Source organism: Azospirillum brasilense (assembly GCF_005222205.1).
Classification (GTDB): domain Bacteria; phylum Pseudomonadota; class Alphaproteobacteria; order Azospirillales; family Azospirillaceae; genus Azospirillum; species Azospirillum brasilense_G.
Genome location: NZ_CP032346.1, coordinates 619,721 through 676,404, shown reverse-complemented (window position 1 = coordinate 676,404; position 56,684 = coordinate 619,721). Strand labels below are relative to the sequence as shown.

Annotated in this window: 51 protein-coding genes, 1 tRNA gene and 1 pseudogene (1 of these 53 cut by a window edge); 24 read left to right on the top strand and 29 right to left on the bottom strand. The window is 67.3% G+C overall.

The window, feature by feature from the left end; genetic code table 11:
* Window positions 1-298 precede the first annotated feature (298 nt).
* Window positions 299-751, bottom strand: coding sequence for a winged helix-turn-helix transcriptional regulator (locus D3869_RS17170; protein ID WP_137141162.1), 453 nt, complete (start codon window positions 749-751; stop codon window positions 299-301).
* Window positions 752-859: 108 nt separating this feature from the next.
* Here D3869_RS17170 and D3869_RS17165 point away from each other — a divergent pair, with 108 nt between their 5' ends.
* A complete protein-coding gene (locus tag D3869_RS17165; protein ID WP_137141161.1) occupies window positions 860-2,077 on the top strand; it encodes an MFS transporter in 1,218 nt (405 codons plus the stop codon).
* A 100-nt stretch (window positions 2,078-2,177) separates the two neighbouring features.
* Here the strand turns inward: D3869_RS17165 and D3869_RS17160 are convergent.
* A tRNA-Gln gene (locus D3869_RS17160) sits at window positions 2,178-2,251 on the bottom strand.
* A gap of 199 nt (window positions 2,252-2,450) precedes the next feature.
* Here D3869_RS17160 and D3869_RS17155 point away from each other — a divergent pair.
* The 3 genes from D3869_RS17155 (at window position 2,451) to guaB (ending at window position 5,848) form a co-directional block, all read left to right on the top strand.
* Window positions 2,451-3,479, top strand: a complete 1,029-nt coding sequence (locus D3869_RS17155) for a Ppx/GppA phosphatase family protein (protein WP_137141160.1) — start codon at window positions 2,451-2,453, stop codon at window positions 3,477-3,479.
* Window positions 3,480-3,493: 14 nt separating this feature from the next.
* A complete protein-coding gene (locus D3869_RS17150; RefSeq protein WP_137141159.1) occupies window positions 3,494-4,204 on the top strand; it encodes an RlmE family RNA methyltransferase in 711 nt (236 codons plus the stop codon).
* A gap of 165 nt (window positions 4,205-4,369) precedes the next feature.
* Window positions 4,370-5,848, top strand: coding sequence for an IMP dehydrogenase (gene guaB / locus D3869_RS17145; RefSeq protein WP_137141158.1), 1,479 nt, complete (start codon window positions 4,370-4,372; stop codon window positions 5,846-5,848).
* A gap of 69 nt (window positions 5,849-5,917) precedes the next feature.
* On the opposite strand, the gene D3869_RS17140 is transcribed toward guaB, so the two are convergent.
* Entirely contained in the window at window positions 5,918-6,679 is a 762-nt protein-coding gene (locus tag D3869_RS17140; protein WP_137141157.1) for a TrmH family RNA methyltransferase, read from the bottom strand.
* Window positions 6,680-7,001: 322 nt separating this feature from the next.
* On the opposite strand from D3869_RS17140, the gene D3869_RS17135 reads away from it, so the two are divergent.
* The gene (locus D3869_RS17135) at window positions 7,002-7,253 is read left to right on the top strand and encodes a DUF1272 domain-containing protein (protein ID WP_175426559.1); all 252 of its coding nucleotides are present in this window, start codon (window positions 7,002-7,004) and stop codon (window positions 7,251-7,253) included.
* Between the two features lie 18 nt (window positions 7,254-7,271).
* Here D3869_RS17135 and D3869_RS17130 read toward each other — a convergent pair whose 3' ends face one another.
* Both D3869_RS17130 and mltA read right to left on the bottom strand, forming a co-directional pair.
* Window positions 7,272-7,790, bottom strand: coding sequence for a GNAT family N-acetyltransferase (locus tag D3869_RS17130; RefSeq protein WP_137141156.1), 519 nt, complete (start codon window positions 7,788-7,790; stop codon window positions 7,272-7,274).
* A 13-nt stretch (window positions 7,791-7,803) separates the two neighbouring features.
* On the bottom strand, window positions 7,804-8,946 hold the full coding sequence (mltA, locus tag D3869_RS17125; protein WP_247895900.1) for a murein transglycosylase A: 1,143 nt from the start codon (window positions 8,944-8,946) through the stop codon (window positions 7,804-7,806).
* 301 nt (window positions 8,947-9,247) lie between these two features.
* Here mltA and D3869_RS17120 point away from each other — a divergent pair, with 301 nt between their 5' ends.
* Window positions 9,248-10,615 carry an RsmB/NOP family class I SAM-dependent RNA methyltransferase gene (locus D3869_RS17120; protein WP_137141154.1) on the top strand — a complete coding sequence of 456 codons (1,368 nt, stop codon included), beginning with the start codon at window positions 9,248-9,250 and terminating at the stop codon, window positions 10,613-10,615.
* 34 nt (window positions 10,616-10,649) lie between these two features.
* Here the strand turns inward: D3869_RS17120 and D3869_RS17115 are convergent, their stop codons facing one another.
* Together D3869_RS17115 and D3869_RS17110 are read right to left on the bottom strand one after the other, a co-directional pair.
* Window positions 10,650-11,798, bottom strand: coding sequence for a hypothetical protein (locus tag D3869_RS17115; RefSeq protein ID WP_247895899.1), 1,149 nt, complete (start codon window positions 11,796-11,798; stop codon window positions 10,650-10,652).
* Between the two features lie 217 nt (window positions 11,799-12,015).
* Window positions 12,016-12,522, bottom strand: a complete 507-nt coding sequence (locus D3869_RS17110; protein WP_247895898.1) for a hypothetical protein — start codon at window positions 12,520-12,522, stop codon at window positions 12,016-12,018.
* Between the two features lie 543 nt (window positions 12,523-13,065).
* Between D3869_RS17110 and D3869_RS17105 the strand changes: the two genes are divergently transcribed.
* The 3 genes from D3869_RS17105 to guaA all read left to right on the top strand — a co-directional run bounded on the left by D3869_RS17105 (window position 13,066) and on the right by guaA (window position 16,353).
* Complete coding sequence (locus D3869_RS17105; protein WP_094306422.1) at window positions 13,066-14,085, top strand: purine-nucleoside phosphorylase; 1,020 nt, start codon at window positions 13,066-13,068, stop codon at window positions 14,083-14,085.
* Window positions 14,086-14,209: 124 nt separating this feature from the next.
* Window positions 14,210-14,767, top strand: a complete 558-nt coding sequence (locus tag D3869_RS17100; RefSeq protein ID WP_137141153.1) for a GNAT family N-acetyltransferase — start codon at window positions 14,210-14,212, stop codon at window positions 14,765-14,767.
* Window positions 14,768-14,802: 35 nt separating this feature from the next.
* A complete protein-coding gene (gene guaA, locus D3869_RS17095) occupies window positions 14,803-16,353 on the top strand; it encodes a glutamine-hydrolyzing GMP synthase (RefSeq protein ID WP_137141152.1) in 1,551 nt (516 codons plus the stop codon).
* A gap of 625 nt (window positions 16,354-16,978) precedes the next feature.
* Here guaA and D3869_RS17090 read toward each other — a convergent pair.
* The 3 genes from D3869_RS17090 to D3869_RS17080 form a co-directional block, all read right to left on the bottom strand.
* Entirely contained in the window at window positions 16,979-18,055 is a 1,077-nt protein-coding gene (locus D3869_RS17090) for an IS5 family transposase (RefSeq protein ID WP_137141134.1), read from the bottom strand.
* A gap of 98 nt (window positions 18,056-18,153) precedes the next feature.
* The gene (locus D3869_RS17085; protein ID WP_247895652.1) at window positions 18,154-18,738 is read right to left on the bottom strand and encodes an IS630 family transposase; all 585 of its coding nucleotides are present in this window, start codon (window positions 18,736-18,738) and stop codon (window positions 18,154-18,156) included.
* Window positions 18,739-18,758: 20 nt separating this feature from the next.
* Window positions 18,759-19,118 carry an IS630 transposase-related protein gene (locus D3869_RS17080; protein WP_137140950.1) on the bottom strand — a complete coding sequence of 120 codons (360 nt, stop codon included), beginning with the start codon at window positions 19,116-19,118 and terminating at the stop codon, window positions 18,759-18,761.
* A 238-nt stretch (window positions 19,119-19,356) separates the two neighbouring features.
* Between D3869_RS17080 and D3869_RS33125 the strand changes: the two genes are divergently transcribed.
* A complete protein-coding gene (locus D3869_RS33125) occupies window positions 19,357-19,608 on the top strand; it encodes a Wadjet anti-phage system protein JetD domain-containing protein (protein WP_175426517.1) in 252 nt (83 codons plus the stop codon).
* A gap of 201 nt (window positions 19,609-19,809) precedes the next feature.
* Here the strand turns inward: D3869_RS33125 and D3869_RS17070 are convergent, their stop codons facing one another.
* The 4 genes from D3869_RS17070 to D3869_RS17055 all read right to left on the bottom strand — a co-directional run bounded on the left by D3869_RS17070 (window position 19,810) and on the right by D3869_RS17055 (window position 31,419).
* Window positions 19,810-23,007 carry an Eco57I restriction-modification methylase domain-containing protein gene (locus tag D3869_RS17070; RefSeq protein WP_137141150.1) on the bottom strand — a complete coding sequence of 1,066 codons (3,198 nt, stop codon included), beginning with the start codon at window positions 23,005-23,007 and terminating at the stop codon, window positions 19,810-19,812.
* A 297-nt stretch (window positions 23,008-23,304) separates the two neighbouring features.
* Window positions 23,305-23,763: a C-terminal helicase domain-containing protein gene (locus tag D3869_RS17065; RefSeq protein WP_282190180.1), complete on the bottom strand. Its 459-nt coding sequence runs from the start codon at window positions 23,761-23,763 to the stop codon at window positions 23,305-23,307.
* Between the two features lie 46 nt (window positions 23,764-23,809).
* Window positions 23,810-24,844 (bottom strand): hypothetical protein, encoded by a 1,035-nt coding sequence (locus D3869_RS17060; RefSeq protein ID WP_137141148.1) that lies wholly within the window; start codon window positions 24,842-24,844, stop codon window positions 23,810-23,812.
* A complete protein-coding gene (locus D3869_RS17055) occupies window positions 24,742-31,419 on the bottom strand; it encodes a hypothetical protein (RefSeq protein WP_137141147.1) in 6,678 nt (2,225 codons plus the stop codon). Before D3869_RS17055 ends, D3869_RS17060 begins: the two co-directional genes overlap by 103 nt.
* 46 nt (window positions 31,420-31,465) lie before the next feature.
* Here D3869_RS17055 and D3869_RS34765 point away from each other — a divergent pair, with 46 nt between their 5' ends.
* The 5 genes from D3869_RS34765 to D3869_RS17035 all read left to right on the top strand — a co-directional run bounded on the left by D3869_RS34765 (window position 31,466) and on the right by D3869_RS17035 (window position 35,500).
* Window positions 31,466-31,999, top strand: coding sequence for a DDE-type integrase/transposase/recombinase (locus D3869_RS34765; RefSeq protein WP_432613420.1), 534 nt, complete (start codon window positions 31,466-31,468; stop codon window positions 31,997-31,999).
* Between the two features lie 173 nt (window positions 32,000-32,172).
* On the top strand, window positions 32,173-32,955 hold the full coding sequence (locus tag D3869_RS17045) for a hypothetical protein (RefSeq protein ID WP_137141146.1): 783 nt from the start codon (window positions 32,173-32,175) through the stop codon (window positions 32,953-32,955).
* Window positions 32,956-33,038: 83 nt separating this feature from the next.
* A complete protein-coding gene (locus D3869_RS33120) occupies window positions 33,039-33,203 on the top strand; it encodes a hypothetical protein (protein WP_175426516.1) in 165 nt (54 codons plus the stop codon).
* A 116-nt stretch (window positions 33,204-33,319) separates the two neighbouring features.
* Entirely contained in the window at window positions 33,320-33,859 is a 540-nt protein-coding gene (locus tag D3869_RS17040; RefSeq protein WP_175426515.1) for a uracil-DNA glycosylase family protein, read from the top strand.
* 420 nt (window positions 33,860-34,279) lie between these two features.
* Complete coding sequence (locus tag D3869_RS17035; protein WP_137141144.1) at window positions 34,280-35,500, top strand: Fic family protein; 1,221 nt, start codon at window positions 34,280-34,282, stop codon at window positions 35,498-35,500.
* A gap of 1,361 nt (window positions 35,501-36,861) precedes the next feature.
* Here D3869_RS17035 and D3869_RS33835 read toward each other — a convergent pair.
* Window positions 36,862-37,191: pseudogene (locus tag D3869_RS33835) on the bottom strand (recombinase family protein); the annotation flags it as partial.
* 623 nt (window positions 37,192-37,814) lie between these two features.
* Here D3869_RS33835 and D3869_RS17020 point away from each other — a divergent pair.
* Both D3869_RS17020 and D3869_RS17015 read left to right on the top strand, forming a co-directional pair.
* Complete coding sequence (locus D3869_RS17020) at window positions 37,815-38,174, top strand: IS630 transposase-related protein (RefSeq protein ID WP_137140950.1); 360 nt, start codon at window positions 37,815-37,817, stop codon at window positions 38,172-38,174.
* A 20-nt stretch (window positions 38,175-38,194) separates the two neighbouring features.
* Window positions 38,195-38,779 carry an IS630 family transposase gene (locus D3869_RS17015; protein WP_247895896.1) on the top strand — a complete coding sequence of 195 codons (585 nt, stop codon included), beginning with the start codon at window positions 38,195-38,197 and terminating at the stop codon, window positions 38,777-38,779.
* Here D3869_RS17015 and D3869_RS17010 read toward each other — a convergent pair.
* The 6 genes from D3869_RS17010 to D3869_RS34480 all read right to left on the bottom strand — a co-directional run bounded on the left by D3869_RS17010 (window position 38,771) and on the right by D3869_RS34480 (window position 46,680).
* A complete protein-coding gene (locus D3869_RS17010) occupies window positions 38,771-39,664 on the bottom strand; it encodes a hypothetical protein (RefSeq protein ID WP_137141141.1) in 894 nt (297 codons plus the stop codon). The two genes, D3869_RS17015 and D3869_RS17010, sit on opposite strands and share 9 nt — an antisense overlap.
* A gap of 196 nt (window positions 39,665-39,860) precedes the next feature.
* On the bottom strand, window positions 39,861-42,599 hold the full coding sequence (locus D3869_RS17005; RefSeq protein WP_137141140.1) for an ATP-binding domain-containing protein: 2,739 nt from the start codon (window positions 42,597-42,599) through the stop codon (window positions 39,861-39,863).
* A 185-nt stretch (window positions 42,600-42,784) separates the two neighbouring features.
* Entirely contained in the window at window positions 42,785-43,579 is a 795-nt protein-coding gene (locus tag D3869_RS17000; protein ID WP_137141139.1) for a hypothetical protein, read from the bottom strand.
* Window positions 43,580-43,584: 5 nt separating this feature from the next.
* Window positions 43,585-44,742, bottom strand: a complete 1,158-nt coding sequence (locus tag D3869_RS16995; RefSeq protein ID WP_137141138.1) for a hypothetical protein — start codon at window positions 44,740-44,742, stop codon at window positions 43,585-43,587.
* Between the two features lie 13 nt (window positions 44,743-44,755).
* The gene (locus tag D3869_RS16990) at window positions 44,756-46,066 is read right to left on the bottom strand and encodes a hypothetical protein (RefSeq protein ID WP_137141137.1); all 1,311 of its coding nucleotides are present in this window, start codon (window positions 46,064-46,066) and stop codon (window positions 44,756-44,758) included.
* A gap of 482 nt (window positions 46,067-46,548) precedes the next feature.
* Complete coding sequence (locus D3869_RS34480) at window positions 46,549-46,680, bottom strand: hypothetical protein (RefSeq protein WP_282190179.1); 132 nt, start codon at window positions 46,678-46,680, stop codon at window positions 46,549-46,551.
* A gap of 198 nt (window positions 46,681-46,878) precedes the next feature.
* Between D3869_RS34480 and D3869_RS16985 the strand changes: the two genes are divergently transcribed.
* The 7 genes from D3869_RS16985 to D3869_RS16955 all read left to right on the top strand — a co-directional run bounded on the left by D3869_RS16985 (window position 46,879) and on the right by D3869_RS16955 (window position 52,318).
* Entirely contained in the window at window positions 46,879-47,202 is a 324-nt protein-coding gene (locus D3869_RS16985) for a hypothetical protein (RefSeq protein ID WP_137141136.1), read from the top strand.
* Window positions 47,203-47,264: 62 nt separating this feature from the next.
* Complete coding sequence (tnpA, locus tag D3869_RS16980; protein ID WP_137141135.1) at window positions 47,265-47,675, top strand: IS66-like element accessory protein TnpA; 411 nt, start codon at window positions 47,265-47,267, stop codon at window positions 47,673-47,675.
* On the top strand, window positions 47,672-48,019 hold the full coding sequence (tnpB, locus tag D3869_RS16975; RefSeq protein ID WP_137138615.1) for an IS66 family insertion sequence element accessory protein TnpB: 348 nt from the start codon (window positions 47,672-47,674) through the stop codon (window positions 48,017-48,019). Before tnpA ends, tnpB begins: the two co-directional genes overlap by 4 nt.
* A 79-nt stretch (window positions 48,020-48,098) precedes the next feature.
* Window positions 48,099-49,706: an IS66 family transposase gene (gene tnpC, locus D3869_RS16970; protein ID WP_137138614.1), complete on the top strand. Its 1,608-nt coding sequence runs from the start codon at window positions 48,099-48,101 to the stop codon at window positions 49,704-49,706.
* Window positions 49,707-49,896: 190 nt separating this feature from the next.
* Window positions 49,897-50,973, top strand: coding sequence for an IS5 family transposase (locus D3869_RS16965; protein WP_137141134.1), 1,077 nt, complete (start codon window positions 49,897-49,899; stop codon window positions 50,971-50,973).
* Between the two features lie 596 nt (window positions 50,974-51,569).
* A complete protein-coding gene (locus D3869_RS16960) occupies window positions 51,570-52,064 on the top strand; it encodes a hypothetical protein (RefSeq protein WP_137141133.1) in 495 nt (164 codons plus the stop codon).
* Window positions 52,061-52,318 carry a helix-turn-helix domain-containing protein gene (locus tag D3869_RS16955; RefSeq protein ID WP_247895895.1) on the top strand — a complete coding sequence of 86 codons (258 nt, stop codon included), beginning with the start codon at window positions 52,061-52,063 and terminating at the stop codon, window positions 52,316-52,318. Before D3869_RS16960 ends, D3869_RS16955 begins: the two co-directional genes overlap by 4 nt.
* A gap of 14 nt (window positions 52,319-52,332) precedes the next feature.
* Here D3869_RS16955 and D3869_RS16950 read toward each other — a convergent pair whose 3' ends face one another.
* The 8 genes from D3869_RS16950 to D3869_RS16920 form a co-directional block, all read right to left on the bottom strand.
* The gene (locus D3869_RS16950) at window positions 52,333-52,587 is read right to left on the bottom strand and encodes a hypothetical protein (protein ID WP_175426514.1); all 255 of its coding nucleotides are present in this window, start codon (window positions 52,585-52,587) and stop codon (window positions 52,333-52,335) included.
* Window positions 52,553-54,376 carry an AAA family ATPase gene (locus tag D3869_RS16945; RefSeq protein WP_247895943.1) on the bottom strand — a complete coding sequence of 608 codons (1,824 nt, stop codon included), beginning with the start codon at window positions 54,374-54,376 and terminating at the stop codon, window positions 52,553-52,555. The genes D3869_RS16950 and D3869_RS16945 overlap by 35 nt, the downstream gene beginning before the upstream one ends.
* A gap of 2 nt (window positions 54,377-54,378) precedes the next feature.
* Window positions 54,379-54,783, bottom strand: a complete 405-nt coding sequence (locus tag D3869_RS16940; protein ID WP_137141130.1) for a hypothetical protein — start codon at window positions 54,781-54,783, stop codon at window positions 54,379-54,381.
* Window positions 54,784-54,887: 104 nt separating this feature from the next.
* Window positions 54,888-55,232 (bottom strand): helix-turn-helix domain-containing protein, encoded by a 345-nt coding sequence (locus D3869_RS16935; RefSeq protein WP_137141129.1) that lies wholly within the window; start codon window positions 55,230-55,232, stop codon window positions 54,888-54,890.
* Window positions 55,229-55,648, bottom strand: a complete 420-nt coding sequence (locus D3869_RS16930; protein ID WP_137141128.1) for a hypothetical protein — start codon at window positions 55,646-55,648, stop codon at window positions 55,229-55,231. Before D3869_RS16930 ends, D3869_RS16935 begins: the two co-directional genes overlap by 4 nt.
* Window positions 55,641-55,769: a hypothetical protein gene (locus tag D3869_RS34475; RefSeq protein ID WP_282190178.1), complete on the bottom strand. Its 129-nt coding sequence runs from the start codon at window positions 55,767-55,769 to the stop codon at window positions 55,641-55,643. The genes D3869_RS16930 and D3869_RS34475 overlap by 8 nt, the downstream gene beginning before the upstream one ends.
* Window positions 55,770-55,771: 2 nt before the next feature.
* Window positions 55,772-56,035, bottom strand: coding sequence for a helix-turn-helix domain-containing protein (locus tag D3869_RS16925; RefSeq protein ID WP_247895894.1), 264 nt, complete (start codon window positions 56,033-56,035; stop codon window positions 55,772-55,774).
* Between the two features lie 129 nt (window positions 56,036-56,164).
* Window positions 56,165-56,684, bottom strand: partial view of a hypothetical protein gene (locus D3869_RS16920; protein ID WP_137141127.1) — the 3' portion only. Its footprint extends 161 nt past the window's final position; only the last 520 of its 681 coding nucleotides appear in the window; its start codon lies off the right edge, out of view; its stop codon occupies window positions 56,165-56,167.

Sequence of the window (56,684 nt, the reverse complement as noted above, 5' to 3'; positions counted from 1 at the left end):
GGCCTTAGAAAAGCACAAAGCCCTGAAGGAAACATTACAACCGTATGGATTTTCGAATGAACCCGCTTCAACGACCGAGAGTCGCCTGTTTGACCGAGAGCCGCAACGGTGCAGCCATGGTTCGTTGAAAACTCGAGAATTTTCAACGAAGAGCCGGTGCCTTCGCTGGCTTCACGGTTCAAGGGAAGGGTGGATATGGTCCGCAGTGTCCATCGGACGCTGGCGATACAAGGCATTTTGCGGCTGAAAGGTGGATGCGTTTGCATCATGAAATTCAAACAGCGGCTTTTCCGCTCGATCATTCATTGCCGATTTTCTGCACCCGCGTATCGCTCCATCCGAGGAAGCGTCCATCCTCCGCTCGCAGTGCCAGCCGCGCGACCGGAGCGCCGGTTTCGGTGTCGACCAGCGAGGACCGTGCTTCACCGGGGCGGTAGAGGTGGTCTTCACCCCATTGCCGCAGCGCGACGATAACGAGAAAGAGGCCGCGCCCCTTTTCGGTCAGGACATATTCACGGTAGGCACTTCCGTCAGAGGCCGGCGCGGTTTCCAGAATGCCGCGCCGGGTCAGATCGCGCAGGCGCGTCGCCAGCATGCCCTTGGCAATGCCGAGGCTCGTCTGAAACCCGCTGAACCGCCGCACACCGTCGAAAGCGTCGCGGATGATGAGCAGCGACCACCAGTCGCCAATGACGTCGAGCGACCGTGCAACCGGGCAATCGGCACCCCACAGGCTGACCCGCTTGACCAAGACCAGGACCCTCCGACGCTGCAATCTGGTTCTAAAATAGAACTGGATGTCCAAGCGCGCAAGTGGTCTCACTATGAAACTGGTTAGAGCTTCATCCATGGAACGATCATGCAGCACGAATGCAGCCCACAGCACCGGCCGGACGGCGGGTTGTCGCGGGGCACCATGTTGATCTTCGCGGCGGCCGCGGGTCTCAGCGTCGCCAACATCTATTTCGCCCAACCCCTGCTCGATTCGATGGCTCGGGATTTCGGGATTTCACCGGCCGCGATCGGACTCGTGGTGACCGTGACGCAGCTTGGTTACGGGCTGGGCCTGATCGTCATTGTCCCACTCGGGGATATCATGGACCGTCGCCGCCTTGTCCTTGGTCAAGGTGTCCTGTCCGTTGTCGCGCTGGCGGCCGTTGCCGCGGCGAGGACGGAAGCGATTCTGTTTGCCGCCATGGCGGCGGTCGGTCTGCTCGCGGTGGTCGTTCAGGTGCTGGTGTCCTTCGCGGCGACGCTCGCCACGCCCGCCAATCGTGGCAAGGCCGTCGGCATGGTCACGAGTGGAGTGGTGATCGGCGTTCTCGGTGCGCGCTTCGTTGCCGGGGTGCTCGCCGACCTTGGAGGATGGCGCGCGGTCTATCTGGCATCGGCGGCTTTCACGCTGGCGATGGTCGGCCTGCTGTGGCGGGTCATGCCGCGCACTGGGTCACCGGACAGCACGGACAGCTACGTCGCGACGCTGCGTTCGATCCCCGTGCTGTTTCTGACCGACCGCGTGTTGCTGGTTCGCGGCATCCTGGCCCTGCTGATCTTCGCAGCGTTCAGCGCATTCTGGACCGCGCTGGTGCTGCCGCTCAGCGCCGAACCGTTCGGCTTTTCCCACACCCAAATCGGCCTGTTTGGACTGGTCGGCATGGCGGGAGCCATCGCGGCGACGGGGGCGGGCCGGCTAGCGGATCGTGGCCTCGGTCAATGGACCACAGGCGTCTCGCTCACACTGCTTCTTGTGTCATGGGGGCTGATCGCGTTTTTGCCCGTTTCCATTCCCGCCCTTCTCGTCGGCGTCGTACTGCTCGACCTTGCGGTGCAGGCGGTCCATGTCAGCAACCAGAGCATCATCTTCGACCGACATCCGCAGGCGCGCAGCCGCCTCGTCGGCGGCTACATGGCCTTCTACTCTCTCGGCAGCGCCATTGGCGCCATCGCGGCGACGACGGCCTTTGCCCATGCCGGCTGGGTCGGAGTGTCGACGGTGGGGGCCGCGGTGAGCGCGGCGGCATGGCTGACGTGGGCTTTCACACGCCATCGACCAATCCGCGTCGAGCAGGCGATGTGAGCGACGTGCGACGGCGTCACAAATCAATTTTGCCACACCCGGCGTTGCTGGATGCAAGCAACCCGAATGTTCCTGAAAGCGCTGGCCGTTCGGGAGAGGTTGGTTGGGGGACTAGGATTCGAACCTAGGCTGGCGGAGTCAGAGTCCGCTGTCCTACCGCTAGACGATCCCCCAGACCGTCGCCGGGGCGGCGCTGTGGCGCGTCCCGTCGTGGGCCGCCCTTTTAGCAAAGCGGGCGGGGCTTGTATAGCCCTTTTTTCGGCTGCGACGCCCGGGTGTGGGCCTGCAGACACAATTCAAGTCCAATCGTGGGCTTTCGCTGGGACGTGAAACCGGGTTAAGATGACTCCCTTAAGCATGGCGGGGAGGAGACGTGGACCTTCAGGTGCACAGCGAGCGGCAGAACGACACCGGGCGGTTGCGTTCGTCGGCCCCTGCGCGCCCGGTCTTCGCGGCCCTCGACCTCGGCACCAACAACTGTCGGCTTCTGATTGCCCGGCCAATTCCCGGCGGCTTTCGCGTCATCGACGCCTTCTCGCGGATCGTCCGGCTGGGCGAGGGGCTGACCCGCAACGATCGGCTGTCCGACTCGGCGATGGAGCGCACCCTCGCTGCGCTGAAGATCTGCGGATCCAAGATCGAGCGTCGCGGCGTTACCGCGGCGCGTGCCGTGGCGACCGAGGCCTGCCGCCGCGCCCGGAACTGCGGCGAATTCATCGATGCGGTGGAGCGGGAAACCGGCATCGCCATCGAGATCATCTCCAGCCAGGAGGAGGGGCGCCTCGCGCTCGCCGGCTGCGCGTCGCTGCTCGACCCGAATGTGCCCTATGCCGTGGTGTTCGACATTGGCGGCGGCTCGACCGAGTTGATGTGGCTGGCGGTGGAGCGGGGGCGGCCCCCGCGCATCCTCGACCAGACCTCCATCCAGTGCGGCGTCATCGGGCTGACCGAGCAATTCGGTGGTGCCAACGCCGACCGCGGCATGTACCGGCGCATGGTGGAGGAGGTGGCGTCGGCCATCGCCTCCTTCGAAGCGCGCAACGGCATCCGGGAGCGGGTGCTGGCCGGGCAGGTGCAGATGCTCGGCACCTCCGGCACGGTGACGACGCTGGCCGGGGTGCATCTCGGCCTCTGCCGATACGACCGGCGGGCGGTGGACGGCAGCTTTCTGCGCATCGACCATGCCCGCGCGGTCATCGAACGTCTCGTCGCACTGGACTTCGACGGGCGGGCGCGGCATCCCTGCATCGGACAGGACCGCGCGGATCTGGTGATCGCCGGATGCGCGGTGCTGGACGCGCTGTGCGACTGTTGGCCGGTGGAGCGCTTGCGCATCGCCGACCGCGGCCTGCGCGAGGGCATCCTCGTGGAGCTGATCGGGTCGACGCGGCAAATCTATTAAGGAAATGTGAGACCATGGTTGGAAAGCCTCCGTCCTCCTCGACGCCGGGTGGGCGCCGCGCCACCGTCCGCGTGAAGTCCGCGGCCAAGCGCACCACCTCCTCGGCCCGCTGGCTGGAGCGGCATCTGAACGACCCCTACGTGCACGAGGCGACGAAGCGCGGCTTCCGCTCCCGCGCCGCCTTCAAGCTGCTGCAGCTGGACGAGAAGTTCCATCTGCTGGGGCCGGGCAAGCGCGTGGTCGACCTTGGCGCCGCCCCCGGCGGCTGGACGCAGGTGGCGGTGGACAAGGTGCAGACCGCGCGCGATGGCTGGAAGGTCGTCGGGCTGGACATCCTGCCCATGGACCCGGTGCCCGGCGCCACCACCATGCAGGCCGACTTCCTGGAGGAGGGTGCTGCCGAGCGGCTGAAGGAGGCCCTGGGCGGCTCCGCCGACGTGGTGCTGAGCGATATGGCGGCCCCGACCATCGGGCACCAGTCCACCGACCACCTGCGCATCATGGCGCTGGCCGAGGCCGCCTACGATTTCGCGGAGGAGGTGCTGGCCCCCGGCGGGGCGTTCGTCGCCAAGCTGTTCCAGGGCGGGGCGGAGAAGTCCCTGCTGGAGCGGCTGAAGCGCGATTTCGCCACGGTGCGCCACGCCAAGCCGCCGGCCAGCCGCGCCGAATCCTCCGAAACCTATGTGGTCGCCACCGGTTTCCGTGGGGCCAACATGAACGACTAGGTCCACCTCCGGCTGCGGTCCGTTCGCGCAGGTCATGGCTGGCTTGCGCGGATGAGGCCCGGCACACGACAGTTTGTGGTTCAGGCGCCTTCACAAGCCCACGGTCTTGTGTATAGTGCGCCAAATTTTTTTCCGGCCCCTTTTTTACCTTCCGGGAGACCGCCGATGGCCCGCTCGTCCACGATCCGCGAAGCTCTGACCTTCGACGACGTCCTCTTGGTTCCGGCCGAAAGTTCGGTCCTGCCGAACGAGGTGGACACCCGGACGCGCCTGACCAAGACCATCGAACTGGGCATCCCGCTGATGTCCTCCGCGATGGACACGGTGACCGAAAGCAGCCTCGCCATCGCCATGGCCCAGGCCGGCGGCATCGGCGTGGTTCACCGCAACCTGACCATCGAGCAGCAGGCCGAAGAGGTCCGCAAGGTCAAGCGGTACGAGTCCGGCATGGTGGTCAACCCGATCACCATCACGCCGGGCCAGACGCTGGCCGACGCGCTCCAGCTCATGGCCGATTACCGCATCTCCGGCATCCCGGTGGTGGAAAGCCGCGACTCCCGCGGCAGCGGCAAGCTGGTCGGCATCCTGACCAACCGCGACGTGCGCTTCGCCACCAACCCGAACCAGCCGGTCAGCGAGCTGATGACCAAGGACGTGGTGTCGGTGCGCGAGGGCGTCAGCCAGGACGAGGCCAAGCGCCTGCTGCACCAGCACCGCATCGAGAAGCTGCTGGTGGTGGACGAGGCCCATCGCTGCATCGGCCTCGTCACGGTCAAGGACATGGAGAAGGCCCAGGCCTATCCCAACGCCTGCAAGGATGCCCAGGGCCGCCTGCGCGTCGCCGCCGCCACCGGCACCGGCTCGGACGGTCTGCGCCGCGCCGAGGCGCTGTTCGACGCCGGCGTTGACGTTCTGGTGGTCGACACCGCGCACGGCCACTCGCTGAAGGTGCTGGATCAGGTGCGCGCGGCGCGCAACATGTCCAACTACACCCAGGTGATCGCCGGCAACGTGGCGACCGCCGAGGCGGCGAAGGCGCTGGTCGATGCCGGCGCGGACGCCGTGAAGGTCGGCATCGGCCCCGGCTCCATCTGCACCACCCGCATCGTCGCCGGCGTCGGCGTGCCGCAGCTCACCGCCATCATGGACGTGGTCGAGGCCTGCGAGAAGCTGGGCGTTCCGGTGATCGCCGACGGCGGCATCAAGTTCTCCGGCGATCTCGCCAAGGCCATCGCGGCGGGCGCCAGCGTGGCGATGCTGGGCAGCCTGTTCGCCGGCACCGACGAGAGCCCCGGCGAGGTCATCCTCTACCAGGGCCGCTCCTACAAGAGCTACCGCGGCATGGGCTCGGTGGGCGCCATGGCCCGTGGTTCGGCCGACCGCTACTTCCAGCAGGAAGTGTCGACCATGAAGCTGGTGCCGGAAGGCGTCGAAGGCCGCGTGCCCTACAAGGGCCCGGTGTCGGCGGTGATCCACCAGCTCGTCGGCGGCCTGCGCGCCGCCATGGGCTACACCGGCAGCCAGTCCATCGCCGAGATGCAGACGAAGTGCGAGTTCGTCCGCATCACCAACGCCGGCCTGCGCGAGAGCCACGTCCACGACATCACCATCACCAACGAGTCGCCGAACTACCGCCAGGGCTGATCGGGCGTCCGTTGGATTGAGGTCTGGAAAGGCGAGGGGGCGTTCCCCTCGCCTTTTTCATGCCCGCGTTCAGCGGTTGGCGGTGAAGTGGCTGAACAGCGCCACGCTGGCCGCGACGGTGGCGTTGAGGGATTCCACGGCGCCCGTGGTCGGGATCGACAGGCGCTGGACGGGCAGGGCGGCGGGCACGCCCTGACCCTCCTCGCCCAGGACAAGGCGGACGTCGCGCGGCCAACGGAAGGCCGCCATGTCGGCGCCCCCGGCGTCCAGAGCGACCAGCGGTCCGGCGGCCCGGTTGACATCCTCCCATCGGCCGCCGCGCAGCAGAGTCAGCTCGAACTGGGCGTTCGACGCGGCGCGCAGGCATTTGGGGTGGTAGGGGTGCGCCGCCCCGTCGAGCAGGATCACCCGCCGGGCGCCGAAAGCGGCGGCGCTGCGCAGCAGTGCGCCGAGGTTGTTGGGGTCGCCGAGCGCGCAGATCAGCTCCAGCCCTTGCGGCGGTTGCGACAGGTCGATCGACGGCGTGTCCGGCACCGCGCCGACAAGCAGGGGGAAGCCGGTGCCGGAGGCGTCCAGGGTGCGGAACAGGGAGGGGGCGAGCTGGACGATCTCCAGCTCCGCGGGCAGGCGCCAGCCCTCGGCCTGCGCCGGATCGGTGACGAGCAGGGTGGAAAAGCGCTCCGGCCAGCGGGCCAGCGCCTCCGGCACCGTCTTCAGACCGGCCAGCAGGAACTTGCCCTGTTTCTTCAGGCCGCGGCTTTCCAGCAGCGACTCCCACAGCTTGAACTGCGGATTCTGCAGGCTTTCGATCAGGCGCGGCGGGCGGGTCATGCGGGGCAGGCTTTCAAAGGCGGGCGGTCGTCGTGATCGTGGACCTTACGGCGCGGGGCGCCGCGTTGGGAAGGCCGTTCGGATTCTGAAACACTCCCTCTCCCGCCCCGGGAGAGGGAAGGGGCCCGCGCGAAGCGTGGGAAGGGTGAGGGGACCGGCAAGGAAAAGCATCGTGATTCTCGCACGACCCTCACCCGGCCCTTCGGGCCGCCCTCTCCTGGGGCGGGAGAGGGATTCCAGGCGCATTTGCATTGCGCCAGCGCTTTGTTCTCCTACCGACTTCCCGCTGCTATCATCGCAGAACCACGGAAAGGCGATTCCCATCATGCTTGCGCTGCGGCCCAACTGCGAATGCTGCGACCGGGATTTGCCCCCGGACTCGCGCGATGCCTACATCTGCTCCTTCGAATGCACCTTCTGCGGCGACTGCCGGGATGGGGTGCTGAAGGGGCATTGTCCGAACTGCGGCGGCGAACTGGTGCGGCGGCCCGTCCGTCCGGCGGGAAAGCTGGCCAACAACCCTGCCTCGACGCAGCGGGTGCTCAAGGCGGGTGGCTGCCCCTCCGCCTTTTGAGTGGACTGAACGGCACTTTCAATCCAGGGGCCGGCCGAGGAACAGCAGCGCTCCCCGCTGGGTCGCCGCGGTGAAGCCGGCGCGCTGGTAGAAGCTGACGTTCCGCGCGAAGACCCCGGTCACCAGATGCAGGCCGGGCAGGCCCTCGGCGCGGCAGTCCTCCGCGAAGCGGTCCACCAGCGCCCGCCCGACCCCGCGATCGCGGAAGCCGGGCCGGACGTTGACGTGGAGATGGGCGGGAAAGGCGGCGAAGCGGTCGGCGAAGACCTCGTATTTCGGGATGATGCGGGCGAGGTCCAGCGCCCCGGCGCTGTCCTTGCAGCCGGTCAGATAGCCGATGATGGCGCCGTCCTCGGCCAAGGCGAACCACAGGTCGTCCGGCGCCCGCTCCACGTACCAGCCCGTCCAGGTGCGGAAGAAGGCGTCGCGCTCCGCCGCCGAGGCGAAGTCCTTGCGCAGCGTGGACAGGAAGAAGATGTCCTCCAGCGCGGCGAGGGCGGACTCGCGGTCGGGCAACTCCGGCAATCGTACCAGCATCGACGACCAGGCCTCAGCGGCGTTGCGCCAGCGTGAAGGAGGTGGTGCGCGGCGCCAGCATCGTGTAGCGGCCCTTGGCCTTCATCACGCCGGCGCCCTCCGCGGCCTCCGCCCCATGGCCCCAGAACAGGTCGCCGCGCACCGCCCCCTTGATGGCGCCGCCGGTATCCTGGGCGACGACGAGGCGCTTGATCTCGCCCTGCGGCACCGGCGCTTCGCGCACGTCCAGCCACAACGGCACGCCGAGCGGGACGTAGCCCGGGTCCACGGCGAGGCTGCGGCCCGCCGTCAGCTCCATGTTGCGGGCGCCGCGCGCGCCGACGTCGGGGCGGAGCTGGAAGAAGACGTAGGACGGGTTCAGGTTCATCACCCGCTTCGCCTCGCCGGGATGCTCGGTCAGCCAGCGGCGGATCAGCGGCATGGTGACCTGTTCCGGCGTGGCGTAGCCGATGTCAATCAGGTGCCGCCCGATGGGGACGTAGCGGTGGCCGTTCTGCCCGCCATAGCCCAGAGCCACCACCGATCCGTCGGTCATCCGCACCCGGCCCGACCCCTGGATTTCCAGGAAGAACGCGTCGATGGGATCGTCCACCCAGAGGATTTCCAGCCCCTTGCCCTTCAACGCGCCGTCGGTGATGCGGGCGCGGCTGGGCAGGCCGCGCTTGGTCCGCTTCGGCGCCTTGTAGAGGGGGACGTTGTAGCGCTCGGTCCGCGTCCAGCTTCCGCGCAGCTCGACCTCGTAATAGCCGGTGAACAGCCCCTCCTGCCCCTCGGACAGGGCGACGGGGGTGAAATGGTCCTCGAAGAAGCGGCGGGCGGTTTCCGGCTGGGCGTCGGGCAGGCCGCGCAACGCCTCGCAGATCGGGCGCCAGTCCGAGGTGGTGCCGGCGGCGGGGTTGGGGCCGAGCGGCTTGCCGGCCGGCTGCGAGGCCACCCAGCGGCAGGTGCGCTGAAGGGCGGGCAGGGCCTGCGCGTGGTCGTCGTCGATCCAGCCCGGCAGGCCGCGGAAATCCGCGGAGACCTTCTCCATCCCCGGTCGCCAGGACGCCGCGGTGACGCCGCCGCCGGGTCCGGCCCCGGTCGCCGCGTCGCCCGCACAGCCCGCCAGCAGGCCGAACGCAAGAAGGGTGGAGACGCGCGCCATCGCACGCGCCATGACACTGCCGACCGCAGCCGTCATCGCGGACCCCGCACCAGATTTCAAGAAGACGCCGAAGAAGAGGGAGCGCTGGACTTGCCGCCTGCAAGAGAGCCGGGGCAAGAACAACTACCCCTTTTTTGCCTCATTCATGGGATTGCGGTCAACGGCTCTTCGCGCGGATGGTTTCGATCGGGCCGTCTTGTCACAGGGCGCGCGCCTGGGGGCGGCGACTCGAAAGGCTGCCGCGCGTGCGCGGGGGATGACAACCGCCCCCCGCTCGGGTTATCGAGCAGGGAATCTATCCGAGGACCATCCCATGACCCCCGCCGCCCGCCTTCAGGCGGTCATCGACCTGCTGACCGAGATCGACGAAACCCCGCGCCCCGCCGACGCGGTGATGAGCGCCTATTTCCGCGCCCGCCGCTACATCGGGTCGAAAGACCGCACCGTGGTGGCGCAGACGGCCTACGCGATCCTGCGGCGGCACGCCCGCCTGTGCTGGTGGCTGGAGCGTCAGGGCCATCCGCCGACCCCGCGCGCCCGCGCGCTCGCCAACGAAATCCTGGCGGAGGGCAAGGCCGCGGCGACGGTGAAGGCGCTGTTCGGCTCCTCCAAGTTCGCTCCGGACCCGCTGGCGCCGGAGGAGGCGAAGCTCGCCAACGAACTGGACACCCACACGCTGGAGCATCCGCAGATGCCGGAAAGCGTGGCGGTGGAATGCCCGCCCTGGGCGGTGGAGCCGATGCGCGCCGCCATGGGCGACCGCTTCGCGGTGGAGATGCGCACGCTTCTGGACTCCGCGCCCCTCGATCTGCGCATCAACCCGGTGAAGGCCAACCGCGAGAGCGCGATCAAGGCGCTGGCCCGCGCCCAGATCACGGCGACGCCGACGCAGTGGTCGCCGCTGGGCCTGCGCGTCCAGGGCCGCCCGCCGCTGGGCGCCGTGGACGCCTTCAAGGACGGTCTGGTCGAAATCCAGGACGAGGGCTCGCAGCTCGTGGCAATCGCGGTGGCGCCGAAGCCGGGGCAGCAGGTGGTGGACTTCTGCGCCGGGGCCGGCGGCAAGACGCTGGCCATCGCCGCGCTGATGAAGAACAAGGGCCGCGTCGTCGCCTGCGACGTGCTGGCCGGGCGCCTGAAGCGCGCCGCCGAGCGGTTCCGCCGCGCCGGTCTGCACAACATCGAGGCGCACCCGCTGTCCAGCGAGCGCGATCCCTGGGTGAAGCGCCACAAGCGCAAGTTCGACCGCGTGCTGGTCGACGCGCCGTGCAGCGGCACCGGCACCTGGCGGCGCAACCCCGACAGCCGCTGGCGGCAGCTCGGCCCCGGCTTGGCGGAGCTGGTGCCGCTCCAGGCGAACATCCTGGACAGCGCGGCCCGTCTGGTGAAGCCCGGCGGGCGGCTGGTCTACGCCACCTGCTCCCTGCTGCCGGAGGAGAACGAGAATCAGGTCGCCGCCTTCCTGGAGACCCATCCCGACTTCACCGTGCTGCCGGTCGCCGAGGTCTGGGCGGAGGAGGGCGCGGGCACCCCACCCGCCGAGGGGCCGTACCTGCGCCTGACCCCGGCCCGCCACGACACCGACGGCTTCTTCGCCGCCGTTATGGTGCGCAAGGCGGAGGAGGACGCCGAGGCGGAGGTGGACCGGATGGCCGAGGCTGATCCGGCGCCTTCAGAAGGGTAACATCGGCGGGGAGAACCTTCGCCGGTGGAATGCGTCAGGCCGGCGGTGTGTCGCCGGTCTGCGCGTTTCCGGTTTGCGGCTGTCCCGTTCCGGCCTTCAGGGCTTCCAGCAGGCCGCTGGCGACCGTGTTCTGGCTTTCGCTGGCGCTTCCGGCAATCGCGCCCAGGACACCGGTTCCGCCTTTCGACGCGCCCGACGCAAGGGCCGATTGGAGCATGGACAACGCCGCCTGCGCGTTGCCAGGGTCGCTCGAAGCCGGCTTGCCGACGGTGTCCGGGGGCGATGGGCTTTCGGCGGTTGGCTTGTTCGTGACGGCTGGCGTCTCCGTGGCAATCTTGCTTTCCGCGGCGGGCGCCGGGGTCGGAGCGGCGGCGTCGGCCTTCGGGGCAGCGGATTTGGGCCCGATGCCGGGAATGTCCACCGTTTCCGCAAATGTCTGGAACGCGTTGCCGAAGACGGTCCGGTCGAAGCCGAGTTCCTGAAGCTTCTGTTCGGCGGCCTCGCCGTCCGGCGCGTACAGATCCGCGAAGCCAGCGTCCTCCCCCATGGATGCCAGCGCGGATTTGAAGCCCTGCATGTTTTTCGTAAATCCGCTGGCGTCGCTGAGAATGGCCGTCTGGTCGGTCGACTTTCCATAGGCGCCACGGGTCGCCGCGATTTCGCTCTTAAACGCGTCCTGAACCGGCTTCAGGCGTTCGTTCATCTCGTCCATCGAGATGTCGCCGCGCTGCTGGGCTTCCTGAATCTCCTGGGTCTTGCGCCCGACCTCGGACAGCGCGCCGGACATCCGGCTGCCATAGGCCTGCAGTTTCTGCCAGGCGGCCTCCGAGTCGGCGAGCCGCTGTTTGTCCTCTTCGTCACGGGGGCGTTCGGAGACGTAGCGGTTGAAGGTCGCCTTGGTCGCCATCGATTTCAGCCCGGTTACGACGTCTTCGGCGCTGATCTTGCCGGAGTTCACAAGTCCTTCCAGCATGCCGCGCGCCTTTGAGTCGAGTTGCTTGAACACATCGGCGGCGGCGCCGTTCAAGGCCTGCCCAAGCTTGCTCAGGGAAACGGCATCCGTCTTTTCGCCGCTCCCGACGCCTGAGGGTTGATGCCCTGAGGAACCTGTTCCTGACTGCACAGGCTTCCAGTATCCGGTGGCGGACAAGGGAAGAGAGGAACTGATTGAGCTGCTGGTCATTGATCCGCCTCCTAGCCGTCATCGCCCATCATTTCCGGGGATCCACAGGGAAAAGAGAAATGGATAATTTCCAAATTAACGATCAAAATATCTGATTTTACTGTATAGAATTATTGCCAATGTGATTGTAGATTATTCTGTGGTGCGAGATGATGGATTATATTATTTAAATTTTGCGCGATAGATTTGTGAGGGATTGGCAGCGGAAGAGGTGAGCCTACCGGTAATCGAAGGCCCCATTGCCAATCAGACGACGGACCGCGTCGCCGAAGGCGGCAAACGGACTCAGGTTGATGCCGAGATCGGCGATCTTCTTTGACGCATCGTCGCCACCATCCTCAATGGCGAGAAAGTAGGCGTTGGCCTGAGCATTCCTGCTCGTCGCCGGGGAGGGCGATGCCGAAGGTTTGTCGACGCGGATTGGGGAATTGTCCGGCTGTGTCGGCGTGTCGGACCGGCGCTGGCCGCGCTGAAGGAGCACCGCTCCGCCGAGAGCGCGGTTGGCGGCCTCCGAATCGAAATCGACGGTGGCGACATCGACACCGGACTGCGCGAAGCCGATGCGTTTCAGACGTGTCGTCAAACCCTCCGCCACCTCATCGCCGGTCAGAGTGCCGGCACGCACGGCGTCGTCCAGTTTCCGACGGTCCTCGTCGCCCAGCGCCTCGTTGAACATCGTAAGAGCATTGCCTTTTAGGGCCGTTGCCAGAGCACTGAGATCCACGCGGTCGTTGGCTCCGCTCTTTCGGACGGTCGTCGTGGCAACGGAAGGTGTCGATGTGTTCGTTGAGCGCGATGCCGATCCAGTGCGGAAATATGCGGGAACATCGGCGGGTGATGTGACGCTTGTCGGAGCCATTGGAAAACTCCATTGATCGATGGTCGATGTCATCGTGGTAAGAAATAGATATTTTTGACATGTTGATTTGGAAGCTTGAGCGAAGATTGATAATGAAATATTAAAGTTCGAGTCCGAAGTATTTGCTCGATAATGAACTGCACGAATACTGGGGTATGATGTGGGTGTTTGGTGTCCGGACTCGCGTCGGAAGATGACCGTTGGCGACCCGCTAAGAATTTGGCGAAACCAACATGGTGAGAGAGATCGATGGCGGGCGGAAAAAGCGGCGAATGCGCGCCAGCCGGAGAAAGGACGAGCGCCGCCACTCATGCGGGGACACACGGACCGGCCTGCTGATTTCGTGCGGGTCATACCGCGAGGTTTGCGGTTAGGGTGCGACCTTTCCCCGCATGTTGGAGCGCAATGATGTGGAACACGTCCCGCTGGCGGAGCGCCGCCCTGTCCGCCCTTTTCCTGTTGGGGCTGGGCACCTCCGCCGAAGCGGCTGAGCCGGTCAAGGTCAAGGTGTTCGTCGGTGCCATGTTCGAGATCGGCAAGAACACCGGCGACCGCGCCGGCGAGTTCCAGAACTGGTACGAGCGCTACTGGCAGTCCGCCGAGCCGATTGCCGTGAAGGGCGCGCTGAACCCCGTCTACTGCAACGCCGACGGCGTCTGCGGCGCGGTTCTGGGGATGGGCAAGGTCAGCTCCTCCGCGTCCATGCAGGCGATTCTGCTGAACCCGCAACTCGACCTGTCGCAAGCCTATTTCATCATCTCCGGCGTGGCCGGCACCCCGCCGTCGCGCGGCACCATCGCCGAGGTCAACTGGGCGACCTGGCTGGTGGATTACGACCTGGGCCACCGCTGGGCGCCGGAGGAGGGCAAGCCGGGCGAGCCGACCTTCATGCCGCGCAAGGGCTACGAGTCCGTCCGCCTGTTCCAGTTGAACCCGGCCCTGGTCTCCTGGGCCATGAAGCTGACCGGCGACACGCCGCTGAAGGACTCCGACAGCGCCCGTGCCTACCGCCAGCGCTACCCGCAGGACGCCGCCCGGCGCGCGCCCTTCGTCGGCACCGGCACGCACATGACCGGCGACACCTTCTTCCACGGCCCGGGCATGTCCGAGCAGGCGCAGTACATCGCCAAGCTCTACGGCGCCGACGATTACGTCATCACCGAGATGGAGGCCGCGGCGATCACGCTGGTCATCAAGCGCACGCTGGGCTCCGACCGGGTGATGAGCCTGCGCGGCGCCGTCAACTTCGACCAGGGCAACCCCAAGGAAACCACGCTGGAGCATCTCGACCCGAAGCCGGGCGAGACCGCTGGCGGCTTCGCCGAGACGGTGGAGAATGTGGCGCTGGTCGGCGCGCGCATGACCGATCACATCGTGTCCCACTGGGACCAGTGGCAGGCGGGCGTTCCGGCCCTTCCGGCCCAGTAACCCGAAGGCCGGCGGTGCGGCGGCCTTCCACCGTCGCACTGTCCCGGCCCTTTTGGCTGACTGGACATCCTCCGGCCCGGCTCCCAGTTCTCATTAGGGTGGGCAGCGGGTCCGGAGGTGTCCCATGGATGAAGCGCTGGTGATTCGCGACGCGCGGCCGTCGGACGCGGTTGGCATCGCCAAGGTCCACGTCGCCACGTGGCAGTCCACCTATCCGGGCCTCGTCCCCGACACCTATCTCGTCAACCTGTCGGAAGCCGCCGCGGCGATGCGTTGGCACAACGCCGTTCAGGCGCACGGGCCGGGGCAGGGCGCCCTGGTTGTGGTGGACGGCACGGACTCGGTGGTGGGTTTCGCCACCTACGGCGGGCGCCGCATTCCCGTGGAAGGGTACGAGGGGGAATTCTACGCTCTCTATCTGCTGGACGAGGCGCAGGGGCAGGGGCTTGGCCGCCGCCTGATGGCGACCATGGCCGAGCGGCTCCAGGAGGGCGGCAAGCGCACCGCCGTGGTCTGGTGCCTGCGCGACAACCCGGCGCGCTGGTTCTACGAGCGGTTGGGCGGAGTCCGGGTGGCGGAACGGCCCATCCGCTTCGCCGGGGCGGAGCTGGTGGAGATCGCCTATGGCTGGCGCGACCTCGCCCCGCTTGCACGCTTGTCCGCGGGCCCCGAAATGCGGTAGTCAGGGGCTTGTCCCCCCGCATCAGGTTGTCGTCCATGTCCGCCGAGCGCGTTCTCATCCTCGATTTCGGGTCGCAGGTGACCCAGCTCATCGCCCGCCGCGTCCGTGAAGCCGGCGTTTACTGCGAGATCCATCCGTTCAGCATGAGCGAGGAGCGGATTCGCGACTACGCGCCGAAGGCGATCATCCTGTCGGGCAGCCCGGCCTCCGTCACCGAGGAGAACGGCCCCCGCGCGCCGGAGGTGGTCTTCACGCTGGGCGTCCCGGTCCTGGGCATCTGCTATGGCCAGCAGACGATGTGCCACCAGCTCGGCGGCACCGTGTCGGGCTCCGACCACCGCGAGTTCGGGCGCGCCTTCATCGAGGTGAAGCAGACCTGCGCGCTGTTCGACGGCCTGTGGGCGGTCGGCTCGCGCGAGCAGGTGTGGATGAGCCACGGTGACCGCGTCACCGCCCTGCCGGACGGCTTCCAGGCCGTAGCGGTCAGCGACGGCGCGCCCTTCGCCGCCATCGCCGACGACGCCCGCCAGTTCTACGGCGTGCAGTTCCACCCTGAGGTCGTGCACACCCCGCACGGCGCGCAGCTCCTGTCGAACTTCGTGCACCGCGTTGCCGGGCTGAAGGGTGACTGGACCATGGCCGCCTTCAAGCAGCAGGCCATCGAGAAGATTCGCGCCCAGGTCGGCAGCGGCAAGGTGATCTGCGGCCTGTCCGGCGGCGTCGATTCCTCGGTGGCCGCCGTGCTGATCCACGAGGCCATCGGCGACCAGCTCACCTGCATCTTCGTCGACACCGGCCTGATGCGCGCCGGCGAGGCGGAGGAGGTGGTGACGCTGTTCCGCGACCACTACAACATCCCGCTGGTCCACCGGAACGCGTCCGAGCTGTTCCTGGGCAAGCTGGCCGGCGTCACCGACCCGGAGCAGAAGCGCAAGATCATCGGCGGTCTGTTCATCGAGGTCTTCGACGAGGAGAGCGCCAAGGTCGGCGGCGCGCAGTTCCTGGCCCAGGGCACGCTGTACCCCGACGTGATCGAGAGCGTGTCCTTCACCGGCGGCCCGTCGGTCACCATCAAGTCGCACCACAATGTCGGCGGCCTGCCGGAGCGCATGAAGCTGAAGCTGGTGGAGCCGCTGCGCGAGCTGTTCAAGGACGAGGTCCGGGCGCTCGGCCGCGAACTCGGCCTGCCGGCCGCTTTCATCGGCCGTCACCCGTTCCCCGGCCCCGGCCTCGCCATCCGCGTTCCCGGCGAGATCACCCCGGAGAAGCTGGACATTCTGCGCAAGGCCGACACGGTCTATCTGGAGGAGATCCGCAACGCCGGCCTCTACGACGCGATCTGGCAGGCATTCGCGGTGCTGCTGCCGGTGCGCACCGTGGGCGTGATGGGCGACGGGCGGACTTACGACCATGTGCTGGCCCTGCGCGCGGTGACCTCCACCGACGGCATGACCGCCGACTGGTACCCGTTCCCGCACGACTTCCTGGCCCGCGTGTCCAACCGCATCGTGAACGAAGTCCGCGGCGTCAACCGCGTTGTCTACGACATCACCTCGAAGCCGCCCGGCACCATCGAGTGGGAATGATATCGGCCGCTTGGGATGGGGTGGGAAACCACCCCTCCTTGCTGTGGGCGTGTTGAAGGCAAAGCCGTTGTGTGGAGTTCCGAGGGAACTCCCGCACAAGGAAGGTCTGGGCGCGACCATTCGTAAGCGGGATTGATCTGTGTTCGGTGGGACGAGTCCGTGCCGTCGTCCAGTGTGCCGGACGCCGCCATGGTGATCTGCGACGTGCGTTTTGAAGGCGAATGATTGGCGGATGGGGTGTCCGCGCTGTGTTAAGCATTGGTGCGGGTTTGGGGCCGATAGCCCGCCAGCTACCCACCATCTTACCCACCAAAGAGCAATCGGTCGAGTAGGGTTAAGGCAAGAGATAGCCACGTATACCCTTGCGCCGATGTGGCTTCAGTCACCGAGATGGGGCAGACAGGCCTGTGGTTGTCCGTTCCGCCAAGCCCATCGCAAACACGACAACAATCCCTGCTAATCAATGGTGCGCGCCTAACAGGGTGCGGAAAAACGAACATATTCCGGCCTTTTTCCTCCGCTGAGGCTGAGAATGCGGGTTTCAGCGGGCGATTTGGTCGGGACGGAGCGTTTTTCCTCGCTCCGAGGCTCCCAGAACCGCCGTTCAGGCGGATTGCGGGCGTGATTATGCCGCAGCCAGCAGCTTGGGCAGGCGGATCAGGTTGTAAGCGGTGGCGGTTAGGGTGAACATCCAACCGACACGGGCTGCTCCGCAATGGCGCGTCTTGCGCAAGCCGGCTCCCTTGATCCAGCCAAAGACCTCTTCGATCCGCTTGCGGACCCGCAGGCTGACGGCGTAGCCGGGATGGCGGGTGGTCCGGCCGTCGATCGCCGAGCGGCGGTTGCTGGTATTTCGGGCAACATGCGGAGCCACGCCCAAGTCGCGCATGTCCGCCACGAAATCCTTGGTGTCGTAGGCCTTGTCAGCGCCGACCGTGATGCGGTGGCGGCCGGGGATGGCCTCGATCATGGCCACCGCCGCCGCACGTTCGGCCAGGCCGCTGGCCGCGGTGAGCCGCACGTCCACCACCAGGGCGTGGCGGTTCTCCATCAGCGCGTGGCCCATGAAGGCCAGCTTCGCCGGCTGGCCGTTGCCCTTGCGGTAGAGCCGCGCCTCGGGATCGCTGGTCGAGGCATGCGTCTCGTTGGACCGCTTCTCGCCATGGAAGTCGCGCTCGCCGTTGCGCCCCGGCCCCGGCGGCTCGCCGCTGCCGTCTTTGGGCCGGAAGCTCTTCACCGACGCCCAGGCTTCGATCAGCGTGCCGTCCACCGAGAAATGCTCGTCCGACAGCAGCGCCTTGACCTTCGGCTGACCCAGCACGGTCGCCAGGAACTTGGCCGCCACATCGCCGGCCAGAAGACGCTCGCGGTTCTTGGTGAACACGGTGACGTCCCACACCGGGGCGTCCATGGACAGGCCGACGAACCAGCGGAACAGCAGGTTGTAATCGAGCTGCTCCATCAACTGGCGTTCCGAGCGCACCGAGTAGAAGGCCTGGAGCAGCAGCGCCCGCAGCAGCTTCTCCGGCGGGATCGAGGGGCGCCCGATCTTGGAGTACAGCCCCTCGAACGCCGGCGACATCACCTCCAGCGCCTCGTCCACGATGGCCCGGATCGCTCGCAGCGGGTGGTTGGCTGGAACCCGCGCCTCGCAGCTCACGTAGCTGAACAGACCCTCGCTGCGTTCGTCCGAACCCCGCATCGTCCCCTCGTCGGTCGCGTTCTTCTCAACCGAAAAGAATCACGACCAACCGCCCGTGCACAGCCCTTTTTCCGCACCCTGCTAAAGCGGATTTCGGCTCAGTTTAGATTCGGGTAGCCGCATAGCTTGAACCACGCTTTGGCGTCGGTGGCGGTGATCGCATTGAGGGCTGGGCCGAGTTCCTCGTTGAGGGCCTCGACGGTGCGGGCTTCCTTGGCGCGCAGGATTCCTTTGAGCTTGGCCCAGCCGGGCTCGATGGGCGACAGGTCGGGCGAGTAGCGCGGGAGGAAGCGGACACGGATCCCTGCGGTCTCAAAGGCGGCGAGGATATCGGCCCGCTTGTGAGCGGAAAGGTTGTCCATCACGACCACGGCGCCGGGTTTGTCGCGCCGGAGCACGGGCAAGAGCACCTGCTCGACAAAGGCGAGAAACACGGCCGAGGAGGTAGACGCCTCGATGCTCATGGCGGCCAGCATGCCTTCGGCGCTCAACGCCCCGAGCACCGTGACGCGGTGCCACGACCCACAGGGCACGGACCCGAGCGCCCGCTGGCCGCGCGGCGCCCGGGCCTGGGTGGGCGTCATCTGGGTGTTGATGCCGGTTTCATCGAGGAAAACCAAACGCGCCGGTTCGTGGACCACCGCATCGTCCCGGTAGGCCGCGCGTTCCGCGGCGATATCCATGCGCTCTTGCTCGCTGGCCCTCAGCGTCTTTTTTTGCGCGCCAACCCCAGCCGCTTCAAGGTGCGGCACACCACCGCCGGGCTCAGCGCGATGCCGGTGCGTGCGGCCAACCGGTCGCGGTACTGTGCCAGTGTCGCGTCATTATCCTCCCGCACCAAGGCCCGCAGCACGCTCACGCCCTCCGCGTCCAGTTTGGCTGGTACGCCGCCGGCATGGGGCTTGGCGACCCGCCGCCCCTCAAGGCGCGCGGCCCGCACCCAGTTGTACGCGCAGGCTCGGCTGATCTGGAAGCGCCGCGCCAGCAACTCGGGGCCGCCCTCGTGGCGCTCATAAGCCAGCAGAACCCGTTCGCGCAGATCGGCGGAATATGGCTGGCCCATGGCGCGCGGTCCTTCAGCGGTGTCTTCCTCCAACCGCTCAGGCCAGCCAAAATTCCGTCTATACTCAGCGACAATCCGCTTTAACGATCGAGAATCTCACGTCCTTCCACCGCCACGTCCGCGAGGCGCCGCAAGTCGACGTGTGCGTCGTCTACACCGGCGGCTTCCCGAGCCTCGCGGTGCTGCGGGTGCTGCGCCATCTGCTCCGCGTCGCCCCGACGCCGCCCCGCCTGTTCCATTGGGCGATGTCGACGCTGGCGGCGCGCGCATCGCCGGCCATCTGGAGGACAGCCTCGGCGTCGAGGTCGTTCCCCACCTGATGGACCCGGCGACCGTCCGTCGTTTCGGGCGCACCGGCCGTACGGCCGACGTGACCGGATTGAGCCGCCGCTCCGGAGCGGCTGGCGCCATCGCGCGGACGATCATCGAGACCGGGCTTCTGCTCGAACAGGAGGCCGTGGATCCGCGGCCTTTGTGCGAAGTGCCTTGAGATCCGCAGCGTCCGCGGGCGCTCGTTGCAAAGCCGGCGCCTTGGCCGTTGGCGGCCACAGGATGGCCGGGAGCTGTGAAGCGCTTCGGTTTCCAGCCGCGTCGAGGAGGCAGCCACGGCACGCCACCAGAATCAAGAATTCCTCCGCTTCATCACAGGGGCAAGACAGCTGTGCCGGTCTCGAAGGATGCTATCCGCCGGCTACATCCAGTGATGGATGATGTCCTCCCCGTCGGCCTGGATCTGGACAACCAGCTTCCTCCTCTTGGGGGCATCGTGCTCGCGGTGCGCCTTCTCGACTAGTGCCGAAAGCGCCTTGTGCTTCTTGTCGGATGGGTCGTACTCCGGGAGCCTCATGTGCTTGAACACGTCTCCGATTTGAATGGACACGTTGTGGCTCTCTACCCATTCGCGGACGAGGGGGGTGTTCAGCAGGCCGCAGAGGAAGTACGCTGGCTCCTTATCATCAAAGGCTGCGTAGTAGACCTTGTGGTCCGGGATATACGGACGCGGGCCAGCCACCGGAACGTCCGCGCTTCCGGCGACGGCGGCATAGAAGCGCGAACACATTTCCGGCCACACGACCTTCCAAGGCTGGAAGGTGTATTCACCGACGTTGTAGATGGCGAAGTAAGGCGCCCCCTTCATCTGCCGACGGTAGGTCGAGCGGTCATTCAGGAGCTTCTCATAGTTCTCGAACCAGGCACTGGCCTTGGCGTTCTTGCGCCCGTTCATGTTCGAAGCCGCCGCGGCGTAGTCGGCCGAGGAGATCCCGGTATTCGGAACGAAGGTGAACAGCGCCTCCTTCTCACGCGCAGGGTTGTCCAGTCGCAGATAGCACGGCTCGAAATCGCCAGCGCCTTTGATGAGCGGGTACAGCATGTGTGGCTCAACCCACGCCTTCCGCGACGGCCCGATGTCCTTCTTGCCGGCTTCGGGGCGGCTGCGGACTTGGACTGCTGAGTTGCTGTGGCTGACAATGGAGACAAAGTAGACGCCGTTAAGGTCGACGGTGATGCCTTTGCGACCCGCGACCCATTTGCACTTTCCGGCGAGACCCTTCATCTCGTCATGTCGCCCGACCGAAAGGACGGCCCACGGCGATCCGTCCTCCCCAACAGGAGCCGCCTCATTGTCCATAATGGAGACGCGCTTCAGCACCTCTTCGAGGTCAAGATCTGCGGGGATCGCCTTCGTGTAACTATCGGCGCTGTTCCACAGGCGGTACGGGATCGGGTAGGTCCCCGGCTCCTTGGACTTGACAAACACAGCGACAGATGTGTGGTTGACCGCGTCTTCGAACGGCTTTAGCGCCTTCAAATCGTCAATGCCGGTCGGCGCCAAGTGCATGGTATCCGGATCCTTGGGATCAATGCGAAACTGCCGGAAGCCGGCCGAGGACGGATTCTTGAACAACGCCCCCGTGAGCACAAAGGCCAAGCGCCCTCCAGGTTTGAGCCACTTGTCGGATGCCGTGTAAGTGATCATCGCCGAGATGTCGAGCTCGTTGCCGCCGTGCAGCTTGTTGCGCGAGAAAATCCCGTAGCGCTCGCAGGTCGGTTTGACGCGCTCCCGGTAGGCTTCTGGCAGCTTCGACCAGCGGACCCATGGCGGATTGCCGACGATGCAGTCAAAGTGCCCAGCCGTGGCTGACCAGAAGAAGTTCCGCGCGATGCGGAACCAGATCCCATTCCATTCCCTGTGGTGCAGGTTGAGGATCTGGTCGTAGGTATATTTCAGCGGCTCGCGCCACTCCGCGGCCTCTTCGGGGGTCAGGAGGCCGGCGCTGATCAGCGCCATCTCTGCGGCGGCGTACTCGATTTTGGCCTCGACGGACGAGCCCAGCTTGGCGAACACGAGGTCCAAGCGCTCGCGGTTGAACGCCAACGCCTCCGGCAGGATAATAGTGAGGCCGGCCACTTGGCTGCCGATCTTGTACTTCACCACGCCGTGCCCCGTGCCGGGGTTTGGGGCCGGCGAGTAGATGGCGTCGGCCAGAAGGACAGGCACTTCGAACGACTGGCCGGGAACCGCCTTGAGCAGGTCAGCGATCTCCATAAGGAAGTTCACGCGCGCCGTTTGGACGGCGAGCGGGTTCAGGTCGAATCCCCAGACTGAGCTGCACAGGTGCTCGACGGTGTGCTCGACGCTCCAGCCGGCCTTCGCGGCCTCCGCGCGCTTCTTGCGGATTACAGCCGACAGGAAGGCGCCGGAGCCGCAGGTTGGATCAAGGACGCGCTGAGATAGCCACGCACCGCGCTCCGCGCGCTTCAGGGTGAAATCGACGAGCCAGTCCGGGGTGTAGAACTCGCCCAAGCTCTGGCGAAGCTTGCCAGGGACGAGGCCCTGGTAGAGATCCCGCAGCACGTCCCGCGTTCGCTTCAGGTGGTCCGTACGGTAGAGCGAGAGCGCCGCCAGCAGGCCGCGCAAGGCCGGCATGAGCGCTGCCGCGTGCTTGGGTTTGTCGGCAACGTCGAGGTACCAGCTGAAGATGGCCTCTTCGACGAACCCGCTGATGCCTGCCTGCTTGAAGATGCCGGCCTTCTCGATGTCCTGCTGAAGGGTGTTGAGCAGCGCTTGGTTGTCGAGCAGAGCAGCCATCGCCTGCGCCGGTTGCTCCGTCGCCGTGAGCCCATGCGCTGACACGATCTCGGCCGCGAGCAGCTTGATGAGCAGCGAGTTATAGGAGTGGATGACGAACAAGCGGCCCGACAGGGCCTGCTGCATATTTCCGGACCAGCCGAACCCTATCTCATCCTCAATAGCCTCCGCCTGCAGGACTGACATCTCGGAGACTTGGCCATACAGGGTCCGCCACTCCTCGAACATCATCTTGATCTTCGAGCTGCTGGGCGCCGAGAGGTTGGCGGCGAGCGCGTCCGCCATCGCCTGCATCAGGTTGCGCGCGGTGGTCGCGCCGTGTCCAAAGTCAGCCAGGAGGTTCTCGGTAGTGATCGCACGCCGGGTGTCTGCCTTGATGGCCTGAATGACTAGGCCGACCGCGTATTCCGAGAACGGGACCAAGTGCTGAGTTTGGATATTTTGATCCCGGACCTGGGCGAAGCAGATGTGCTCACCATCGATGGCTATGCCGATGTAGTCCTCGGATGGAAGGGTAGATTTTTCCGATTCACGTAAGATATACGGCAGCAGCCGGTCTTCGGTGGCCTCCTTGAACTTGGCGCTGCTCTTCGAGCCGCCGAAGAGGCCGGGCGCTTTGAACTCGATCACGACGTTGTTGTAGCTGCTGTCCTTCTTGGCGCGCTCGGCGTCGAAGTGGATCCCGAGCGCATTCTCCAGCGCCGACACCCACGCGATACGGACCTCCTCCTCGCCCTTCCACGGCCTGGCGCGCCTCGCAGAAATGTGCGCGTAGGCCGATTCAATGGACGATTTCATGGATGTGGTCCTCGGAAGTTGTGGTGGGCCGGGATAGTACCCTGACCATCCGACGCACAACAGGCCCAAACGATAGCTTGGCCCGGCACCGTCGAGTCAGGGGTGGCATGGTGTTCTCAGCAGCGGAACACCGAATGGCCCTTCTGGGTTCAGCCGTGTGCCGGATGCGGAACGCCTGAACCGTGCCCGCGCCGAGGCCGCGCACGGTGGCGCGCCGGTGGCGCGCCATAATAACTGGGAGTTGGCCCATAATGCGTGGTGACGACAGCCATGCACTGCTTCATCCGGAACGCCGCATTAAGGGCTGGTGAAGTCGGGGGCTGCGTCCGCCAAGCGCGGCCTCCAGTAAGAGGGAATGCGGTCGAGGGCCCGTTCGTCCAACAGGGCACCGAAGAGTTGCGCGTTCAGAGCCCGGCGCCTCTGTTCCAGGCAGTCGTGCTGGTACTGATCGTAGGTACCCTGGAACACCAGGTACTCGACGTGGAGGTAGGGAAACTCCGCGAGCTTCCCCTTCTTCCAGGCGTCGGCGAGCCATTCCCACCGGCTGCCGATCCGGTCGACACGGCCAACCTGCTGTTCCATCACCGCCGGGTTCCACTCCGGATGGAACAACAGGACCACCCGACAGGCTTCATGCAGGTTCAGCCCCTCGCGTCCGACCAAGCTCTGGGCGATCAGCACGCGGGGATAGCTGTGGGTGCGATTGAAGGCCGTCTGCACCATCCGGCGCCGTGCCTGGGCCATGTCGCCGTCCATCAGACGGCAGAGCTGGCTGTGCTGGCCTGCCTCCAACGCCTCCCGGTCAGGCCAGGAAAGAGGCCGGGCCGGCGCCGGCGATTTTCCCCCCATCCGGGCCGTAGACGCCGGCGATGTCCGCGATGGAACCGATCTCGACGAAGAAAGCCCCGCCCTCGGTCAGCGGTGCACCGCCCTCGGGATCGAGCACAAACCGCATCTCGCGTTGGAACGCGTACGACATCTCCTTTGACGCCATCGCTGAGAGCTTGGAGGGCGGCGGAAAATTCGGGTCGAAGTAATCGGTCGGGAACAGGGACTTGACAGCTCTCGGCGCGGACTGATTGAGTCTGGGGAGCGCCCTCCGGGCGAAGATGTCGGGCTCGAAGATGACCAAGCAGGCGTCGTCAGCTGGGTCGTCGCCGGGAAACTCCGCGAAGAGGCGCGGATCCAGATCGCTGCTGAACGAGCAGAACCAATAAGGCGTTTCGTGAAGGTGGCCCTCCCGCTCGATCGCCCTGCGGCTCGAGAAGGAAACATCGCCGATCGGCTGTATGGAGTCGCCGCCGGGACCGAGGATCTGCAAGGCCGCGCCAGGGCGGCGATAGGTCTTGCTCATCTCGTCGTCCGCGCGAGCCGTGTTCAGGGTGGGGTCGCGATAGGAACTCGCCGGAGCGAACCTCACCTGACCGCGTCTCAGGGTGTTGAGCAGCCAGCCCTTGTTGCTGATGCGCGCAAGCATGCGTCGTCCGCCGGCTACCACGCCGTGGAACGCGGACGCAAGGGGCGGCATCGGGGGGACGTCTGATGTCGGGCGAGGGCAGCGCCCGCGACGCTGAAACTCACTGAGCGTCCAATGGCGTGCCCGGAGCCACCACCATGGGCTGAGCCAACCGTGATCTGGCGGCAGATGATCGCGAGGCGTCGAGCCAGGATCGAGGTATTGGATGTTGCGCTCGATTTGATCCAGCCGCTGCTGCAGATCCTCATCCGAGAGATTTACGAGGTTGAGCCCAGCGATCCGGCCAGTGAATTCCCAAAGCTCCTCGTCATACGCGGCATAATGTCGGCGGCGCTCCAAGATGCAATCGATCTGTGACATGGAAGCTCCCACTCTGTGGCGATGTTCTGTGACGATGACCGTTCGTCCTCAGGTCGCGGTGCTCGGCGTGTCAACCGCCGGGCCTCCGCCGAAGGTGGGCGCCACGATGCCCCGCGACACGCGCCCAGACATGATCGGTCATGGACGCGCGCGAAGGTCGAGGTATGCGTGCCAGAGAGGACCGCCGACCGTGAATGGGAGCAGATCGACGAAGCGTTCGGCGACGTGGCGCCAAAGGGGATGGCGTTCGGCCACGCGCGAGCCAAGCGCAACAGACCATTCGCCAGATGCTCGACGGCCTGCCGCGGCGAGGGGTGCGCCGATAAGGCTCCAAGGGCCTCGATCAGGCGTTGCGCCGCCCCAGCGGGCGTGCCGTCCCGTGCCTCGGCCTGCGGGAGGACCGGACCGTGGTGGCGCTCTGCCAATGCGGCGGCAGCGGCGATCAAGGCGTCCTCGAAGCAGCGGATTGCCTCCGGGCCGGAGCGGGCGGCGAGGCCGGCGGCGGTCCGCAAGACGAACCCAGCGTGATCATCCGCGTCGGTCATCGCGAGCGTAACGAGGTCGAGGCACGCCAAGGCATCGGCGAGGTCGCTGCAAGCGGGTTCTCGGTCAAGGCCGGTGAGGACCGCCGATGTCCAGCCATCCGCGTCCTCCGGCCGCGCGACGATGGCGGCACGGGCGGCGGCCCTGGCCTCGTCGATCCGAGCCCACCCGACATCGACGCCATCGAGCCATCCCTCCGGCCGCGCTCCTAAGAACGAGCCGAACGGGTCATTGAGGCCGCGGATGTCGCGGAGCAAGGTCGGCCACGGGATGCCCTGCTCGACATCGATCAGCAACAGCGTCGCCAAGCGCGCGCGCCGCTCGGGCGTGAGGACGGCGTCACCTTCGGATCCGAGCGCCGAGGCCAAGCCGTGGAAGAGCAGCGCGGCGCCGTCGAGCAGGAGCGTCGGTTCGAGGAGCGAGTCATCGTAGCCCGCCTCGGTCGTCAGCGTCCGCTCGAGTCGGCGGACCCGTGCGGGACGGGAGAAGAACGCGACGATGTCATCCCTAGGAATGCCGGCCGCCAACAGCGCGTCGGCGATCTGATGCGCATGGGTCCAGATCAGGACCAGCCGGTACGGTCCCGGAACGCCGCGCCACTCGGGCGCATCGCCGTGCTGCGCGGCCATCCAGCGCAGCACGGCGGCGAAGGCGTCGCTGGCATTCCGCCAGTCGGCGAGGAGGCGATCCACCTCGTTCCCGAGGCGGGAATGCCCGAAGCGGCGCATCAGCGCAACAACCTGCAGCCGTCCGACCGGCCCGGCCACCTCGCCGGCGAGGTCGCCCAGCACCCGGTCGCGCTCCTGTGGCTCGAGCGCCGCGAAGCACTCGACGATGGGGTCGGGCGGCGGCACCGGCAGCCCGCAGAGCCGCCAGACGGCCTCCGCCGGTCCGACCTCGTCCACGAGCCGACGCGCGGCCCGGGCCAGCGTCTCAGCGGGTGGCTCGTCGAGCGGCCCGAGGCGCAGATGGAGGAGCAGATCGCCGGCCTCGGAAGGGGCGAGATCCATCGGCCGGCGGGCCTGCAGAGCCTGTTGCTGCTGGGCGCGCCGGTAAGGGACGCTCCGGTCGCGCCGCTCCATGACGAGCCGCATCCGCATCGCCGGGGCGGGCTCCTCCGCGATGGCCGCGATCAGGGACGCCCGCTCGGCGGCCGGGCCGTCGAACCAGTCCGGGTGGCCCTCCAGGGCGTGCCGGCGCACCGCGGCGCTCGTCGCCAGGAGCGCGAACGCCGGGTCGTCGGCGAGCCTGATCCGGATCGCTCCGGTGACGGCGTACCCGCCCGCGCCCGTGCGCCGCGGCGGCGCGATCCGGACCTCCGCCTTGCCATCCGCGGACCGCAACGCGGCGGTCCGCCCGGAGCGGGCGCGGGCCACCGCCGACCAGAAGTCGTCCCGCTCGAACGTGAGGCCCTCGAGGCTGATCAGGTGATGGATGCGCAGGCCCACGGCGGCGGTGAAGCGGACGTCCTCATGGAGCCGCTCCCGGATCGCCTCCGGCAGGACATCGATGAAGCGGCCCAGGAAGGCGCGCCAGAGACGGCGGCCGTCGGCGCCCTCCAGACCGGCGTCTGAGGCGAGGGTGCCGGCGAGCAGCCGGGCGAGGGCCGCCGCCACCTCGTCGGCGAGGCCCGGGTCGGCCTCCAGCGCCGGGGCGAGCACGCGCCGCTCCAGCCAAGCCACCAGCTCGCGGTAGCGCCGCTGCTTCGCGGCGTCGCGGAGCGCGAACAGTCTGATCGTCAAGGCGAACGGGGCGGCCAGGTGCTGGACCGCCACGACTCGTGCCGCCGCCTCATCGCCGGCGCGCGGCACGCGGGCGAACCGGTGCGCCCGCAGGGCGCTCCAGGCCCAGTCGGACCACGCTTCGCGGCGCGCGGCGTCGAGATCCGGGCGCTCCCAGATGGCGATGAGCGTCTCGTCGAACAGGCGCGAGGCCCGCAGCGCGAGGAGCAGCTCGCCATGCCGCTCCGACAAGGGATCGGCGTCGGGGACCGACCAGTGTTCCTCGAGCAGGAGGGCGTCGGCGAAACTCTGTCGCAGGGCCCGCAGAGCGGGCGTCTCGACGATCCCGGAGCCGCCGGACGGGGCTGCGGCGAGGTGGTGCAGCACCTCCTCGGCGGTCGCCGGCAGGAAGTGGGCCCGAGCCCGCCGGAGGCGCAGCAGGAACTCGAAATACCGAGGACCGTCGATCCGCCCGGCGGCGCGCAGCGCGTCGAGCACGTCGGCGACGCCGACGATGGCGTGGCCCTCCGCCTGGAGGTGGCGGCTGACGAAGCGGTCGTCGATCCACAGCGTCGCCGTCTCGTCGGCGGGGATCCGCAGAAGATCGCGCAGGCACGCTTCGATCGCGGTCGTCTCGCCGGGCCCCGCGTCGTCCTCGTCCGCCGCGGGGCCGCGTGCCGGGGAGGTGTGCCACGTTCCCGAGCCTAGCCGATCGACGATGCGCTGGCGCAATCGGCGCAGCCGCGCCGCCAGGGCGCGCCGTTCCTCGAGCGCCGCGATCCCGGAGGCCGCGTAATCGAGATATTGTCGGTCCACCCCGAGGTCGAACCCCGCCAGCGCTTCCTCGAGCCCTCCGGCGACCGTAAGGGATTCCAGCGTGTTGTACTCGCAATCCAGGCGGTCCCCGAGCCTCGGGAGCATCGCCGGAGCGGCGCCGGCGCCAGCGCCCAGCCGCTCGATCACGCGCGCGTGCCGATCGGGATCCAGGCGCCCGCCCGCCAGCAGGGCATCGGCGACGCCGCGCACGGGCAGAAGGCCGACGCCGCTCGGCTCGATGGTGGTTTCCCCGGCGATGTCGGCTCCGTGCACGACTCGCCAAGCCCGCGGATCGTTGCCGACGGGGGCCGCGTCGCTGTCGATCGCCCGTGCCCGCCCGTCCGCGACGGCGCGACGGATCGCCTCCTGGGCGGCGGTGTGGTCGGGCTGATGATCGTCCGCATGCACCTCGAGGTGCAGGATGGCCTGGGGCAGCGACGGCGGCAGATGGAGCGCGATCCCCGCCTCCTCGAGCACGTCGAGCAGCCCGATGCCGTCGGCCAACAGCAGGGCGGTCGTGTCGACGTGCAGCGGATCGGCCAACGAGACGCCGGTCGCCGTCGCCTCGCGGCCGCCGTAGCGGAAGAAGAGCGGCGGCCGATCGCGTCCAACGGGAGCCGTGTCCGTTCCGCCCCGACCGAAGAGGGCGGCGAACCCGGCGCCCATACGCGGGGCCAGGATGTGGACCGGCATCTCGCCGCGCGCGTAGCGCCCGGAGAGATCCTCCGCCTGCCGGCGGGCGTCGGCGAGCAGGTCCGGGATCTCGTCGATGGACACCGCGCGGACCAGGCTGTCGCCGCCTGTCACGGCCAAGCGCGCCAGTTCGGGCATCAGGCGGCGCACGACGTCGTCGGCCGCCAGGCGCAGTCCCTGGTTCAGCGCGAAGGGGATCGCGTCGTCGGGCAGACCGCGGGCGACGGCATGATCCAGGAGCTTGCGCGAGGTATCCGGAGCGACGGGCGCGAGGCGACCGGCCCACTGCACGGCCTGCTCGGCCGCCAGGACCGGAAGCACGGCGGGATCCCGCATGACCAGCTCCGGCACCGTCAGATCGCCGATCCGCACGGCGATCTCGGCCTGGAGGATTCGGTCGGCTGGATCGCCACTCACCGCGGCGAGCTCCGCGGCCTCGTGCAGGCCGCTGGCGACATCGCCGGTCGCCTGGAGCGCGACGATGCGCAGCCGGCGCAGATCGGCGGGCAGCGACGGCGACGCGGAGGCCCGCCGGTAGGTCTCGATCAGAGCCAGGGCCTTGGACGGGGCGCCGGTGTTGTTCGCCGCGAACGCGGCCAAGCGGAGTGCCGCCGCGGTCCCGATGCGATGCTCGAGTGCGTCGATGTGGGGGGTGATGTCCATCCACCTCCCGGCCGCCGCCAGCGCCCGGCAGGCCGACATCAGAAGCGGGGCATGCTCCTCATCGTCGAGCGCGGCGAGAAGCGGCGCGATCGGTTCCCAGTCGCCGGTCTCGCGCGCCTGTTCCAGGGCGCTGCCGAGACGGACGGGCATCGGCTCGGACTCCGCGGCGGCAGTCGCGTCCGCGGAGAGACGGCGTTGCCAGACGTCCAGGAGCGCGCGCTCGCCCGGCCGCTGGAAACGTCGGGCGTGCTCCTCGAGCAGCCGACTGGCCTCGTCCGTGCGGCCCTCGGCGAGATGGAGCCAGAAGGCGACGACGAGGTGGGCGATCTCGCCGCGGCCGCCCTCAAGGCGATTGGTCAGCGCGCGCAGCGCGCCGGTGTGGTCCATGACGAAGTCCTCCGCCAGCGACCAGGCGATGGCGCCCCAGTGCGACGGGTCGTCCCGGAGGAGGGTGCGCGCGTACGCCTCCGCCTCTTTCCGGCGATGCCGGCGCGCGGCGAGCACGGCCAAGCGCCACGTTTCCGTTTCGGCGCGGTCCCGCTCGTCCAGCGCGCGCTCCAGACGGCGGGCGAACGCCCGCTCCGCCTCGTCGAGCAGCACGCGGGCCGTCTCGTCCTCGTGGACCAGGTCGGGGTCCAGCGGATTGGGCCCGCGCAACGCGGTCGGCGGCACGGCCGGAGAGACCGCGCGCGCGTAGCGGACCCGGCCGGCCGCCTCCTGGACTGCCGGCCAGTCCGGGGCCAGGGCCTCGGCCTCGCGGATCGCCGCGACGGCGCCGTCGCGGTCGTTCCGCTCGAGGGCCAGCAGCGCGCGGAGCCGCCACGTCTCCGCGTCCGGCGGCGTCAGCCGGGCGTGCGTGGCGAGGAGGTCGGCGGCCGCATCGAGATCCCCGGCCTCGATGAGGAGGCCGGCGGCGAGGTGGGCCCCGTCGCGGCCCGCGGGTGGCCCGAGAATGGCCAGCGCCGCCTCGGCGCCATGCCGGTGCAACGCGATCAGGGCCCGCAGCCGCGGCTCGTCGCTCGGCGGGGCGAGGCCGTCGGCCTCGTCGGCCAGCCGCTCGGCCGTCGCCATGTCGTCGGCGCGCAGCCGCAGCGAGGCGAGCAGGCGGAACAGCTTGGCCTTGTCCGCTGGCGGCAGCGCGGTCCACACCGCGGGATCGGCTCGCAGGTCGTGGAGCTCGCCCTCGACGGCGGATCCGTCGCCACGGCGGATGCGGTCGATGGCCTGTTCGATCTGCGCCGCGGCCTGGCCGACGACCCGCTTCTGCAAGACGGTCAGGGCCAGTAGCTGCGCCGTCATCTGCGCGTCGAGCAGCGCGCTCGCGCCCGCGCCCGCGCCGGACGCGTCGACGGTCTCGCCGCCGCCGGACGCGCCGGTCCAAGTGGCGGTAGCCCCAGGCGACAGAGGCCCGCCGGCGGTCGGCGCACCTCTCCCGCCGACAAGCGTGAACCGACCGCCCAACTCCTCCATCAGGGCGGCGCGGTCGGCGCTGCCGGCGGCCGCCATCATAGCGTCCGCCTTGGCGACGAGGGCCTGCCAGAGATCGGCGACACGGCCGGCCTCCCAAGGTTCCAGGGCGGGCCGGAGCCGGTCGACGGCGTTCTGGTGGTCGCGCGAGGACGACTCGTGCTCGAAGTCGACGTGGACCAAGACGAAATGCTTGAGGAAGCGCCAGCAGGCGTCATCGTCGATAGTCGAGCCCGCGGCCTTGTCCAACGACGCCCGGACGGTCGACACGAACGTCCGCATCCGGTCGTTCGCGACTCCAGGAGCCCGGATCCGGCCGTGGAAGTCGGCCGCGTCGGCGCTCTGGCGTGCCCACTCGAGCACGGTCCGCCGATCGTCGTCGGCGCCGGTGGCGGTGCCGATGGCGGGGCCGAAGCGATCCCGCTCCTGGCGGAAGCCGGCCGCCGAGAACGTGTCCCAGCACTGCTTCATCACCTCGTGGAACAGCGGGTTGTCACCGAACGTGAGGCTCCGCTTCACCTGGAGGGAGAGGGCGGCCGGACCGCCGGCTCCGTCGGCATCGACAATGACGTCGTCCAGCGGGTGGCCTTCGTAGGCGCGCTGGACCCGCACCGCCCGGGCGACGTGGTCCGGGAGTCCGCGGACCGCGCCGCCGACCAGGACGGACGCCAAGCAGTCTGCGGCGACACGGCTCTCGAGGTGGGCTCCGGCGCCGCCGGTGGCCATCGGGCTTGGCATGGACGGCTCTACGAGGGGACGGGCTGACGGTCGCCAGCGCACGGTGCGCACGATAGCGTGTTCGGTTCCTTCGCGCCACAATCTGAGCGAGCGATCCTACTGTCGAACGGCGGCCGCAGCGAAACCGAAGTCGCGCAGCAAACTGAAGCGAGGGGGCGGCTATTCGAGCGCAACCAAGGTGATGAAGAAAGACGGTGAGCTGTGGCGCTTCACCAAGCTGCGGCAGCGCAAACACCTGAACAACATCGTTGAACAGGACCATCGGCGGATCAAGCGGCTGATCCGGCCGGGACTCGGGTTCAAGGGCTTCCACACGGCGCGCCGGACGAACGCCGGTTACGAGATCATGGACATGGTGCGCAAGGACAGGGCGCTGCCATTCCTGTCAACGACATGCCCACCCAGGCACCCTTCATTAGCAGCCTGTTCAGAGTTGCCGCCTGAAGGTGCTCAGCCTGGAGCCTCAATCACCCGCCGAGAGTTATTTCCGGCTTGTGCTGTGGCTGACCGGTAAGAAACCGTGGCAGTAACCAATCGCTGAAGCCGCGACCTACTCCTGCCCTTGCCGCCTTTGAGGAGACGTGGCCGAAGGCGAGCACACCCATGGGGCGTTTTTCGAATTGACGACACGCTGTGAAACGCCAAATTGGGCGGTAGCACGCCGATAACGGGAAACAGGGACGCGGTATGATCAGCATCTACAAGGTGACGTCAATCACCAAGAAAATTCAGGACGACACGCAAAAGACCCATGCCAACCACGTGTGGCAGGGCGTCATCGATGTCGCCAGCACCCCCACCGACGTCATCCTCAAGCAGGAGGTGCCGCCCCGGTTGGTCAAGGAGTTGCTGGCGGTCGATCTGGCGACCCAGCTGGGCGTGCCGCACATCACCGGCTGGGCCGCCTCGGTGGATCAGGCTACGATGCAGGCGCATAGTATCACCTCCACCGTCGTCGATCCGAGCGATCCGGCGCGCAGGCTGCTATTCGCCTCCAAGCTGTCCACGGGTACGCCGCTTGGGGGGGGAGGACAGATCAATCAAGCGGCGAAAAACCGCTATCTTGGCCATCCCGACTCCCTGACAATTATGGCGTTCGATGAGCTGGTGGGCAACGTCGACCGGACAAACGAGAACGTAATGGAGGATGCCCCGCAATTCCTCGCTTTCGACCACGACAAGATCCTGTTCGGTGACACGGTCGTGTGGAGCCAGCTTCCGAGTTTGATTACCCAGCACTGCATGCTGTGCTTGATGAGCCAAGACGTGGCTATGGGTGCCCCTCACACCAAAGCGAGGGCACTTGCTTTGGCCGTGTCCTGGGCAGGGCGGCTCACCGCCCCGTTGACGATCCTGCAGGACCTTGTGATGGCCAACCTGCTCACTAGCGCCGACGCGCAGCTGATCGAGACGTTCTTAATTGACCGCCTGCCGCACCTCCCCACGCTCGTGGAAAAGCACTACCCATAGATCTGGCCGTCAACACCACGGCGCCGTTGCGATCGCCGCGGAGCCGGACGCACCATCCGTCCTTGTGGGAGGGAGGATGCTGCATGTTTATGGTGACCGAGAGGGAGGCCGCGGCGATCCGACAGGCATTCGATGAGCGCGGCGAGTGGGTGGCGGTCACCGAGCTGCGCCGGTTCTTCCGCGTCGACAGCAACGAGGACGCTCTGCGCTGCGTGCACACCATCACGGGGTGGACTTCCCCGCCGTAGCCGACATCGGGGTATATGACGGAGGTTCATCAATGCATCGCAGCAGGTTTTCAATCCACCGGAGGCATCTGGCATACCGGACGCTCCGCCGGAAGCAGGCTCAGCGGAGCGGTTGCGTGCCGACCTACAGCGATGCCATCTGCCAGGGATGCCCTTACCATCCGGCCGAAGCGCTGGCGCTGGCGCCGGCGGGCAGCCGCGCGCACGCGCCGCTCGACGCCGAGCGGAACGGCTCCAGGACGCTTCTAGTGGCGCGGGCGCCAGGTATCGACGAATGGGAGGATGGCCGTCCGCTGATCTCGCCAAATTACAGGTCCGCAGCGCATCGTGTCCGCAAATCCCACGGAAGGCTCGGCAGAGATCGCAGCGACTACGACTTCACGAACACCGTCCAGTGCTACCCGGGCAAGCAGCCGTCCCGCAACGGCAAGCCGCCCCGCGACAACGCGCCCGCGACCGACGCCATGGCGCACTGCCGGCAATGGCTCCAGCGCACGATCACGGCGAGCCGGTACACGAAGATCGTCGCTATCGGCAAGGAGGCGGCGGAGGCGGTGGCGTCCTGCAAGCGCCCCCCGGGCGTCGTCATCAGGAAGATCCCGCATCCGTCGTCCGGGCGGCTGACCAACAAGGCCCTGGATGCCGCGCTGACCTGAGCGCCAGCCGCCCGCCTACCGCCGGCGACATGATGGAGGGCTCTTGCACCGTGTCCGCCTCCTCCACTGGCGCAAAGAGGGGCGGCGGCTCGGCCGGGGTGAGCAGCTGGCGGCACCAACGGAACAGCAGACTGGATCAACGCCGCGCCAGCGAGTAACCGGCGACACACTCATGCTAGATTCGCAGGTTTGCGCGACCAGTTGCTCTTTCTCCGCCGCCGACCAGCGCCGTCAACCGAGTACGCCTGTGCTACGACAATGCGTCGACAGTCACCGCCACATGAGCGCACCTTGCGTGTGTACGGATGATGGAAACATTGAACACAGCAGCACCCAAATCTTTTTTGCTCAAGATTTATGTGATAACCTTGAATAAGACGGCGCCGCAGCGCTTTCTGCTCAAGGTTTCGGGAGAGCCCTATGCGCCGCGAGGATCTGCACCACCACGTCAGAGAGCGCCTGGTCCGCCTACCTGAGCCGCACCAAGCGCACCACGGCGTTGTCCCCCTGCCCCCGCCCGAGGACGCCGTGATGCTGGCGCCGGTGCTGGCGCGCAGCGAGGCGGCGAACCGCGCTCTGGCCCGGGTGGACACCCTCGCCGCCGAGCTCCACGACCCGTACCTGTTCAGCCGCGTGCTGACCCGGCGCGAGGCGGTGTCCTCCAGCGGCATCGAGGGAACACACTCAACCCTGGACGAGCTCCTGTCCGTCGAAGAAACCGAGGATGTCGAAGCGACCGACGCCGCCATTCAGGTCAAAGACTACGCCCTCGCGCTCGACGCTTTCCTGCCGCTCGCCCGGGAACAAGGCCCAGCGGTGTTCACCGTCGAGCTGCTGCGGGAGCTGCACCGCGCTGTTATGCGCGGCGACACGGCTTATCGGGATGAGCCTGGAGAGCTCCGGCAGATTGTCGCGTGGATCGGCGGGGGCGGAGACATCGCCTATTCGACGTACAACCCGCCTCCGCCTGCCCTGGTGCCCGAGTGCCTGGCGCAAACCGTCGAGTACCTGCGCTGCCAGGGGATGCAGACGCAGACGCAAGGGCTGCTGACCCGCATGGCGATCGGGCACGCTCACTTCGAGGCAGTGCACCCATTCCGCGACGGCAACGGCCGTGTCGGGCGCCTGCTCCTGCCGCTGATGATGGCGGCTGATGGGCATGTGCCGCTCTACCTGTCCCCTTACATCGAGGCGCACAAAGCCGGCTACTACGCTGCGCTGAAGGAGGCGCAGCAGCGCCTCCAGTGGCACGCCGTTGTCGGCTACCTCGCCGACGCCGTCGTGGGGACCGTCGATGAGCTCATGATCACGCGCGCCGCCCTAGCGGAGCTTCGCAGGGTCTGGCTCAGTCGCCGGCGCTTCCGATCCGCATCGGCCGCCCTGCGAGCGCTCGATGTGTTGCCGCACTACCCGGTCATCACCGTCAAGCGCCTGGCGACCATACTGGGCGTCACGTTCGAAGCGGCCTCCACCGCGGTTGACCAGCTGGTTGCCTCCAGGATCCTTGAGGAGCGCACGGGGCACCGCCGCAACCGCCACTTCGCTGCGGTCGAGGCCCTTCGGATCATCAACCGCCCCTTTGGCGCCGAACCGGCGCTGCCCGGCGGCCCCCTCGGGGACGATCAGGCCGATGCCAACTGAGAATTCCCACCGTTGCACCTGAGCCAATCTATCGAACGGATCTCCGCCGTGCTCGATCAAGGCGACGTCGTCATAACCGTTGGCAACGGTTGGATCATCCTCGTTGTCGACGGCAGGGCCATTCACGCGCATGTCTTCAACCGTCTCTACGACGAGCGCGGAGATCACATTTCGCGGTACCAAGCCGCCCGCCAGCCGGGGCGCCGTCGCCCCGTTGTCCCGCGAGCGGCGGGACGCTACCCCGTCCTCACCGAACGGCTGACACGCCAGACCTTCACGTCCGTTTAGACCTCATCCGCTGTCTCAAGCGCCCTGCAGGGCATTGTTTGTCCAAGAGATTCGGGATGCAAACGCACAGCAAAGCTGTCGCATTTTCGGCCGGACAGAAACAGTCATGCTATCTAAATGCATGCGCCTTTGTTGGTACTGTGTGTTTTTCTACCAACAAAGTTGCCTGTTGCTGCAAACGTCGATCAGCGAAAATCTTTTATTTGACCAAATGTGCCGCACCATATACATTAAATGTTGAGCTGGTGGTCGGGATTGACGGCAGCGCCAGCTTGCACGGGTGCGCATTCGTATTGCGCGCGCAGGCCGAGCACTGTGGGAATCCCGGCATACGCTCAAAGGGCACCGCGAAAGGTCGAAGCCCAGGGCCGGGCGGGGCGAGGTACAGCTCCGATAAGTTGCGACCGAGTCCGCCCCACCTCAGGAGGCGGACGCCCGTTCCGAGGGGCCGGCTCCGACGAGCAGGATCGCATTCGTGAAGGGCTGGCGGGGACGAGGGGGTCAGACGGCCCCCGGGAAAGTCCCCGCTATGCCCAAAGTCCCCGCTATGCCCGACGGCCCCCGGGAAAGTCCCCGCTATGCCCGAACACTCCAGACCCCACCAAAACACTCCAGACCCCACCAACAATCAGAACCTTGACGCCTCTCCTACGCTTCAGAACTCTCAAGCGGATTCGGGCGGACTCTGCCAGATCCGGGGGCACCGGGGGGCACCGCGCCGCTCCACCAATCGTCGAGCAGGGTGGCGCTGAGAGGCGACGATGGTGCGGTCGCCGCAGCGTGCGAGAGCCAGCCGGTACCGCAGGCGAACGCGGGAGGCGGTGGCGCCCAGGGGCCCGGCAGACATCGTCCCGCCGATGGGCTGATCAGCGCCCGCGGCACCGCTGGTGCGCTCCGTATGCCAAGCATGGGAGGCCGCATGACCCTGGTGCCCGCAGTCGGCACGGCGCCGGCCGACGGCGAGGGGAACGCATCGGCCGTCACCCTGTAACGCAGCCCCAGGATGGGCGCCCTAGGGCTTCTTGAGAGCCGAGGGCCGAGTAGCAGCGGAACAGGAAACCGACATAGGCCAGTCAGAAACCGGAGGCAGCGTCCTCGGGGCTCTGGAGGGCAAATGTCCGGTACAGCGTCGACGCGTGGACATTGAGAATTCGGGCCGCCTCGTGGGGAGACCGTCCTTCATCGACCAAGCGCCGGGCGAGAGCGATCTGGTCTGTCGTCAGCTTCGGCAGCCGGCCAAAACGCACGCCGCGCGCCCTGGCCGCCACGCGACCCGTGCCGGTTCGCTCGGCGATCAGGGTGTGCTCGAACTTGGCAATGTCGGCGAACACGGTCAGGACCATGCGGCCGGCCGGCAAGGTGGTGTCGGCCCACGGTTCCGCGAGTGAGCGGAGCCCCGCACCAACTCGTGCCGAAATCCTGGGAACGCCAGGTGACCCGGAACGGCGGCGTCGATTGGCGCGCCTGGACCTTCTGCCTGGTCGACCGGCTACGCGGCGCACTCCGCCGCCGCGACATCTTCGCGGCGCCGAGTCTGCGTTTCGCCGATCCGCGCATCGGCCTGCTCGACGGTGCCGCCTGTCGCCGCTCGCCCACGAGCACGTCAACATGCTTGGCCGCTACGCCTTCACCCTGCCCGAACCGGTGGTCCGGGGCGAACTGCGGCCGCCGCGCAACCCGGTGGCTCTGGTTGATAAGGATACGTGAATCGGACTTTCTGTTCCGCTGCTACTCGGATCCTCTTGTACGGCATGGGGCGCTCAGCTTCAGCAGGGCCGCCTCTATACCCGCTCCCCCTCCCGAATGCCACCACCCCGGCTTTTTGCACCAACGTCGCTCGACGGGCCTTCGGTGGAGGACCTAGCCGTCGGCTTCGCCCAGTGGGTTGGCGGCCGCTTCTGAGCGGCGGAAAGTGCAGGCAGAACCTCAACCGAACCCGTTGTTAAAGCGGATTGTCGCTGAGTATAGACGGAATTTTGGCTGGCCTGAGCGGTTGGAGGAAGACACCGCTGAAGGACCGCGCGCCATGGGCCAGCCATATTCCGCCGATCTGCGCGAACGGGTTCTGCTGGCTTATGAGCGCCACGAGGGCGGCCCCGAGTTGCTGGCGCGGCGCTTCCAGATCAGCCGAGCCTGCGCGTACAACTGGGTGCGGGCCGCGCGCCTTGAGGGGCGGCGGGTCGCCAAGCCCCATGCCGGCGGCGTACCAGCCAAACTGGACGCGGAGGGCGTGAGCGTGCTGCGGGCCTTGGTGCGGGAGGATAATGACGCGACACTGGCACAGTACCGCGACCGGTTGGCCGCACGCACCGGCATCGCGCTGAGCCCGGCGGTGGTGTGCCGCACCTTGAAGCGGCTGGGGTTGGCGCGCAAAAAAAGACGCTGAGGGCCAGCGAGCAAGAGCGCATGGATATCGCCGCGGAACGCGCGGCCTACCGGGACGATGCGGTGGTCCACGAACCGGCGCGTTTGGTTTTCCTCGATGAAACCGGCATCAACACCCAGATGACGCCCACCCAGGCCCGGGCGCCGCGCGGCCAGCGGGCGCTCGGGTCCGTGCCCTGTGGGTCGTGGCACCGCGTCACGGTGCTCGGGGCGTTGAGCGCCGAAGGCATGCTGGCCGCCATGAGCATCGAGGCGTCTACCTCCTCGGCCGTGTTTCTCGCCTTTGTCGAGCAGGTGCTCTTGCCCGTGCTCCGGCGCGACAAACCCGGCGCCGTGGTCGTGATGGACAACCTTTCCGCTCACAAGCGGGCCGATATCCTCGCCGCCTTTGAGACCGCAGGGATCCGTGTCCGCTTCCTCCCGCGCTACTCGCCCGACCTGTCGCCCATCGAGCCCGGCTGGGCCAAGCTCAAAGGAATCCTGCGCGCCAAGGAAGCCCGCACCGTCGAGGTCCTCAACGAGGAACTCGGCCCAGCCCTCAATGCGATCACCGCCACCGACGCCAAAGCGTGGTTCAAGCTATGCGGCTACCCGAATCTAAACTGAGCCGAAATCCGCTTTAAGGTCTTTCACCCAGACAGGCCCTACGCCGGGGAACATCTGCGGCAACCCCGGATGCGCTTCAATGGTTGCGCTGTTGTCCGGCGCGAAGGCGCTCGCGTGGAAGGCGCGGATGAAGTTCTCCATCCCAGCGTTCCGCGCCGGCGGCGGCCACCCGACCAAGCTGCGATGCCACACGTTCCGGCGATGCTTCATCACCACATCGTGCAAATTGAAGCGCAGCACGTAGAGCCGACCGGTGATCGCGTCCTCTTCAAGGCGCCACCAGAATCGGCCATTCGAGTAGATCACGCACTCAACGCCCTCATGCCGGAGGTAGTGCAGGATCTGATCCGCCACGGTCGCGTAAGCCCTGTGGCTGTTGGCGGCAGAGATGCAGTCGTAAGCGGGGGCCGGCCGCTTGAACTCGAAAGCGACCGGGCGAAGGAGACCGTCCGGCCGACTGCCGTCGTCGAGCCTGGGGCTGTAATCGGCCGCTTGCCAGCCCATTCGCCTCAGCACAGGGCCGACCAAGGTCATCACCAGGGTCTGCTCGCCGACCACCGTGCCGGAAGCCTCGTGCTGCGCGAAAACGTTGAAACCCTGATCGGCTTCCAGCCCAACCAGGTTTCCCAGCGCCTGCACGACCGGCTCCGTCTCGGCAGTCTGCGGTACAGCACGCCATGCGCGCCGCCAGCCAGGCTGAGCGATGCCAACACTACGCGGCACTCGCGCCACCTCAGCGATGCAGTCCCTGCCTAGGACTGCGGCCAACGGATCACCGAGGCCGGACAGACGCAGCATGTCCTTGAAGAGGTCCTTCAGGGCCGCAGCAACATCCGCAGGAGAGGGAAGGGGGATGGCGATAGGAAGTACGGCGGCAGCAGACATAGGCAGATCCTCGAACCGGCTGGCGGCACGCTGCTGGACACTCCGTCCGCTGCGCCTCGACTGCAAGCCATGTGAGCACTACACCTCGCCGATGCAACCCGGCTGGCGCGGAAGGACGCCTGAACGCACGCGCGTTGGCGACCGACCGCTGGGCGCGCTGCACGGCGTGCCGTGCAGCGCCTCCGCCAGCCGGGCCTCAAGCGGGGGAGCGCAGCCCCGGCCCGTCGGGAAGCCCGCTCCAGCCCTCACCGAAGAGCGCCCCCAGCGGCGCCAGACGCTGCGGCAGGTCCGGTCCCCCGATGGTCACACCCAGGTACGTCGCCGCCCGGGTGGCTCCCACGTAGAGGTACTTGTCGAAGAGTTCCGGCTGGCTTCGGGCGAGCGCGTCCACCCCAACGAAGAAGACGGCCTCGAACTCAAGGCCCTTGATGTGCTGGACATCGAAGACCCGCACATCGCCGTCCTGCCCGATAACCTGCCCGAACGGGCAAGCCACGGCGCGCACGTTGAGATCGGCCAAGGCGGTGTTGAGGCGGCCGGCGATCCGCTGCACCTCGTCCTCGCCGTTGACGAGGACGGCGACCGACGGGAGCTGCTGCACGCAGGCCTCGATCTCGGCGATCCGCCGCGCCAGCCAGATCACGATGGAGTCCGGATCGGCGAGGTTCCGGCCCAGCACCGGCGCGACGCCCTCGTTGTCGACGTGCTCGGGCAGCGCCACGTCAACCGCCTCTCCCTCCGACACCAGGATGATCTGCCGCGCGAAATCGTTCAACTGTCGGCTCTGGCGGTAGGAGACGGTGATGGTCCGGACCTCGATGCCCGGACACGCCCACCGCACGTCCTCAACAGAACGGCTGCCCCAAGCGGTGACGCGCTGGTTGAAGTCGCCGCACGCGAAGAACGACTGGATGCCGGGCGTAGCCAGCCCGGCCATGCAGGCCAGTTGGATGGGCGAGAAGTCGGCTGCCTCGTCCACCAGAACCTGGTTTCTGTAGAGCTCCCCCACCTCTCGGACCCGTGCGTAGGCCGGCCGGTCGAGGTCGCGCCCGACGCGCCGATCGCGGGCCAGCGCGCCGGCGGTGCGCAGGACTGCCAGCATGACCACGTCAACCTCCAGAGGATCGAGGTCGCCCGTGGCGAAGCCGTCGGGGTGGTACCACGCCGCTTCACCCTGGCGAAGGCGCCGGAACCGGCGGTACCGTGCCGGGATGCCGCCCACGTACCTCTGCACGGGATTGACGAAGTGCCGGACGAAGCTTTGGACGAGCAGGCTTTCCCCCACGGCGAGGCGCTCGCCTTGCGCCAGCGAGCGGTCGCCAAGCCATTCCAGCAACCGTCCATTTCGGGTCTGCCTCCCGACGGCCCGCTGTTGAGCCTGCGCCAGGGCCTGCGCTCGGACAGCCCGCGTGTAAGCCGTGATCGCTGCGGCCATCCGCCCGGTCTTCGGCTGGGCCGCATCCTCATCCTCGTCCGCGTCGGGGTCGTCCGGATCATCCCCCTCGCTCGCCAGCGTGCTGAGGAACGCGGACAACTCGTCGACAAATCCCCTGTTCCGGTTGAGCTGCAGGTTCAGCGCGGCGTGGATGATCTTGTCGGTGCTCCCTTTGAGCCGGCCGAGCAGACCCTGGACGTCGTCGCCGGCGGCCACGAGCTCCGCAAGCGCGCCGGCACCCATTCCCCGGTCCGCCGTCTCCATGACCGCCAGCAGCCGGCGCCCCAGGTCCGCCGTGGCCGCTTCCGGATTGGCGCTCAGCGCCCGCGCCGCCGCCCGCAGGTCATCCCAGAAGGCGGTCCTCTGCCAGCCGTCGAAGTCGGAGAACCAGGCGATCTGGCTGGCCATCGTGCCGGGCAGGAGGATGGTCCCGGCCTCCCGCATCACGAAGGGGCCTCCGCCGGTCGCGGTTTTCAGAATGCCGAGCGTGTTGCGCGCCACGTCCCGCCGGTAGTCCGCCCAGGTGCGGATGCGCAGGTCCGACGCCGGAATGCCCTCGCGCGCGAACGCCTCCTTGACGTACTGCTTCAGGAGGTCGGTCGGCGTGAACATGATCCAGCTCTGCGCGTGCGGGATCCCGTTGGGACGCTGTGCGCGGTCGACGCTGTCGGCTTCGTCCTCCGTGAGGAACGCCGGGTCCAGCTTCTGCCCGAGGCGCCGGATGAGCGTGGTGGTCTTGCCGGTTCCCGGCGGCCCCAGGATCAGCAGCCGGCTGTCCAGGGGCAGGCGGAAGATGTCGTCCTGGTAGCGGTCGAGGACCGGTTGGTCGCGGAGCCCCATCTTCGTGATGAGGGTGCGGCGGATCCCCTCCCAGACGTTCGGCGCCCCGGCGTCTTCGGCGGCCAGCAACTGCTCGACCAGGTCGAGCCCGGTGTCGTTCGCGAGGTCGCGCTTCAGCAGCGCCCGCAGCGATGCCACGGTGAGTGGGCCATAGTCGCCGCCCTCGAACCGGGTATCGACGGAGTCCCAGTCGTGGCCCGGCTTCGTGGGTTTCAGCAGAGTCCGTTCGCTCACCGTGACGCTGATGGCGCCGCCGAGCGCGGGCAGAGTGGCCTCCGCGCCGACCGGAAGGGCGGCAAGCCGCCCGACCGGCGCTCGATAGCTCGCCAGCCGGGCGCCGTTGTAATCGGCGCCGAGGGGGGTTCCGCGGGAGATGTAGTAGGTGAACGCGACCCCGGCGTCGTCCTCCACGACGACGCGCGCCACAGCCGGCTCCTGCGTGAGCTTCACCAGGTTCCTGTGGGTTTCCCCGGACAGCTGGTTCAGGAATCGCGTGGCCTCGACCGAGGTCCAGCTGTTGGGCGTGGCCAGCACGTCTTCACCGACCGCCCCGGTCTCGCGCATCCGTTGCGCCGCGGTGTCGGCCACATGCGTGAGCAGAGCGAGAGCGTCGCCGGCGACGGACCCGACTTTGTCACGCGCCTCTTGCGAAATCGTCATGCGTTTCCTCGATCGCGTTCCCAAACCACCGGGCGGCACTGCGCCGCTCGCGCATCATCGCTACTTTTGGTGCATGAAACTACCACTTTCAACGCCGCGGAGCCCGTTGCGCGGGCAGGCGCGGCGGGATGGACAACCGTGCTCGTGCCGGTGTCCTCAACACCGCCTCCAGCTCGCAGGGCGCCTCACGCCGCCAGGCGGAGTGCAGCGAGGTCCGCCCACACGCGTTCGAGCCAGAGCGGGTCCTCCGCCTCGAGGGCCCGCCACATCAGCGCGCCATCGCCGTCCTGCAGCGCTACAAGCGCATCCTCGATGCGTCCGCGCGTCACCACCTCCTCCCCGGCGGTGACGCACACCGCCATGCGGCGCAGGCGGTCCTGCAACGGCGCCACCAAGGCGGGAACCCGCTGCCAGATCCGCTCCGGCGGGATCCGCAGGCCGCGCGGCGGTGGCATCGTCGAGCCGGCGAGCCAATGCAGCACGGGCAGAGGCAGCCGGTTCGGTTCGATGGCGACGATGCCCCAGACCAGGGCGAACCGGCGCGCATCGTCGGAGAGGGGGGTGCCGCTCACGAACATGCGGTACAGGGGACGCCGGCGGAGTTGCGGGTCGCCGCCGAGCAGGAAGTCCAGGCCCTTCTGGTTGAAGACCATGAGGTCGGTTTTGGCAACCGGGTGGGAGAGGTGCTTGAGCTCCACATGGACCGTGAGGTCGGCGGCCGCGAACACCGCGTCGCTCTCGTGGCCGAAGCCGGACGCCGTCGCCGCGCCACGGAGCGTCCGCGATCCCGCCCGCTCGCGCAGCGGCAGGCCTGTCCGTGCGCAGGCGTCGTACAGCGCTTCCTCGAACGCCCGGCCGCGGGTGGGGCCGGTGAGGCCCGGCCCTTCCCAGAACCGCGCGAGCGCGAGGCCGTACAGCGCCAACCTGTACAGCAACGGGTGCAGCCGGCCCTCCCGCCGGACCTCGAACTGGTCGAGCACGGCGGTCACCTCTTGGTCATGCGGATCAGACCGATCTGGCGCCCTCCCAGCACGAGCGGTTCCTCGTGTTGGGGTTTGTTGCGGGGCGGGAAGTCCTTGCCGATCTCGTAGACGTCCGAACCGTTGTAGTGTTCTTCAAACAGCCGATTGAACACTCCGGGGGCGCAGCGGTGCTCGAAGCAGAAGGCGGCGCGCAACTCCCAGGCCAGCACCACGCTGGAGCGGCCCCACTCCCTCATCCCGAGATAGGTCGCGTACACCCTGTCGAGGAAGCTGCCGCGCAACGCCGCCAAGCCGTTCTCAAAGCGTAGCCCCGCGATGGTTTGGCCATCGGGCGACAGGTCCACCGTCGCGGTCTCGAAGGTCACCCAGGCCTTGAAGCGCGGGTGGGCGGACGTGGCCCAGCAGATCTGAAACTCCTCGCCCATCTTCCAGAGGCGGCGCAGGGTGTTGAAATCGAACCCGAGGCCGTGCGCGCGCAGGACCGCCGGCACGACGACCTCGTTAAGGCGCGACAGCGCCTTGCGGGAGAAGTCGGTGAAAGGCTCGGACGCTGCGGCGGCGCGGCTTTGCTGCACAAAGTCGCCAACGCCAGCGGTGATCTCGTCCTGCTCGGCCGGTGTGAGGGGCCGGCCGAGGCGGTCGGTGAGCGACGCGAGCAGGGCGTCGACGTCGAAAGCGCCGCGGGCGATGTCCTCGGCGAGGAGGCGGGCGGACGTGTAGTGGAAGGAGATGTGCTCCTCGGCGCTGGTGATGACGGGCGTAAGGAAGGCGCAGTCCGCGGTCGCGGTGACAAAGCGGCGGAAGTACGGGTGCGCACCGTAGAAGGTCCGGAGAACCGCCGCATAGGCCGCGGCGCGGTCGGACCGCAGGAGGTTGGCAAGATCCCGCCCCCGATCCGTCAGCGCGATCTTCATGCCCATCTTTTTCTCGTAGGCCTTCATGTCCTTTGGAAGCGCCCCGACCTCGGCGTAGCCCTGGCGTGCCAGTTCGGCGGCGACGTCGCGGGCGACCGAGTAGTTGGTCAGCCGACCGGCTTCACCACGGTCAAGGTTCAGCTTCAGCCGCAGCTCCTCCAGGGTCGACGCTTGGCCACGGCCCATCGCCTGCACAGCCAGCATCATGTCCCGGATCTTGATGCGCGGGATGCTGTCGGTCTCCAACGGGGCCGGGAGGTCACTGCACGGGGTTGCTGACATCATCGTCCTCCTGGTCCTCGGTGATGCGGAACTGGCCGGCTTCCACGTCGATGAAGGGCTGCACGAAGGTAAGGTCGATCGTCTTCTCCCCCTCCAGCTCCGCCTGCGTGAGGATGGTGTTGAGGGTCTCGAGGAACCTGCGCGGGTTGCCATCGACGCCGCGGCGCACGAACTCCACCACGTCCTCGTTGAAGGGGTGGAGCGGCGTCGGGGGCGTCCGCCCGGCCGGACGCTTGGCGGCCAGCAGGTCCGCGGTGAGACGGCGGGCGTGGTTGGCGGTCGACAGCCCCTTCAGGTCAACGACGCGGGGTTGGTTGAGCGCCACGGCGTAGTCGAGGGAGGGCAGGTGCTCCGCGTGCCAGATCGGCTCCAGCTCGCGCTGCGCGTTCATGTGCATCTGGAACACGAAGGACGCCATGTCCGCGGTCGGCGAGGTCTGGCACATCGACTCCCGCAGGATGCGTACGTCGCGGCCTTGGTGGCGGGCCCACTTCGCGAAATTCTCCACCTGGTCCACGAAAAAGACCACGTGGACGATGCCGGCGATCTTGGCGAAGGCGTTGAAGATATGGACGAAGTGGAAGCCCAATGACGCTTTGATCCGCGGTCCGATCCGCTCCCGCACGTAGTCCGCCAAGGCCTCGGTGTCGTCGTGGCAGAGCGCGTCGAGGAACCCGGCAACCTGACGCTGGGTGAGCTGGATGGGCAGGTTCTTGTAACCGGAGAGGGCTTGCACCAGGGCCTTCTTGATCGCCTCGGCCTCGTAGGGTGCTTCCGCGCCCAGCTGGGCGGCGGCGCGGCGGCGCAGCTCGCGGTGGACGTTGTGCCCGCCGTGGTCGCAGCGCAGGGCGAACACCACGCCTTCCAGCAGGGCGGCGGGGAAGGTCTTGATGTTCATGTTCTCCGCGAACCCGCAGTAGCCGGCGATGAACGGGTTCGCCGCGATGTCCTCCTCCTCGATGTCGAAGGATGCCAGCAGCGCGGCGCCGAAGTCGCGGTTGACGAGGCGGCTCTCCTCGCACATCAGCATCGACTTGCCAAAACCGCGGCCTTCGCTGTCGCCCGTGTGGCTCGACCACACCGCGCCGATGGTCTGGCGCTGCTCGCGGTCTAGCGGCAGCAGGAAGAACTTGCGGTGGAACTCAGCGAGCTGCGGCCCATACATCTCACGGACGTACACGCCGGGGCTGTCGGGATTGTAGATGTCGGCGACCCGGAACGGGGTGCCGGCCAAGCAGTAGTCGTCGAGCAGCAGGTTTCCCTTGGTCTTCTTGCGTGCGAGTGCCATGCGTGCCTCCAGACAGAACCGGGGTGTGACGCTGCACAGGGTGACGCCCTCAAGGCGAGCTGTACATTCCTGTGCTAGTATGGCGAGAAAGTTTCAGTTCAGGCGAGAACGCTTGCAGGCTAAGCGATTCAGGCGAGAAGCTTTTCTCGCCATAACGAAAACGACGCGTTGGTTCGGGCGCCTGTGGTAGACGGCATGAATGCCCGATTGGCATCGGCAGCTCCGGGGCGGTCTGTTCCAAGTGGCCTCGGACTGCGCGAACGCGCCGTGCTTCGTTCACGGCCTCGGCTCGAACAGCTTGGGGAACGGCCTCCGCGCCGTTAGCCACTTCGGGCGATGACGCGTCGGTAGAGGCGCCCAGGCACTGTGAGCGGTGCGCTCTGAGGCGAGGCTAGGCGGATGTTGTTGGGGCCATGTTGCCCGCCTGCGGACATCACCGAGCCGCAGGCGCCCGCATACCACCGCAACCTCGAGGCGTGGGATCAGAGTAGTTGGCCCCATCCACCGTCGTCGGCATGCGCCTTGGCCGCGCGCAGCGCGGCATCCTGAGCGCCCTCCATGGTCCGCGCCGGGCCGGAGGCGACATGCTCACCGGCCATGGTGATGAGCCACATCCACAGCTCTGCCCCCCGCCACATCATAGCCAAGTCGCAGCCGTGCTGCCCGCGCCACCGCGTGTCGCTTCGCTGAAGCCGCGGGCGCGGCTCTGGAACGTGACGGTGACGATTTGTATTCCCAGGGGCCTTCCCTGGCGCTGAAGGTGGAAAATATCTGAGCGGGCCCGCCCACCGGCGACACCAACAGAGGCCCTCATGACCACCCGGAACATCCAGAATGAACAGCGCGATCACGCGGCTGGCCTTGCGGAAACCGAAGGCGCGATCGCGCCGGAGCCGAACACGCAGCCGGACCTCGCTCATGACTGGAACGAGGCCGACGAGGGGAGCTTCGCCACGTCTCTCTCCGCCTTCCGCGACGGTCTGCGCCACGCTCACGAGAGTGCCGACAACCTTCAGATCGCCTACGAGAGCCTCGTGCATGGCGCCTTCACCATCGCCAATCCGCCGCCGACGCTGGCGGCGGTGAACGCCCTGTTCCTGGGTACGCCTCCGGTGAGCGCCGCCTTGGCAAAGTAGGGGTCAGCGTCTGAGGTTTGTGTGGCGCGTCATCGCGCGGACGCAAACGAGTTGCAAACGTCATGGCTTACCAGCGGGTCGAGGTTCTGACGGGAACGGAGCGGCGGCGGACCTACACGCCGGCGGAGAAGGTACGGATGGTCGAGGAGGCGTTCCGCCCCGGCGTGGTGGTGACGGAGGCGGCCCACCGGCTGGGCGTGCACGAAAGCCTGCTGTACCGCTGGCGGGGGCTGATGAAGGCCACGGGGGCCGTCGTGGCCGAACCGTCCAGCTTCGTCGCGGTGACCATCACGCCGGAGCCGACCCTAACCGAACCGCCGGTCGTGGAGCCCCCTGGGCCATTGCCGCTTCCGACCGCGCCGGCCACGCGCCCGGCGGTCCTCGAGGTCATCTTGCCCAGCGGGGCACGCCTGCGTCTGGAAGGGCCGGTCGACCCGGCTTTGGCGGCGGCTGTCATCGGTGCCCTGGCATGATCCCGGTGCCGAGCGGGGTGCGGGTCTGGCTGGCCACCGGGCACACCGACATGCGCAAGGGCTGGGCGAGCTTGGCGTTGCTGGTGCAGGAACGCTTCGCCCAAGACCCGCACAGCGGCCATCTCTTCATCTTCCGCGGACGCCGCGGCGATCTGGTGAAGATCATCTGGCATGACGGCCAGGGCAGTTGCCTGTTCATGAAGAGGCTGGAGCGGGGCCGTTTCATCTGGCCCACGCCGGCGGACGGCGCGGTATCGATCTCGGTCGGGCAGATGGGCTATCTGCTCGAAGGCATCGACTGGCGCAATCCGCAGAAGACTTGGCGCCCCGAGACCGCGGGGTGACTGCGACACGGTGAATCGACGGACCGGTTCAGGGGGGATTGCGGCGGTTCGACGGCGCGATCCCAGGTAAACTGGCTCCATGACCGCCACCCTGCCCGACGACATCGCCCGCTTGCGCGCCGCCTTGGCGCAGGCCGAGGCACGGGCGGACGCGGCGGAAGCCGAAGCGGCCCGGGCCAGGGCGATGGCGTCGAACACCGAGGCGCTGATCGCCAGCCTGAAGCTGGAAATCGAGAAGCTCCGGCGCGAACTCTACGGCACGCGCTCCGAGCGCAAGGCGCGCCTGCTGGACCAGTTGGAGTTCCAGCTCGAAGAGCTGGAAGCAACGGCCAGCGAGGACGAACTGGCGGCCGAGCAGGCCGCCGCCAAAACCACCGCGGTGACGGCCTTCACCCGCAAACGGCCATCGCGCCAGCCCTTTCCCGACCACCTGCCGCGTGAGCGCGTCGTTGTGCCGGCCCCGGCGAGTTGCCCGTGCTGCGGCTCGGACAAGCTGTGCAAGCTGGGCGAGACGATCACCGAGACGCTGGAGGTGATCCCGCGCCAGTGGAAGGTGATCCAGACAGTGCGGGAGCGGTTCTCCTGCCGGGCCTGCGAGACGATCAGCCAGCCGCCGGCGCCGTTCCACGCCACCCCGCGGGGCTGGGCCGGCCCCAACCTGCTGGCCACCGTTCTGTTCGAGAAGTTCGGCCAGCATCAGCCGCTGAACCGGCAAGCCGAACGCTTCGCGCGCGAGGGCGTGCCGCTCAGCCTGTCCACCCTGGCCGACCAGGTGGGCACCGCCGCCGCGGTGCTGAAGCCGCTGCACGACCTGATCGCGGCGCATGTGATGGCGGCCGGGCGGCTGCATGGAGACGACACGCCGGTGCCCGTGCTGGCCAAGGGCAAGACCGACACCGGGCGGCTGTGGGTGTATGTGCGCGATGACCGGCCGTTCGCCGGCCAAGCCCCACCGGCGGCGCTGTTTCACTATTCGCGCGACCGTAAGGGCGAGCATCCCGAACAGCACTTGGCCGGCTTCACCGGCTGGCTGCAGGCCGATGCGTTCGCCGGCTACAACCGGCTGTACGAGCCCGACCGTCGGCCGGGGCCGATCCATGCCGCGCTGTGCTGGGCGCATGCCCGGCGCGGCTTCTTCAAGTTGGCCGACATCGCCGCGAACACCAGACGCGGCAAGGACGCCCCGCCGATCTCACCGCTGGCGCTGGAGGCCGTGAGGCGCATCGACGCCCTCTTCGATCTCGAGCGCGCCTTGAACGGCAAGCCGGCGGCCGAGCGGCGGGCGGCCCGCCAGGAGCACGGCATCGCCCTGGTAGCCGCGCTGGAGGGCTGGATGCGGATGGAGCGTGCCCGGCTCTCCCGCCATGCCCCCGTGGCCAAGGCGATGGACTACATGCTGACCCGTTGGGACGGCTTCACCCGCTTCCTCGGCGATGGCCGGCTGTGCCTGACGAACAACGCCGCCGAACGCGGCCTGCGCGGGATTGCCTTGGGCAGAAAGGCGTGGCTGTTCTGCGGCTCCGATCGCGGCGGCCACCGGGCCGCCATCATGTACGGCCTGATCACCACAGCCAAGCTGAACGACGTTGACCCGCAGGCGTGGCTGGCCAATGTGCTGGCCCGCATCGCAGACCTCCCGCAAAACCGCCTGCCCGAACTGCTGCCCTGGAACTGGAAGCCAGCCTGACCGCGGCGCTCACCGGATGCGTACCAAGCACCTGTGTTAGGATCGCTTCCGTGGTAACGTGAAGCTTCAGGCCGAATTCCTGCATTGACAAGGGTTAGGCGGGCATTAGCAGGGTGCGGAAAAAGGGCTGTGCACGGGCGGTTGGTCGTGATTCTTTTCGGTTGAGAAGAACGCGACCGACGAGGGGACGATGCGGGGTTCGGACGAACGCAGCGAGGGTCTGTTCAGCTACGTGAGCTGCGAGGCGCGGGTTCCAGCCAACCACCCGCTGCGAGCGATCCGGGCCATCGTGGACGAGGCGCTGGAGGTGATGTCGCCGGCGTTCGAGGGGCTGTACTCCAAGATCGGGCGCCCCTCGATCCCGCCGGAGAAGCTGCTGCGGGCGCTGCTGCTCCAGGCCTTCTACTCGGTGCGCTCGGAACGCCAGTTGATGGAGCAGCTCGATTACAACCTGCTGTTCCGCTGGTTCGTCGGCCTGTCCATGGACGCCCCGGTGTGGGACGTCACCGTGTTCACCAAGAACCGCGAGCGTCTTCTGGCCGGCGATGTGGCGGCCAAGTTCCTGGCGACCGTGCTGGGTCAGCCGAAGGTCAAGGCGCTGCTGTCGGACGAGCATTTCTCGGTGGACGGCACGCTGATCGAAGCCTGGGCGTCGGTGAAGAGCTTCCGGCCCAAAGACGGCAGCGGCGAGCCGCCGGGGCCGGGGCGCAACGGCGAGCGCGACTTCCATGGCGAGAAGCGGTCCAACGAGACGCATGCCTCGACCAGCGATCCCGAGGCGCGGCTCTACCGCAAGGGCAACGGCCAGCCGGCGAAGCTGGCCTTCATGGGCCACGCGCTGATGGAGAACCGCCACGCCCTGGTGGTGGACGTGCGGCTCACCGCGGCCAGCGGCCTGGCCGAACGTGCGGCGGCGGTGGCCATGATCGAGGCCATCCCCGGCCGCCACCGCATCACGGTCGGCGCTGACAAGGCCTACGACACCAAGGATTTCGTGGCGGACATGCGCGACTTGGGCGTGGCTCCGCATGTTGCCCGAAATACCAGCAACCGCCGCTCGGCGATCGACGGCCGGACCACCCGCCATCCCGGCTACGCCGTCAGCCTGCGGGTCCGCAAGCGGATCGAAGAGGTCTTTGGCTGGATCAAGGGAGCCGGCTTGCGCAAGACGCGCCATTGCGGAGCAGCCCGTGTCGGTTGGATGTTCACCCTAACCGCCACCGCTTACAACCTGATCCGCCTGCCCAAGCTGCTGGCTGCGGCATAATCACGCCCGCAATCCGCCTGAACGGCGGTTCTGGGAGCCTCGGAGCGAGGAAAAACGCTCCGTCCCGACCAAATCGCCCGCTGAAACCCGCATTCTCAGCCTCAGCGGAGGAAAAAGGCCGGAATATGTTCGTTTTTCCGCACCCTGCTAGGCCAGCGCCGGGGAGTACGTTGGTTGCGGCCTGCGGGGCGGGGAGCTACTGCCGCGGCCAACGCCTGGGGCGACTCCATGGACTCCCAATGGACTGCCAGAGGCATGCTTCCGCAGGTTGGATGCCGGCATGCGAATGCACCATCGCATCGTCTCGGGCCTGCGGTCAGGGGATGGGGTGCGGGACAGGCGCGCCGCTCCGATCAGCACTGTGTGCTGGTCCAGCAGAAGTCACCCCCCTATCCTTCGGCTTGGAGGGGGGTGGGGCAAAAACCGCGGCCCTGCCGCGGGGGAGGGATCGCTCACGTAAAAATCCCGCGAAAGGTTCGGTGTCCTCCAACTTTCCCGAAGCACACCCAATAGAAACCATCCGATGTCGGATGTTTCCTGGTATAATACCCCCGCTCCCGATCTGGTGCGGGGTGTCGAAGCTGACGGAGGAACGCATGAGCATGCTGCCCGCCAAGCCCGGTTCCGGTCCAGCGAACATGGAACAGAAACGGCCTCGGCACCGCAAAATATCGCCCAAACTGAGCGCTGCACTCGACGCCTTGGTACACGGCGCACGCACCATCACCGACGCAGCCCAAAGCGCTGAAATGCGCCGGGAAGCCCTTTCGCTGGCGCTGCGGAAGCCGCACGTTCAGGAGGAACTGGACCGGCGTGTACGTGACGCGATGAAGCAGCGAGGCATCAAGGCGCTCGCCAACATCGAATTCCTGGGCGACATGGCGAAATCAGAGTACGTGCGCTTGGAGGCCAGCAAGGACTTGGCGAACCGGGCCGGCTACATTCCGCCGAAGGAGCAGCCGTCTTCCGATGGCGTGCTGATCGTCAACATCGACCTTGGCGACGGGCGGGGCCCCTTTGTGCTGCATGATGGGCCGCAGGACGGCGCGGGGAGCCACGGCCACCGTCTCGAAGGGCGGGTGTCGCCGTGACGGGGCACCATGATCTGTGGACGGGCGATCTGCTGCCGCAGTTGATCGCGCGGCGCCGGCAGTTGGGCCTTACGCAAGACGAGCTTGGGCACCGCATCGGCGTCACGGATGCCTTGGTCGGCAAGTACGAAGCCAGGATGAGGGCGCCGGGCGCCTTCCTGCTGGCCTGCTGGGTGGAGGCGCTGGACGCGCGTCTGGTGCTGGAGCCCCGGACCGGCAACGTGCAAGGGGTCAAGCCCGGCACCCGTCCCTGATGCCCCGTGCCGGGTCAGCGGGCGGCGTGGTGGTTTGCGTGAATAGCGGCGTAGGCGGAGAGTGCGCGGCGCCGCGGGCGGGCCGGCAGGGCGTCGAACAGGGCCAGCGCCTCGTCCGCAGCCTGGGCATCGCGTTCCAGACGGTGGAGCACAGCCACCAGCGCGGCCAGCGCACGGGATCGGGCGGCGCGCTCGGCGGGGTCGAGATTGCGGACGAAGGGACCGAAGCCGCCGTCAATCATCGCCGCCCCAGCGGGGTCGCCTGCCACTCCCATGTTCCGTTCCGGCATCGTCACGGGAGGCGGGGAGTTCGGATATGTCGGAATACCGCCCCGTCACCGTGTCGTAGGCCAGCGTTACCATGCCCAGGCGGCCCACCGACTTAAAGCGGCACTTGCGAATGTGGATTTCGGTGCGGGGCGGGTACGCTTCGGGAACACGATACACCACCACCCCCAGGTCGGCCTTGTTCGCGAAGTTGGCGGACCCGGAAATGTCGTAAAGGGTGGGCACCGGGAACTTCCCTGCCTCCCGCTGCATCTTCGCCGGGTGCGCCACGAGCCACACATGCACGCCATGCCGCGCCGCGAACCGCTTGATCATGCCGAGGGCATGACTGACGTATTCCGTCTCGGTCATGTTGGCGGGCCGGTGGTGCTCAATCTCGTTCCACGGGTCGATGACCAGCCCGCGGATGCCGTAGCGCATCACCGCGGCGGCGGCGGCCTCCAGCACCCAGTCCAGCGTCGGGGCCACATCGTCGGCCCGGATGAAGAAGAAGCGCTCCCGCAGCACATCAAGGGTGCGGGCCAGCACGGCTTCAGTCATGCGGGGGCGCGGCCCATCCCAGAAGGGCGTCATGGTGTACTTCTCGGCCAGCTTGGACAGATGCTCGTCCGGCGGGTTCTCGAAGCTGCACACGGCGAACCGCCATCCGTGATCGCACGCGAGGTTGACCATCAGGGCGTCGATGAACTCCGACTTGCCACTGTTGGGGATACCGGTCACCACCGACAGTTCGCCTTCCCGGATGGTCATGTAGGGGTCGAGGCTCGTCCAGCCGGTGGAGCGCGCCCGCTGCCGCCCGTCGCGGTAGAGGCTCAGAACCGCTTCCCGGAAGTCGTCGGCGTCGTGAAGGGAGCGGATCGGCCACGGCTTGGCGCTCGCAATGGCATCCCGCAGGGCGACGGGACCATCGTTCACCAGCACCTCGTTGGCGTCCTTGCGCGGGTTTCCATCGGCGGCCAGCCATTCGACTCGCAAGCAGCGTTCCCGACCGAAGCGGCGGGCCAGTTCCTCGGCCAGCGCCTTGCCCGGCCCGTACGCATCGGTGGCGATGACGATCTTCTCCACCCCTGCCAGCTCAGTGCGGCAGTTCCACACGTAGGCGAACTTCGCATCGTCCTCGGGGTCGATGTCGCCTTCCCTCACCCGCTGCGGGGCGCCATCGGGCACGGACAGGACGTTGACGAACCCGGCTTCGAGCAGGCTCAGGGCGTCGATCTCGCCTTCTACGATGATGGCTTCCCTGGCTCCGGCAATGCCGTCGAGGTTGTAGAAGACCTTCTCCGCGTCCTTTTCCTGCCTGAACCGCTTGCCACGGGTCCGGTACTTCACGTTGACCACCTCGCCGTTCCGGCGGTAGGGGAAGGCGATGGCGCCGACCGTGGCGCCGGGCGCGCAGCCGGGCATCCAGGTCTGGACGCGGGTGACGCCCGCGGCTTCCAGGGTGGCGCGGCTGATGCCGCGGTTGGCGAACCACTCCACCATTCCCTCCGGCAAGGTACCGGGCGTGAAGGCCGGCTTGACCGGCTTCGGCTTGCGGGGCCGGGGGCTCGGGACAGGGGCGTCATGATCCTGGGCGCCCACGTTGCCGGTCCAGCCGCAATGGTGGCAGTTCCAGACGGCGCCGCTATCGTCGTCCACCGTCACGGACAGGTAGGGGTCGGCCTTGTGGCGGCGGGTGTGGCTGCACTGCGGGCAGACAATCTTGTGCCCGCCCTGGCCGTAGGAGGGGAGGCGGATGCCGTGTTCGAGAAGGCGTTCAGCAAGGGTCATGGTCAGCACAGCCCATCGTCCCGCCGGACCGGATCGGGCCGGCGCTGGTATTCGGTCCAGCGCTCTTGATGCAGCCACGTTTTGGCCTGCGCGACGTAGCGGGGGTCCGTCCCCTGCTGGTCCACGGCCATGGCGTAGTTCTCGGCGCCACGGATGATCGCTTCTGGATCGGCTCCGCGCTTGACCGCGGCGGCGAAAGCCTCACGTGCCGGCTTGACCGGATTGGCGTGGGGTGCCCGGCTCGGGTAGCGGTCCTTGAACTCGGCAAAGGCCGCGTCGGTCCCCGCCGGCCCGACCTTCTTCCGGGAGGCTGCCCCGGCCCGATGGGGTTGGCTGCCAGACGCAGCGGACGGGTGGGCCTGACCGAGAGGCGAAGCGCTGGTGCTGTTGCCGTTGGCAGCCCCCACCCTAGGCCCACGCTCCCTGTATGATGGTTCATTGGTGGTTCTTGATGGTTCGTCGGAACTGGGGTTCCGGGGTGACCGGAACTGGAGTTCCAGGGTGGGCGGAGCTAGAGTTCCAGGGTGGAACTGGGGTTCCGGGTGGAACTGGAGTTCCGGGGTCGGAGCTCCCGCCGGGGTGGGGTGCCAGCTTCAGGGGCTCCGCAGGTGATGCGGTAGACGGTCACCCCGCGTGGCCCGGTTCTGATGGGGGTGATTTCCCCCAACTCCACCAACCGGCGCAGCGCCTTGCGCACCTGACGGTCGGTCACCTTCGCCATACCGGCAAGCGTGGCCTGGGACGGCCATGCTTCGAAGGCTTCGTTGGCATGGTCGGCCAGCGCCAGCAGAACCACGCGGGCGCTACCGGTCGCCTGAGAGTGCCGCCAGACCAGCTTCGAGGCGTCGAGGCTCATCGCCCACCTCTATGGCGCTGGCGGTAAATCCGCATGAGGGTGGTGGCTTGTTTCCCGGAAAGCCGCTTGCCGGCCACCATCTGGCTCAGGACGGATGAGACGAAACCGTGCTCCCAATCGTTCAGCAGGGCGGGATTCTCCAACAGCCGGTGGGCGGCACCCCACGAGGTGACAGACCCCGGACGCGACTGGGGTGTGGCCCCCTGGTGTGGGGTAATGCCCTGCGGCGGGGCAGGTGCTGCTGTGAGCAGGGCGGTAAGGTCGTGCCAGTCGGTGCCAGCGGCGGCCAGCGTGCGGCTGATTGCGGCGGCGGCGTTGACCACCTCGCCCGGCTTGTCGGACCCCAGGACGGGCAACAGCCTCGCCAGCTTCGGCGCGATCAGCCCCAACGAGTTGGGGTGCATGGGCTCACGCATCGCTGAGCCCCCCGCGCTGGATGAGCCAGTCGCCCACCCTCAACGGGATCAGGCCCCTCATGCCGAGCCACACCACCACCGCCTTCACCCGGCGGCGGATAAAGTAGGGCAGGCGGCGCATCCCTAACCCTCCCGCTTCGGGAAGGCGGCGGGCAAGTCGGCGAGATAGGCTCGGATCGAAGCCGTGAGGACCAGCGTGCGGTTGCCGGCTTTAACGGCTTCAATCTGGCCCGCGTTCATCAGTTCGTAAAGCCTCGAACGCCCAATTCCAGAGAACTGGACGGCGTGCGGCACGGTCATGGCGACGGGCTCGGTGAGGGAAGGCGCCGCCGCATAGAGCGCACTGGGGAGAATGTCACGGGGGTCGAGGCTGGAGATGGGCTTCACGCGAAAACTCCGCAACAAGAGTGGACTTGCTGCGGATCATCGTGGGCGGCTGAGGGGCTATCAGGGAGGGCGTCTAATCTCGACGTGGACAATCGGCCTTGCGTTGGAAGATTAGCCGCCCATCAGGAATTATCTGTGGGGAAGAGCCGTACTTCCACCTCGCCATTCACGTATTAGTTGATATACGGCCCCTGGCGTGAGGGGTTTCTTATCTGTCGAGCTCTTCGCCCACATCTGATCTTTTTTCACTGGCGCAAGAGCTGAGAAAACAAAGCGGGCGAATGGCCCAAGTTTTCCGTTTCCTGGGTTGCGTCCGGCTCGTGCGTCCTTGCCGGTTACCTCCTCCCAGATACTCGCGATACGATCAATGAAAGCCAACTCCGCTTCTGAAGTTGGTCTGGTGCGGTGTTCCTGTGGCGGTTTTATATTCCCAAGAGCAGAGTGTATTTCCTCTGCCAATTTGAAAATGCGGCGGTCATCAACATGACGACGCACGTCGGGATGAAGGCCAAAAACGAAACTTCGCAATTCATCCAACTGAAAGGCAATATTTGTCAGCCGCATCTCAACATCAGCTATCTCCGATGTTGCTTTTCGCAGCCCTGGTGGCCTGTTCAGATCAGGCCCATTTCCCCTTCCGCTGAACCCG

Excerpts from the sequence above, each read along its gene's own strand:
- D3869_RS17165 (WP_137141161.1), top strand. The coding sequence starts at position 860 with ATGCAGCACGAATGCAGCCCACAGCACCGGCCGGACGGCGGGTTGTCG.
- D3869_RS17150 (WP_137141159.1), top strand. The coding sequence starts at position 3,494 with ATGGTTGGAAAGCCTCCGTCCTCCTCGACGCCGGGTGGGCGCCGCGCC.
- guaB (WP_137141158.1), top strand. The coding sequence starts at position 4,370 with ATGGCCCGCTCGTCCACGATCCGCGAAGCTCTGACCTTCGACGACGTC.
- D3869_RS17140 (WP_137141157.1), bottom strand. The coding sequence starts at position 6,679 with ATGACCCGCCCGCCGCGCCTGATCGAAAGCCTGCAGAATCCGCAGTTC.
- D3869_RS17130 (WP_137141156.1), bottom strand. The coding sequence starts at position 7,790 with ATGCTGGTACGATTGCCGGAGTTGCCCGACCGCGAGTCCGCCCTCGCC.
- mltA (WP_247895900.1), bottom strand. The coding sequence starts at position 8,946 with ATGGCGCGTGCGATGGCGCGCGTCTCCACCCTTCTTGCGTTCGGCCTG.
- D3869_RS17120 (WP_137141154.1), top strand. The coding sequence starts at position 9,248 with ATGACCCCCGCCGCCCGCCTTCAGGCGGTCATCGACCTGCTGACCGAG.
- D3869_RS17115 (WP_247895899.1), bottom strand. The coding sequence starts at position 11,798 with ATGACCAGCAGCTCAATCAGTTCCTCTCTTCCCTTGTCCGCCACCGGA.
- D3869_RS17105 (WP_094306422.1), top strand. The coding sequence starts at position 13,066 with ATGTGGAACACGTCCCGCTGGCGGAGCGCCGCCCTGTCCGCCCTTTTC.
- D3869_RS17100 (WP_137141153.1), top strand. The coding sequence starts at position 14,210 with ATGGATGAAGCGCTGGTGATTCGCGACGCGCGGCCGTCGGACGCGGTT.
- guaA (WP_137141152.1), top strand. The coding sequence starts at position 14,803 with ATGTCCGCCGAGCGCGTTCTCATCCTCGATTTCGGGTCGCAGGTGACC.
- D3869_RS17090 (WP_137141134.1), bottom strand. The coding sequence starts at position 18,055 with ATGCGGGGTTCGGACGAACGCAGCGAGGGTCTGTTCAGCTACGTGAGC.
- D3869_RS17085 (WP_247895652.1), bottom strand. The coding sequence starts at position 18,738 with ATGGATATCGCCGCGGAACGCGCGGCCTACCGGGACGATGCGGTGGTC.
- D3869_RS17080 (WP_137140950.1), bottom strand. The coding sequence starts at position 19,118 with ATGGGCCAGCCATATTCCGCCGATCTGCGCGAACGGGTTCTGCTGGCT.
- D3869_RS17070 (WP_137141150.1), bottom strand. The coding sequence starts at position 23,007 with ATGAAATCGTCCATTGAATCGGCCTACGCGCACATTTCTGCGAGGCGC.
- D3869_RS17065 (WP_282190180.1), bottom strand. The coding sequence starts at position 23,763 with ATGGACGGCGACATGGCCCAGGCACGGCGCCGGATGGTGCAGACGGCC.
- D3869_RS17060 (WP_137141148.1), bottom strand. The coding sequence starts at position 24,844 with ATGTCACAGATCGATTGCATCTTGGAGCGCCGCCGACATTATGCCGCG.
- D3869_RS17045 (WP_137141146.1), top strand. The coding sequence starts at position 32,173 with ATGATCAGCATCTACAAGGTGACGTCAATCACCAAGAAAATTCAGGAC.
- D3869_RS33120 (WP_175426516.1), top strand. The coding sequence starts at position 33,039 with ATGTTTATGGTGACCGAGAGGGAGGCCGCGGCGATCCGACAGGCATTC.
- D3869_RS17035 (WP_137141144.1), top strand. The coding sequence starts at position 34,280 with ATGCGCCGCGAGGATCTGCACCACCACGTCAGAGAGCGCCTGGTCCGC.
- D3869_RS17020 (WP_137140950.1), top strand. The coding sequence starts at position 37,815 with ATGGGCCAGCCATATTCCGCCGATCTGCGCGAACGGGTTCTGCTGGCT.
- D3869_RS17015 (WP_247895896.1), top strand. The coding sequence starts at position 38,195 with ATGGATATCGCCGCGGAACGCGCGGCCTACCGGGACGATGCGGTGGTC.
- D3869_RS17010 (WP_137141141.1), bottom strand. The coding sequence starts at position 39,664 with ATGTCTGCTGCCGCCGTACTTCCTATCGCCATCCCCCTTCCCTCTCCT.
- D3869_RS17005 (WP_137141140.1), bottom strand. The coding sequence starts at position 42,599 with ATGACGATTTCGCAAGAGGCGCGTGACAAAGTCGGGTCCGTCGCCGGC.
- D3869_RS16990 (WP_137141137.1), bottom strand. The coding sequence starts at position 46,066 with ATGGCACTCGCACGCAAGAAGACCAAGGGAAACCTGCTGCTCGACGAC.
- D3869_RS34480 (WP_282190179.1), bottom strand. The coding sequence starts at position 46,680 with ATGTGGCTCATCACCATGGCCGGTGAGCATGTCGCCTCCGGCCCGGCG.
- D3869_RS16985 (WP_137141136.1), top strand. The coding sequence starts at position 46,879 with ATGACCACCCGGAACATCCAGAATGAACAGCGCGATCACGCGGCTGGC.
- tnpA (WP_137141135.1), top strand. The coding sequence starts at position 47,265 with ATGGCTTACCAGCGGGTCGAGGTTCTGACGGGAACGGAGCGGCGGCGG.
- tnpB (WP_137138615.1), top strand. The coding sequence starts at position 47,672 with ATGATCCCGGTGCCGAGCGGGGTGCGGGTCTGGCTGGCCACCGGGCAC.
- tnpC (WP_137138614.1), top strand. The coding sequence starts at position 48,099 with ATGACCGCCACCCTGCCCGACGACATCGCCCGCTTGCGCGCCGCCTTG.
- D3869_RS16965 (WP_137141134.1), top strand. The coding sequence starts at position 49,897 with ATGCGGGGTTCGGACGAACGCAGCGAGGGTCTGTTCAGCTACGTGAGC.
- D3869_RS16960 (WP_137141133.1), top strand. The coding sequence starts at position 51,570 with ATGAGCATGCTGCCCGCCAAGCCCGGTTCCGGTCCAGCGAACATGGAA.
- D3869_RS16945 (WP_247895943.1), bottom strand. The coding sequence starts at position 54,376 with ATGACCCTTGCTGAACGCCTTCTCGAACACGGCATCCGCCTCCCCTCC.
- D3869_RS16935 (WP_137141129.1), bottom strand. The coding sequence starts at position 55,232 with ATGAGCCTCGACGCCTCGAAGCTGGTCTGGCGGCACTCTCAGGCGACC.
- D3869_RS16930 (WP_137141128.1), bottom strand. The coding sequence starts at position 55,648 with ATGCGTGAGCCCATGCACCCCAACTCGTTGGGGCTGATCGCGCCGAAG.
- D3869_RS34475 (WP_282190178.1), bottom strand. The coding sequence starts at position 55,769 with ATGCGCCGCCTGCCCTACTTTATCCGCCGCCGGGTGAAGGCGGTGGTG.